The 56,587-nt window shown below is 62.8% G+C and carries 50 protein-coding genes (2 of these 50 only partly in view); 30 read left to right on the forward strand and 20 right to left on the reverse strand.

The window, feature by feature from the left end; all coding sequences use genetic code 11:
• The 4 genes from sucC to ACF8RA_RS12240 form a co-directional block, all read left to right on the forward strand.
• Window positions 1-231: the end of an ADP-forming succinate--CoA ligase subunit beta gene (sucC, locus tag ACF8RA_RS12225; RefSeq protein WP_003254205.1), read on the forward strand. It extends 936 nt beyond the left edge of the window; the window shows 231 of its 1,167 coding nt (coding positions 937-1,167); its start codon lies beyond the left edge, outside the window; the stop codon is at window positions 229-231.
• Window positions 231-1,115: a succinate--CoA ligase subunit alpha gene (gene sucD / locus ACF8RA_RS12230; protein ID WP_003254203.1), complete on the forward strand. Its 885-nt coding sequence runs from the start codon at window positions 231-233 to the stop codon at window positions 1,113-1,115. The genes sucC and sucD overlap by 1 nt, the downstream gene beginning before the upstream one ends.
• 403 nt (window positions 1,116-1,518) lie before the next feature.
• Window positions 1,519-2,832 carry a branched-chain amino acid transport system II carrier protein gene (gene brnQ / locus ACF8RA_RS12235; protein WP_176682172.1) on the forward strand — a complete coding sequence of 438 codons (1,314 nt, stop codon included), beginning with the start codon at window positions 1,519-1,521 and terminating at the stop codon, window positions 2,830-2,832.
• A 235-nt stretch (window positions 2,833-3,067) separates the two neighbouring features.
• A complete protein-coding gene (locus tag ACF8RA_RS12240) occupies window positions 3,068-3,817 on the forward strand; it encodes a DUF599 domain-containing protein (RefSeq protein ID WP_176682173.1) in 750 nt (249 codons plus the stop codon).
• Window positions 3,818-3,884: 67 nt separating this feature from the next.
• Here ACF8RA_RS12240 and ACF8RA_RS12245 read toward each other — a convergent pair whose 3' ends face one another.
• Entirely contained in the window at window positions 3,885-4,169 is a 285-nt protein-coding gene (locus ACF8RA_RS12245; protein WP_176682489.1) for a hypothetical protein, read from the reverse strand.
• Window positions 4,170-4,323: 154 nt separating this feature from the next.
• Here ACF8RA_RS12245 and ACF8RA_RS12250 point away from each other — a divergent pair, with 154 nt between their 5' ends.
• The 4 genes from ACF8RA_RS12250 (at window position 4,324) to ACF8RA_RS12265 (ending at window position 8,057) form a co-directional block, all read left to right on the forward strand.
• Complete coding sequence (locus ACF8RA_RS12250; RefSeq protein WP_010954945.1) at window positions 4,324-4,800, forward strand: PaaI family thioesterase; 477 nt, start codon at window positions 4,324-4,326, stop codon at window positions 4,798-4,800.
• Entirely contained in the window at window positions 4,797-5,279 is a 483-nt protein-coding gene (locus ACF8RA_RS12255; protein WP_176682174.1) for a PaaI family thioesterase, read from the forward strand. Before ACF8RA_RS12250 ends, ACF8RA_RS12255 begins: the two co-directional genes overlap by 4 nt.
• Window positions 5,280-5,348: 69 nt before the next feature.
• A complete protein-coding gene (gene htpG, locus ACF8RA_RS12260) occupies window positions 5,349-7,253 on the forward strand; it encodes a molecular chaperone HtpG (RefSeq protein WP_176682175.1) in 1,905 nt (634 codons plus the stop codon).
• A gap of 78 nt (window positions 7,254-7,331) precedes the next feature.
• Entirely contained in the window at window positions 7,332-8,057 is a 726-nt protein-coding gene (locus ACF8RA_RS12265) for a dienelactone hydrolase family protein (RefSeq protein WP_392519199.1), read from the forward strand.
• A gap of 395 nt (window positions 8,058-8,452) precedes the next feature.
• Here ACF8RA_RS12265 and ACF8RA_RS12270 read toward each other — a convergent pair whose 3' ends face one another.
• Window positions 8,453-9,316, reverse strand: a complete 864-nt coding sequence (locus ACF8RA_RS12270; RefSeq protein WP_176682177.1) for a pirin family protein — start codon at window positions 9,314-9,316, stop codon at window positions 8,453-8,455.
• Between the two features lie 116 nt (window positions 9,317-9,432).
• Between ACF8RA_RS12270 and ACF8RA_RS12275 the strand changes: the two genes are divergently transcribed.
• Window positions 9,433-10,440, forward strand: coding sequence for an amidohydrolase family protein (locus ACF8RA_RS12275; protein WP_176682178.1), 1,008 nt, complete (start codon window positions 9,433-9,435; stop codon window positions 10,438-10,440).
• 130 nt (window positions 10,441-10,570) lie between these two features.
• Here ACF8RA_RS12275 and fabB read toward each other — a convergent pair whose 3' ends face one another.
• From fabB to ACF8RA_RS12300, 5 genes are all read right to left on the reverse strand, one after another.
• Window positions 10,571-11,791 (reverse strand): beta-ketoacyl-ACP synthase I, encoded by a 1,221-nt coding sequence (gene fabB / locus ACF8RA_RS12280; protein WP_176682179.1) that lies wholly within the window; start codon window positions 11,789-11,791, stop codon window positions 10,571-10,573.
• 11 nt (window positions 11,792-11,802) lie between these two features.
• A complete protein-coding gene (fabA, locus tag ACF8RA_RS12285; RefSeq protein WP_003251509.1) occupies window positions 11,803-12,318 on the reverse strand; it encodes a 3-hydroxyacyl-[acyl-carrier-protein] dehydratase FabA in 516 nt (171 codons plus the stop codon).
• Window positions 12,319-12,525: 207 nt separating this feature from the next.
• Window positions 12,526-14,457, reverse strand: coding sequence for an ATP-binding protein (locus ACF8RA_RS12290; protein WP_176682180.1), 1,932 nt, complete (start codon window positions 14,455-14,457; stop codon window positions 12,526-12,528).
• Entirely contained in the window at window positions 14,454-15,344 is an 891-nt protein-coding gene (locus ACF8RA_RS12295; protein WP_176682181.1) for an ABC transporter substrate-binding protein, read from the reverse strand. Before ACF8RA_RS12295 ends, ACF8RA_RS12290 begins: the two co-directional genes overlap by 4 nt.
• Window positions 15,344-17,458, reverse strand: coding sequence for a TonB-dependent receptor domain-containing protein (locus tag ACF8RA_RS12300; RefSeq protein ID WP_176682182.1), 2,115 nt, complete (start codon window positions 17,456-17,458; stop codon window positions 15,344-15,346). The genes ACF8RA_RS12295 and ACF8RA_RS12300 overlap by 1 nt, the downstream gene beginning before the upstream one ends.
• Window positions 17,459-17,734: 276 nt before the next feature.
• On the opposite strand from ACF8RA_RS12300, the gene ACF8RA_RS12305 reads away from it, so the two are divergent.
• From ACF8RA_RS12305 to ACF8RA_RS12370, 14 genes are all read left to right on the forward strand, one after another.
• Entirely contained in the window at window positions 17,735-18,760 is a 1,026-nt protein-coding gene (locus ACF8RA_RS12305) for an NAD(P)H-dependent glycerol-3-phosphate dehydrogenase (protein ID WP_176682183.1), read from the forward strand.
• A gap of 36 nt (window positions 18,761-18,796) precedes the next feature.
• Window positions 18,797-19,144, forward strand: coding sequence for a DUF4389 domain-containing protein (locus ACF8RA_RS12310; RefSeq protein ID WP_176682184.1), 348 nt, complete (start codon window positions 18,797-18,799; stop codon window positions 19,142-19,144).
• Window positions 19,141-19,599 (forward strand): phosphohistidine phosphatase SixA, encoded by a 459-nt coding sequence (sixA, locus tag ACF8RA_RS12315; protein ID WP_176682185.1) that lies wholly within the window; start codon window positions 19,141-19,143, stop codon window positions 19,597-19,599. The genes ACF8RA_RS12310 and sixA overlap by 4 nt, the downstream gene beginning before the upstream one ends.
• Window positions 19,600-19,761: 162 nt before the next feature.
• The gene (locus ACF8RA_RS12320; protein WP_176682186.1) at window positions 19,762-20,136 is read left to right on the forward strand and encodes a hypothetical protein; all 375 of its coding nucleotides are present in this window, start codon (window positions 19,762-19,764) and stop codon (window positions 20,134-20,136) included.
• A gap of 92 nt (window positions 20,137-20,228) precedes the next feature.
• Window positions 20,229-21,017 carry an alpha/beta fold hydrolase gene (locus tag ACF8RA_RS12325; protein WP_209969870.1) on the forward strand — a complete coding sequence of 263 codons (789 nt, stop codon included), beginning with the start codon at window positions 20,229-20,231 and terminating at the stop codon, window positions 21,015-21,017.
• On the forward strand, window positions 21,014-21,868 hold the full coding sequence (locus ACF8RA_RS12330; protein WP_392519201.1) for an alpha/beta hydrolase: 855 nt from the start codon (window positions 21,014-21,016) through the stop codon (window positions 21,866-21,868). Before ACF8RA_RS12325 ends, ACF8RA_RS12330 begins: the two co-directional genes overlap by 4 nt.
• 109 nt (window positions 21,869-21,977) lie before the next feature.
• On the forward strand, window positions 21,978-22,772 hold the full coding sequence (locus ACF8RA_RS12335; protein ID WP_176682188.1) for a DUF4892 domain-containing protein: 795 nt from the start codon (window positions 21,978-21,980) through the stop codon (window positions 22,770-22,772).
• Window positions 22,773-22,784: 12 nt separating this feature from the next.
• Entirely contained in the window at window positions 22,785-23,837 is a 1,053-nt protein-coding gene (locus tag ACF8RA_RS12340) for an AI-2E family transporter (protein ID WP_176682189.1), read from the forward strand.
• 238 nt (window positions 23,838-24,075) lie between these two features.
• Entirely contained in the window at window positions 24,076-24,165 is a 90-nt protein-coding gene (kdpF, locus tag ACF8RA_RS12345) for a K(+)-transporting ATPase subunit F (RefSeq protein ID WP_003251485.1), read from the forward strand.
• Window positions 24,166-24,174: 9 nt separating this feature from the next.
• Window positions 24,175-25,869: a potassium-transporting ATPase subunit KdpA gene (gene kdpA / locus ACF8RA_RS12350; RefSeq protein ID WP_392519202.1), complete on the forward strand. Its 1,695-nt coding sequence runs from the start codon at window positions 24,175-24,177 to the stop codon at window positions 25,867-25,869.
• Window positions 25,870-25,878: 9 nt separating this feature from the next.
• Window positions 25,879-27,933, forward strand: coding sequence for a potassium-transporting ATPase subunit KdpB (gene kdpB, locus ACF8RA_RS12355; RefSeq protein ID WP_392519203.1), 2,055 nt, complete (start codon window positions 25,879-25,881; stop codon window positions 27,931-27,933).
• A gap of 10 nt (window positions 27,934-27,943) precedes the next feature.
• A complete protein-coding gene (kdpC, locus tag ACF8RA_RS12360; RefSeq protein ID WP_176682192.1) occupies window positions 27,944-28,501 on the forward strand; it encodes a potassium-transporting ATPase subunit KdpC in 558 nt (185 codons plus the stop codon).
• A 147-nt stretch (window positions 28,502-28,648) separates the two neighbouring features.
• The gene (locus ACF8RA_RS12365) at window positions 28,649-31,303 is read left to right on the forward strand and encodes an ATP-binding protein (RefSeq protein ID WP_392519204.1); all 2,655 of its coding nucleotides are present in this window, start codon (window positions 28,649-28,651) and stop codon (window positions 31,301-31,303) included.
• Window positions 31,300-31,995 carry a response regulator gene (locus ACF8RA_RS12370; protein ID WP_176682194.1) on the forward strand — a complete coding sequence of 232 codons (696 nt, stop codon included), beginning with the start codon at window positions 31,300-31,302 and terminating at the stop codon, window positions 31,993-31,995. The genes ACF8RA_RS12365 and ACF8RA_RS12370 overlap by 4 nt, the downstream gene beginning before the upstream one ends.
• 63 nt (window positions 31,996-32,058) lie before the next feature.
• Here ACF8RA_RS12370 and ACF8RA_RS12375 read toward each other — a convergent pair whose 3' ends face one another.
• Window positions 32,059-32,964, reverse strand: coding sequence for a LysR family transcriptional regulator (locus ACF8RA_RS12375; protein WP_176682195.1), 906 nt, complete (start codon window positions 32,962-32,964; stop codon window positions 32,059-32,061).
• 78 nt (window positions 32,965-33,042) lie between these two features.
• Between ACF8RA_RS12375 and ACF8RA_RS12380 the strand changes: the two genes are divergently transcribed.
• A complete protein-coding gene (locus ACF8RA_RS12380; RefSeq protein ID WP_392519206.1) occupies window positions 33,043-34,278 on the forward strand; it encodes an FAD-dependent oxidoreductase in 1,236 nt (411 codons plus the stop codon).
• A 3-nt stretch (window positions 34,279-34,281) separates the two neighbouring features.
• Here ACF8RA_RS12380 and ACF8RA_RS12385 read toward each other — a convergent pair whose 3' ends face one another.
• From ACF8RA_RS12385 to gloB, 10 genes are all read right to left on the reverse strand, one after another.
• On the reverse strand, window positions 34,282-37,212 hold the full coding sequence (locus tag ACF8RA_RS12385; protein WP_392519207.1) for an aminotransferase: 2,931 nt from the start codon (window positions 37,210-37,212) through the stop codon (window positions 34,282-34,284).
• Window positions 37,213-37,425: 213 nt separating this feature from the next.
• The gene (locus ACF8RA_RS12390; protein WP_104886398.1) at window positions 37,426-38,001 is read right to left on the reverse strand and encodes a PIN domain-containing protein; all 576 of its coding nucleotides are present in this window, start codon (window positions 37,999-38,001) and stop codon (window positions 37,426-37,428) included.
• Window positions 37,998-38,465: a helix-turn-helix domain-containing protein gene (locus tag ACF8RA_RS12395; RefSeq protein ID WP_176682198.1), complete on the reverse strand. Its 468-nt coding sequence runs from the start codon at window positions 38,463-38,465 to the stop codon at window positions 37,998-38,000. The genes ACF8RA_RS12390 and ACF8RA_RS12395 overlap by 4 nt, the downstream gene beginning before the upstream one ends.
• Before the next feature lie 147 nt (window positions 38,466-38,612).
• Window positions 38,613-40,217 (reverse strand): ABC transporter ATP-binding protein, encoded by a 1,605-nt coding sequence (locus ACF8RA_RS12400; protein WP_392460870.1) that lies wholly within the window; start codon window positions 40,215-40,217, stop codon window positions 38,613-38,615.
• Window position 40,218: 1 nt separating this feature from the next.
• A complete protein-coding gene (locus ACF8RA_RS12405) occupies window positions 40,219-41,238 on the reverse strand; it encodes an ABC transporter permease (protein ID WP_021783281.1) in 1,020 nt (339 codons plus the stop codon).
• Window position 41,239: 1 nt separating this feature from the next.
• The gene (locus ACF8RA_RS12410; RefSeq protein WP_021783280.1) at window positions 41,240-42,313 is read right to left on the reverse strand and encodes a microcin C ABC transporter permease YejB; all 1,074 of its coding nucleotides are present in this window, start codon (window positions 42,311-42,313) and stop codon (window positions 41,240-41,242) included.
• Between the two features lies 1 nt (window position 42,314).
• Window positions 42,315-44,150, reverse strand: a complete 1,836-nt coding sequence (locus ACF8RA_RS12415; RefSeq protein WP_392519209.1) for an extracellular solute-binding protein — start codon at window positions 44,148-44,150, stop codon at window positions 42,315-42,317.
• The gene (locus ACF8RA_RS12420; RefSeq protein WP_209967171.1) at window positions 44,147-45,976 is read right to left on the reverse strand and encodes an extracellular solute-binding protein; all 1,830 of its coding nucleotides are present in this window, start codon (window positions 45,974-45,976) and stop codon (window positions 44,147-44,149) included. The genes ACF8RA_RS12415 and ACF8RA_RS12420 overlap by 4 nt, the downstream gene beginning before the upstream one ends.
• A 220-nt stretch (window positions 45,977-46,196) precedes the next feature.
• The gene (locus ACF8RA_RS12425) at window positions 46,197-47,627 is read right to left on the reverse strand and encodes a lytic transglycosylase domain-containing protein (protein ID WP_176682201.1); all 1,431 of its coding nucleotides are present in this window, start codon (window positions 47,625-47,627) and stop codon (window positions 46,197-46,199) included.
• A gap of 100 nt (window positions 47,628-47,727) precedes the next feature.
• Window positions 47,728-48,507 carry a hydroxyacylglutathione hydrolase gene (gene gloB / locus ACF8RA_RS12430; protein WP_392460873.1) on the reverse strand — a complete coding sequence of 260 codons (780 nt, stop codon included), beginning with the start codon at window positions 48,505-48,507 and terminating at the stop codon, window positions 47,728-47,730.
• Between the two features lie 85 nt (window positions 48,508-48,592).
• Between gloB and ACF8RA_RS12435 the strand changes: the two genes are divergently transcribed.
• From ACF8RA_RS12435 to ACF8RA_RS12450, 4 genes are all read left to right on the forward strand, one after another.
• Window positions 48,593-49,366 (forward strand): class I SAM-dependent methyltransferase, encoded by a 774-nt coding sequence (locus tag ACF8RA_RS12435; protein ID WP_176682203.1) that lies wholly within the window; start codon window positions 48,593-48,595, stop codon window positions 49,364-49,366.
• 13 nt (window positions 49,367-49,379) lie between these two features.
• Window positions 49,380-49,826: a ribonuclease HI gene (gene rnhA, locus ACF8RA_RS12440; protein WP_176682204.1), complete on the forward strand. Its 447-nt coding sequence runs from the start codon at window positions 49,380-49,382 to the stop codon at window positions 49,824-49,826.
• A gap of 50 nt (window positions 49,827-49,876) precedes the next feature.
• Window positions 49,877-50,635 (forward strand): DNA polymerase III subunit epsilon, encoded by a 759-nt coding sequence (gene dnaQ / locus ACF8RA_RS12445; protein WP_176682205.1) that lies wholly within the window; start codon window positions 49,877-49,879, stop codon window positions 50,633-50,635.
• A 265-nt stretch (window positions 50,636-50,900) separates the two neighbouring features.
• On the forward strand, window positions 50,901-53,150 hold the full coding sequence (locus ACF8RA_RS12450; RefSeq protein ID WP_392460874.1) for an Orn/Lys/Arg decarboxylase N-terminal domain-containing protein: 2,250 nt from the start codon (window positions 50,901-50,903) through the stop codon (window positions 53,148-53,150).
• Here the strand turns inward: ACF8RA_RS12450 and ACF8RA_RS12455 are convergent.
• Window positions 53,134-53,352: a hypothetical protein gene (locus tag ACF8RA_RS12455; RefSeq protein ID WP_010954911.1), complete on the reverse strand. Its 219-nt coding sequence runs from the start codon at window positions 53,350-53,352 to the stop codon at window positions 53,134-53,136. The genes ACF8RA_RS12450 and ACF8RA_RS12455 overlap by 17 nt on opposite strands.
• A gap of 156 nt (window positions 53,353-53,508) precedes the next feature.
• Between ACF8RA_RS12455 and chrR the strand changes: the two genes are divergently transcribed.
• The gene (gene chrR / locus ACF8RA_RS12460; RefSeq protein WP_176682207.1) at window positions 53,509-54,069 is read left to right on the forward strand and encodes a class I chromate reductase ChrR; all 561 of its coding nucleotides are present in this window, start codon (window positions 53,509-53,511) and stop codon (window positions 54,067-54,069) included.
• 102 nt (window positions 54,070-54,171) lie between these two features.
• On the opposite strand, the gene ACF8RA_RS12465 is transcribed toward chrR, so the two are convergent.
• Window positions 54,172-56,244 carry a TonB-dependent receptor domain-containing protein gene (locus tag ACF8RA_RS12465; RefSeq protein ID WP_176682208.1) on the reverse strand — a complete coding sequence of 691 codons (2,073 nt, stop codon included), beginning with the start codon at window positions 56,242-56,244 and terminating at the stop codon, window positions 54,172-54,174.
• Between the two features lie 220 nt (window positions 56,245-56,464).
• On the opposite strand from ACF8RA_RS12465, the gene ACF8RA_RS12470 reads away from it, so the two are divergent.
• Window positions 56,465-56,587, forward strand: the 5' portion of a protein-coding gene (locus tag ACF8RA_RS12470) for a helix-turn-helix domain-containing protein (protein WP_003251454.1). The gene runs 126 nt beyond the window's last position; only the first 123 of its 249 coding nucleotides appear in the window; it begins with the start codon at window positions 56,465-56,467; its stop codon lies beyond the right edge, outside the window.

Consider the following 56,587-nt stretch of genomic DNA (forward strand, 5'->3'; position numbering starts at 1 on the left):
GCCGTTCTGGTCAACATCTTCGGCGGCATCGTTCGCTGCGACATGATTGCCGAAGGCATCATTGGTGCAGTGAAAGAAGTCGGCGTCAAAGTTCCGGTCGTCGTTCGCCTCGAAGGCAACAACGCCGAACTGGGCGCTAAAGTACTGGCAGAAAGCGGTTTGAACATCATTGCGGCAACCAGCCTGACCGACGCTGCTCAACAAGTTGTCAAAGCTGCGGAGGGCAAGTAATGAGCGTCCTGATCAATAAAGACACCAAAGTCATCTGCCAGGGCTTCACCGGCTCGCAGGGTACTTTCCACTCCGAACAGGCCATCGCCTACGGCACCAAGATGGTCGGCGGCGTAACCCCAGGCAAGGGTGGCACCACCCACCTGGGCCTGCCGGTGTTCAACACCGTCAAGGAAGCCGTGGAAGCGACCGGCGCTGACGCTTCGGTCATCTACGTACCGGCTCCGTTCTGCAAAGACTCGATCCTGGAAGCGGCCTTCGGCGGCATCAAGCTGATCGTCTGCATCACCGAAGGCATTCCTACCCTGGACATGCTGGATGCCAAGGTCAAGTGCGACGAGCTGGGCGTTACCCTGATCGGCCCTAACTGCCCAGGTGTCATCACTCCGGGCGAGTGCAAGATCGGCATCATGCCAGGCCACATCCACCTGCCAGGCAAGGTCGGTATCGTTTCGCGTTCCGGCACCCTGACCTACGAAGCTGTGAAGCAGACCACCGACGCCGGCTTCGGCCAGTCGACCTGCGTCGGCATTGGCGGTGACCCGATCCCGGGCTCCAACTTCATCGACATCCTGAAGCTGTTCCAGGAAGACCCGAAGACCGAAGCGATCGTCATGATCGGTGAGATCGGCGGTTCGGCTGAAGAAGAAGCCGCGGCCTACATCAAGGCCCACGTCACCAAGCCTGTCGTTTCCTACATCGCCGGTGTTACTGCACCTGCGGGCAAGCGCATGGGCCACGCTGGCGCCATCATCTCCGGCGGCAAGGGTACTGCGGACGAGAAGTTCGCCGCCCTGCAGGACGCGGGTGTGAAGACCGTGCGTTCCCTGGCTGACATTGGCAAGGCCCTGGCCGAGCTGACTGGCTGGGAAGCCAAGAAGTAATACTGCTACACCCCCCACGCGCACAGAGGCCACCTTCGGGTGGCCTTTGTCGTATGTGGGGTTCGTAGGAGCGGGTTTACCCGCGAAGAGGCCGGTGCTGGCGATAGAGATTCTTCGATAGGTTTGATAGGAATTTTCACGCAGACGAATGTTTCAATCCGAGGATAATACCTGCCGTCCTCGGTCACACAGACGACAAACATGTACGCACATCGGACAAGCAGCACTGTGCCAGTGCGTTTGACTGACAAACCAGTTACATTACGCGTTCACTCTGTGCCCGTACCCCAAAAGGGAACGACACGCTAAACGGGTCTGGCCTATCAAGCCGGGCAGCATTTCCCCTTACCCAAAGGGAAATCCCCTCTCGAATCCCGATTTCAGCAGTGTGGTACTACCTTAAATGAAAGTTCTCAAAGGCCAGGATATCCTGGCGCTTGGCTTTATGACGTTTGCGCTTTTCGTGGGTGCAGGCAATATCATCTTCCCGCCTATCGTCGGTCTGCAGTCTGGCCCGCACGTCTGGATGGCGGCCTTGGGCTTCCTGGTCACTGCCGTGGGCCTGCCGGTCATCACCGTTGTCGCCTTGGCCAAGGTCGGTGGTGGCATGGATGCACTGAGCAGCCCGATCGGCAAGTTCTTCGGCGGCCTGCTGGCGGCTGTGTGCTACCTGTCGGTCGGCCCGCTGTTCGCCACCCCGCGTACGGCGACCGTGTCGTTCGAAGTAGGCGTTGCACCGCTGACCGGTGAAAGCCCGCTGGCGCTGTTCATCTACAGCCTGGTGTACTTCATCGTCGTGCTGGCCGTGTCCATGTACCCTGGCAAGTTGCTCGACACCGTGGGCCGCTTCCTGGCGCCGTTGAAGATCATTGCCCTGGCGGTGCTGGGTATCGCTGCCTTCGCGTTGCCCGCCGGTACCATTGGTGAAGCACAGCCTGCCTATGCCGCCGCTGCGTTCTCCAAGGGCTTCTCCGATGGCTACCTGACCATGGATACCCTGGGTGCCCTGGTGTTCGGTATCGTCATTGTCAATGCCATTCGTTCGCGCGGTGTCGAGTCGCCGAGGCTGATCACCCGCTACGCCATCATCGCCGGCCTGATCGCCGGTGTCGGGCTGGCCCTGGTCTACATCAGCCTGTTCCGCCTGGGTGCCACCAGCCACGACATTGCCGCTGACGCCACCAACGGTGCGGCGGTGCTGCATGCCTACGTACAGCACACCTTCGGTTCGCTGGGCAGCGGCTTCCTGGCCGTGCTGATCGCGCTGGCCTGCCTGGTGACTGCGGTTGGTCTGACCTGTGCCTGTGCCGAGTACTTCAGCCAGATCCTGCCGCTGTCGTACCGCGCGCTGGTGGTGATCCTCGCCGGCTTCTCGCTGCTGATCTCCAACCTTGGCCTGACCAAGTTGATCATGTTCTCGATCCCGGTGCTCACCGCCATCTATCCGCCGTGCATCGTGGTGGTCGGTCTGAGCTTCGTCAAAGACCTGTGGAACTCGCCAACGCGCATCCTGGCACCCGTGATGCTGGTCTCGCTGCTGTTCGGCATGGTCGATGCGATCAAGGGCAGTAGCCTTGCCCACATGTTGCCAGACTTCATGGCGCACCTGCCATTGAGTGATGCCGGTATGGCTTGGCTGGTACCGTCGGTGGTGACCCTGGTGGGTGCCGTGGCCTGCGACCGCATGCTCGGCAAGCCGCGCGAGGCGTTGGCCTGACCGTACAAGTCGAAGCCTGAGGGCGGCATCGGCCACAAGCCGTAGGGTGCGCGCCAAGGGTGAAAACAAGAGAGCCCCGTATCCGAAAGGATGCGGGGCTTTTCGTTGGTTGCCTGTTGCGGTCTCTTCGCAGCAGGTCAGGCATTTTTCACTGTGCAGGTGTGCCTTTTGCCGCTTGCCAGCGTCGAAATCCGGTCCCTATCCTTTAGGCACATGGCCCTTTCGGGAACCCTGCATGAACTTCATCCAAAGCAACCTCAACAACCTGCTGGCCATCGCCTGGTTCGCCCTTTGCTGGGGTGGCTATACCCGCTATGCGATCTGGAAGGGGCGCGACACCGCGTGCCTGGCCAGTGTGCTGCACCTGTACCGCGAAGACTGGATGCGCCGTATGTTGCTGCGCGACAACCGCATCGCCGATGCCAGCGTGATCGGTAACCTGGAGCGCAACGCCTCGTTCTTTGCCTCCAGCACCCTGATCATTCTGGCTGGCATCCTCACCGTGCTCGGTGCCTCCGACCGGGCACTGTCGTTGCTGGCCGACCTGCCGCTGGTTCAGCAAACATCCCAGGGCATGTCGGAGATCAAGCTGCTGTGCCTGGCCATGGTATTTGTCTATGCCTTCTTCACGTTCAGCTGGTGCATGCGCCAATACAACTTTGCCGCCGTGCTGGTGGGCTCGGCGCCGATGATCGGCGAACGGCTGGTCAACGAGCTGGAGCGCAAGGCGTTCGCTTCACGGGCGGCGCGGGTATTGTCGTTGGCGGCTAACCAGTTCAACCTGGGGCTGCGTTCTTATTACTTCGGAATGGCCATGTTGAGCTGGTTCATCAGCCCATGGTTGTTCATGGCGATGAGTGTGGGAGTAGTGCTGATTCTGTACCGTCGAGAGTTCCATTCGGATGTACTCGATGTGATGGTGTTCACACCGACCGAAAGTGTATTGTCGGAGCCTGCCAAGGAAAGCTCCGTAGCCTCTAACTGAAACGATTAATCGAAACTTTGCAGGCACAAAAAAACCCGACGTCGTCGGGTTTTTTTGTTTCAGCCAATTATTGCTTGGCGGGTTCTGCCGGAGTAGCTGGAGCCGCTTCTGGCGCCGGAGTAGCCGGAGCGGCTTCTTCGGCAGCCTTCTGCTCGGCTTCGGCCTGATCTTTGGCAGCTTCAGCGTTTTCCTCGGCTGCTTCGTTCATCTTATCCTGAGCTTCACCCATTTTTTCCTGGGCTTGCTCGGCGTGTTGCTGTGCGTCTTGGGCTTTGTCTTCGCTCGCTTTATCGCAAGCAGCCAGGCCCATGGCAGCGGCCAGCATCAGAGCAAAAGCAAAAGGTTTACGCATGGGGGTGTATCTCCTTGGTGGAATAAGTGACTTGTTCCTTCGAGTGCCACTACGCGGAATAAGTTCAACGAAGATTACAGATATATAACGCCTCATTCTATATAGACTTTTCAACGAATTCATGAAGCCGCCCTGCGGCCAATGGGAACAGCCAATGAGCGATTCAACCTTGATGGCAATGGCCGAGCGCTTTCTCTCGGCTTTAAAACATTGTCAGTTGTTGCAGATGCGGGTGGCGCAGGCTGATGGCGATGGCATGACCCTGGTCCTGCCGTGGTCGCCGGCCATTGTCGGCAACCCGCAAACTGGTGCTGTGCACGGCGGGGCGCTGACCACGCTGATGGACACCACCTGTGGCATGGCCACGTTGTGTGTGTTGCCGCGCTTCGAAGTGTGCCCGACGTTGGACCTGCGCATCGACTACATGCACCCTGCTGAGGCCGGCAAGGACATCTACGGTCACGCCCAGTGCTACCGTGTTACCCGCGACGTGATCTTCACCCGTGGCACCGCCTACCAGGACGACCCCGACCAGCCCATCTGCCAGGTGGTGGGCACGTTCATGCGCCTGGGCCAGGACATCAAGGGCGGCATCCGTTTCGGCGACAGTCTGAAGGAGGGCAAGGCATGATTCCGCGCGCGGTGCGCCAGCAGCTCAACGCCGCCCATGCGGTGGGCGACTATCGACCATTGCTGGCGCTGATTCCCTATGCCGGGCTGATCGGCATCGAATGCGAGCGTCAGGGCGATGACTTGTTGTTCCGCCTGCCGGCCAGCCCTGACAATATCGGCAACCCGCTGTTACCGGCCATTCATGGCGGCGTGATCGCCGGCTTCATGGAGCTGTCGGCAGCGCTGTACCTGCTGATCTACAGCGAGAGCGCAAGCATTCCGAAGATCATCGACTTTTCTGTCGACTACCTGCGCGCCGGGCATTTTCGCGATACCTACGCCCAGTGCCAGCTGTGGCGCCAGGGCCGGCGGGTGACCAACGTGGCCATCACCGCGTGGCAGGGCGACAGGCAGTCGCCGATTGCCACGGCCCGTGCGCATTTCAAGATCGAACCGGAAAAGCCCTTGAAATCATCCGGGCAGCCCCCATCTGCATGACATCCGCCGTTAACGCTGGCCGAATCGGCCGCCAGGCGCCATCGCCATCAGATCGGAGTTTCGAAGACCATGACTGTGGAAACACAAAAGGAAACGCTGGGCTTCCAGACCGAGGTGAAGCAACTGCTGCACCTCATGATTCACTCGCTGTACTCGAACAAGGAAATCTTCCTGCGGGAGCTGATTTCCAATGCTTCCGACGCCGCCGACAAGCTGCGTTTCGAAGCGTTGGCCAAGCCAGAGCTGTTCGAGGGCGATACTGACCTGAAGATTCGCCTGAGCTTCGACAAGGACGCTGGTACCGTGACCCTCGAGGACAACGGCATCGGCATGAGCCGCGAAGACGTCATTACCCACCTGGGCACCATCGCCAAGTCCGGCACTGCCGACTTCATGAAGAACCTCACCGGTGACCAGAAGAAGGACTCGCACCTGATCGGTCAGTTCGGCGTGGGCTTCTACTCCGCGTTCATCGTTGCCGACAAGGTCGATGTGTACAGCCGCCGTGCTGGTCAGCCAGCGGCGGAAGGTGTGCACTGGTCGTCGAAAGGCGAGGGCGAATTCGAAGTCGCCACCATCGACAAACCACAGCGTGGTACCCGTATCGTCCTGCACCTGAAGAAGGACGAACAGGAGTTCGCCGATGGCTGGCGCCTGCGCAACGTGGTCAAGAAGTACTCCGATCACATTGCCCTGCCGATTCAACTGCCAAAAGAGCAGGCCGCCGCCGAAGGTGAAGAACAGCCGGCCGAAGAGTGGGAAACCGTCAACCGCGCCAGCGCCCTGTGGACCCGTTCGCGCACCGAGGTGAAGGACGAGGAATACCAGGAGTTCTACAAGCACATTGGCCATGACTTCGAAAACCCGCTGGCCTGGAGCCACAACAAGGTCGAAGGCAAGCTCGAATACAACTCGCTGCTGTACGTGCCGGCCCGTGCGCCGTTCGACCTGTACCAGCGCGAAGCGCCGCGCGGCCTGAAGCTGTACGTGCAGCGTGTGTTCATCATGGACCAGGCCGAGTCGTTCCTGCCGTTGTACCTGCGCTTCATCAAGGGTGTGGTCGATTCCAACGACCTGTCGCTGAACGTGTCGCGTGAAATCCTGCAGAAAGACCCGATCATCGATTCGATGAAAACCGCGCTGACCAAGCGCGTGCTGGACATGCTGGAGAAGCTGGCGAAGAACGAACCCGAGCAGTACAAGGGCTTCTGGAAAAACTTCGGTCAGGTGCTGAAAGAGGGCCCGGCCGAAGACTTCGCCAACAAGGAGAAAATCGCCGGCCTGCTGCGCTTTGCGTCCACCCAGGACGACAGCGGCGAGCAGAGCGTCGCCCTGGCCGACTACCTGGCCCGTGCCAAGGAAGGTCAGGACAAGATCTATTACCTCACCGGCGAGTCGTACGCGCAGGTCAAGAACAGCCCGCACCTGGAAGTCTTCCGCAAGAAAGGCATCGAAGTGCTGCTGCTGACTGACCGCATCGACGAGTGGCTGATGAGCTACCTCAACGAATTCGACGGCAAGGCCTTTGTCGATATCGCCCGTGGCGACCTGGACCTGGGCAAGCTGGATTCGGAAGAAGACAAGAAAGCCCAGGAAGAAGTCGCCAAGGACAAGGAAGGTTTGGTCGAGCGACTGAAAGGTGCGCTGGGTGACACCGTGGCCGAAGTGCGCGTATCGCACCGCCTGACCGACTCGCCGGCGATCCTGGCCATCGGCGAGCAGGACCTGGGCCTGCAGATGCGCCAGATTCTGGAAGCCAGCGGGCAGAAAGTGCCGGAGTCCAAGCCGATCTTCGAGTTCAACCCGAGTCACCCGCTGATCGAGAAGTTGGACCACGAGCAGAGCGAAGACCGTTTCGCCGAGCTGTCGCACATCCTGTTCGATCAGGCGGCCCTGGCGGCCGGTGACAGCTTGAAGGACCCGGCGGCGTACGTTCGTCGCCTGAACAAGCTACTGGTCGAGCTGTCTGCTTGAGTTGATGCATAGGAAAGCCCGCTTCGGCGGGCTTTTTTCATGGGTGTCTTTTTGTGAAAAGTGCCAAAGGAGTGCTAGATGAGCAAAGTTATCGTCGAGTCGCTGGTTTATCACCTGTCCGGCAAGGCCTATGAAAGCCGTTTGGTCTATGAGCCGGGGGCGCTGGGCCGTCCGGGCCTGGTGATGGCGCCGAACTGGATGGGCATTGGCGAAGGTGCCGAGCGTATCGCCAAGGAAGTCGCCGAGAAGGGCTATGTGGTGTTGATTGCCGACCTCTACGGGCAATCGGTGCGCCCGTCCAATGCCGATGAGGCAGGCGTGGCGATGATGCCGCTGAAGAATGACCGTGACGAACTGCGCAAACGCATGCAGGAAGCCTTGGCGCAATTGTTGGGCCAGTCGAAGGCGCTGCTGGAGCCTGGCAAGGTGGCTACCTTCGGCTTCTGCTTCGGTGGTTGCTGCGCCCTGGAGCTGGCCCGTAGCGGCGCCGACCTGCGCGCGGCAGTGTCGTTCCACGGTACTCTGGACACGCCGAACCCTGAAGATGCCAAGCGCATCAAGGGTTCGGTGCTGGTGTTGCATGGTGCCTCCGACCCATTGGTGCCTAAAGAGCAGCTGCCGGCATTCGAGGACGAGATGAACGCGGCCAAGGTGGACTGGCAGTTGCTCAGTTATGGCGGTGCGGTGCACTCGTTTACCGACCCGAATGCCAACGTGCCGGGCAAGATGCAGTATGACCGGCGCACTTCCGAGCGAGCGTTCCGTTCGATGCATAATCTGCTGAGTGAAGTGTTCCAGCGCTGAGATTGCAGGGGGCTGCTTTGCAGCCCTTCGCGGGTGAACCCGCTCCTACGCGACGGCCTGCGCCCAATCACCAATGTGCGTTCACCCCTGATCAGGTGTAGGAGCGGGTTTACCCGCGAATACGGTGGCGGCGGCAACGGTGAACAGCGGGTGGAGATTGGCCAGCAGGGCCGGCCCTTTCGCGGGTGAACCCGCTCCTACAGGACGGCCTGCGCCCAATCACCAATGTGCGTTCACCCCTGATCAGGTGTAGGAGCGGGTTTACCCGCGAATACGGTGGCGGCGGCAACGGTGAACAGCGGGTGGAAATTGGCCGGCAGGTCCGGCCTCTTCGCGGGTAAACCCGCTCCTACACGACGGGCTGCGCCCAGCCGTCGACCTGTGTCCACCCCCGATCACCGAGGTAACTCGATCCTGGAATGTTCCCCCGGCACCACCGGCCAATCCCCCGCAGCCCACCTGGCCCGGGCCCGCTCGATCAGCTCCGGGTCGCTGGCCACGAAATTCCAGTTCATCCGACGCGGCCCATCCAGCGGTGCACCGCCAATCAGTACCAATTGGCATTCACCCTCCGCATACAACGTCACCTCTTCCCCCTCCGGCAGTACTACCAGGCTGCACGGTTCCACGTCTTCATCGTTCATCGTCAACTCACCATCGAGCAGGTACAGCGCCCGCTGCACATGCTCATTCGGTACCAGCAAGGTGGTCGCCGGCTGCATCTGAACGTGCGCATAAAGGGTAGGGGACAGCACCGGCACTGGGGACTTCAAGCAGAACCCGCTGCCAGCAATCATGCAGATACGTACACCCAAGCTGTCACTGACGGGCAAGCTCGCGGCGGGGTGATGGCTGTAGCTTGCCGGGCCTTGCTCAAACTCGCGCGGCGATGCCAGCCATACCTGCAGCCCATGCAGGCGCGAGCCATGGGCCAGGGCATCCTCGGGGGTGCGCTCGACATGCGCGACGCCGCTGCCCGCAGTCATCCAGCTGACATCACCTGGCAGCACTCGCTGCGCCGAGCCAAGGCTGTCCTTGTGCAGGATTGCGCCTTCGAACAGGTAGGTCAGGGTCGACAAGCCGATATGCGGATGTTGGCGGATGTCCATGCCATGCCCCGGGGCATAGTCCGTTTCGAGCATGTGGTCGAAAAACACGAACGGGCCGACGCTGCGGCACTGGGCTGACGGCAGCGGGCGGAGGATCGGCTGGCCCTCGACCGATTCGGCACGGGGGTGAATGACCAGGGGGCTGCTCATGGGACGGCTCCAGGCGAGGTGACAGTGCTTCAAGCATAACGGTTTGCCTGCTGTGGCTGAACCGTCGCGTTGGCCGGCCGGTCTACTGTTTTCATACTCGGATAAGGAACCTGCCCATGATTGCCAGAGCGCTGGCCTGCGTGATGTTGTCTGCCTGTCTAAGCCAGGCGGCCCAGGCACGCGACTACCGCTACAGCGATGCCCATTTGCATTACGTGGACTTTTTCCAGGAAAGCGAAGGCATGCCGGCCCTGCTTGAGGCCATGGATGCTGCGGGTATCGAGCAGTCGATGATTTCCGGAATACCAGTGGCCAAGAAATGGCACGAAGACGAACCCAAGCGCCCGCGCTACTACGCCGGTGATGACGCTGATGCCTACTGGTACAGCGCTACCGATACTTACGTGGCGGCGGCGCTGCAGCAATTGCCAAGTGAGCAGCGCAAGCGCTTCCACCCATTCCTCAGCGGTTTCAACCCGGTGGACAAGAATGCGGTCAGCCATATCGAGCGCATGCTCGATTTGTACCCGGGCCTTTGGCAGGGCATCGGCGAGGTGTTTACTCGTCACGATGATCTGACAGCGCTGACCAGTGGGGACACGCCGCGCGCCAACAACGAGGCCATGACGCGCATCTATCATCTGGCGGCCGAGCGCGATCTACCGGTGCTCCTGCATTCCAACATCACTTCCAAGCGCGAGCGCAACCCGCTGTACCTGGCGGAGATCGAAGAGCCGCTGCGCAATCACCCGCATACGCGATTCATCTGGGCGCATGCCGGCAGCAGCATGGAGATACACCGCCACCAGACGCAGATGGACTTTCTACTGCCAGTACTGACGCGATTGCTGGAGGACTACCCGAACCTGTATGTCGATCTGTCGTGGAGTGTGCTGCAGCCGTATTTGCTGGATAAGCACGGCGTGCCGCGCAAGGAATGGCTGGCGCTGGTCGAGAAGTACCCGGAGCGCTTCATGCTGGGGTCGGATGTGGTGGGGCGGTTTGGCAGCCTGGGGGAACAGATGCACGGGTTCAAGCCGTTTCTGGATGCCTTGCCGGAGGCGGTGGCGCACAAGGTGGCCCGGGAGAACTTTCTGGCGGTGTTGCCCAAGGCGCGCGATTAGCCTGCAATGACCAAAAACACTGCAAATGACCTGTGTAGGAGCGGGTTTACCCGCGAAGAGGCCAGCACAGGCAACCCAAACAAAAACGCCCCGAACCAGTCGGGGCGTTTTCATTTACAGCAGCAGCGTCTTACTTGCCTTCCCAGCGCTTGAGTACCAGGGTGGCGTTGGTGCCGCCGAAGCCGAAGCTGTTGCTCATGACCGTATCGATCTTGGCGTTTTCTTCGGTTTTACGCAGGACTGGCAAGTCGGCGACTTCCGGGTCCAGCTCGTCGATGTTGGCAGAGCCGGCGATGAAGTTGTTTTCCATCATCAGCAGGCAGTAGATCGCCTCGTGCACGCCGGCGGCGCCCAGCGAGTGACCCGACAGGCTCTTGGTAGAGCTGATCTTCGGTGCCTTGTCGCCGAACACGGCACGCACGCCCTTGATCTCGGCCACGTCACCGACCGGGGTCGAGGTGCCGTGGGTGTTCAGGTAGTCGATCGGGGTGTCGACGGTGGACAGCGCCTGCTGCATGCAGCGGATGGCGCCTTCGCCGCTCGGTGCAACCATGTCGTAGCCGTCGGAAGTGGCACCGTAGCCAACGATCTCGGCGTAGATCTTGGCGCCACGTGCCAGGGCGTGTTCCAGTTCCTCGACCACGACCATGCCGCCACCGCCAGCGATGACGAAGCCATCACGGTCAGCGTCGTAGGCGCGCGAGGCCAGTTCCGGGGTTTCGTTGCGCTTGGTCGACAGGGCGCCCATGGCATCGAACAGGAACGACTGGCTCCAGTGCTCTTCTTCACCACCGCCGGCGAAGACGATGTCCTGCTTGCCCCACTGGATCTGCTCCAGTGCGGTGCCGATGCAGTGAGCCGAGGTGGCGCAGGCCGACGAGATCGAGTAGTTGATGCCCTTGATCTTGAACGGGGTGGCCAGGCATGCCGACACGGTGCTGCCCATGGTGCGGGTTACACGGTATGGGCCGACGCGCTTGACGCCCTTCTCACGCAGGGTGTCCAGCGCTTCCATCTGGTTCAGGGTCGAGGCGCCGCCGGAGCCAGCCACCAGGCCGGTACGCGGGTTGGAAACCTGCTCTTCGGTCAGGCCGGAGTCCTTGATCGCGTCCTGCATGGCCAGGTAGGCGTAGGCAGCCGCGTGGCCGACGAAGCGGTAAACCTTGCGGTCGATCAGTTCTTCGAGGTTGAGGTCGATGGACCCGGAAACCTGGCTACGCAGCCCCATTTCCTTGTATTCCGGGTTGAAACGGATACCCGGACGGCTGTTGCGCAGGTTTTCGGTGACGGTAGCTTTGTCATTGCCCAGGCACGATACGATGCCCAGACCAGTGATAACGACGCGGCGCATGCGAATAACCCTTAGAAATTGTCAGTGGAGGTGAACACGCCGACCCGCAGGCCTTCGGCAGTGTAGATCTCGCGGCCGTCGACGCTGACCGAGCCATCGGCGATGGCCATGTTCAGCTTGCCCTTCAGGACGCGCTTGATGTGAATGTTGTACGTGACTTTCTTGGCTTCAGGCAGTACCTGGCCAAAGAATTTCACCTCGCCCGAACCCAGGGCGCGGCCACGGCCCGGCAGGCCCTGCCAGCCGAGGAAGAAGCCAACCAGCTGCCACATGGCATCGAGGCCCAGGCAGCCCGGCATTACCGGATCGCCTTCGAAATGGCAGGCGAAGAACCACAGGTCCGGGTTGATATCCAGCTCGGCGACCAACTCACCTTTGCCGTACTTGCCGCCTTCTTCGCTGATATGGGTGATGCGATCGACCATCAGCATGTTCGGCGCGGGCAGTTGCGCATTACCTGGGCCGAACAGCTCACCGCGACTGCAGCGCAGCAGGTCTTCCCGAGTAAAGGCGTGTTGTTTGGTCATGCGAGCTCCTCAATAACCCCCTGCGGCAGGGGATGAATCTTCCCGGCCGGCCCGAAAACCAAGCGCTTCGAGACGGCAGCCTACAGGTAGACTATTGCGTTGTGGTGAAAGTCACAGCGCACCTGGTGAAAGAAGTACAGGTGTGCACTGAAACGTCTATTTTCAGGTCCGATGAAGGTCCTGTCCAGTGTTTAAGACTGCCGCACTTTAGCATTTATCGCCAGTCGCGGTTGTCTGACCGGGTAACCAGCGCTGCAGCACCTGCTGCAATTCGGTGCGGCGCAAGGGTTTGCTCAGGTAGTCGTCCATGCCGGCGGCCATGCAACGCTCACGGTCGCCCTGCAAGGCATTGGCGGTCAGGGCGATGATCGGTAGCCCTGCGCCGTTGGGCAACTGGCGGATGCGTCGGGTGGCTTCATAGCCGTCCAGGTGCGGCAGGCGGCAATCCATCAGCACGGCAGCAAAGCGCTGCCGGCCGACCAGCTCGACGGCTTCGAGGCCATCTTCTGCCGTGCATACTGCCAGCCCCAGGCTGCGCAGCATCGCTTCTACGACATTCCGGTTGACCGGATTGTCCTCCACCAGCAGTACCTGATCATTGTCCGTCACCGTCGTTCGTGCAGTCGTAGGCGGCGTCAGCGGGACGGGGACAGGGTTGGCGAGGGCCAGCGGCATCTCCAGGGTGAAGGTCGAGCCCAGGCCCTCGCGGCTTTCACCGCGTAGCTTGCCGCCCATGCGTTCGGCCAGGGTTCGAGCGATCGACAGCCCCAGCCCGGTGCCACCATAACGACGGGAAATCGAGCTGTCGGCCTGCTGGAAGGCGACAAACATCATTTCCAGGCGGTCGCTGTCGATGCCGATGCCAGTGTCGCGCACGCTGCAGGTCAGCCAGATCAGCTGCCGGTCGAGCACCTGCCAGCGTGCGTCGACTTGCACTTGGCCACGCTCGGTGAATTTCAGGGCATTGCCTACCAGGTTCAGCAGGATCTGACGGATGCGTGTGGGGTCGCCGTTCACCTGCAGTTGCTCGATGCCGGCCGGCAGCTGCAACTGCAGGTCCAGGCCGCGTTGCTGGGCGCTGTGCTGGAACGACTGGACACTGCTGGTGATCAGCTCGCCGAGGTTGAAGTCGATGTGTTCCAGTTGCAACGCGGCGCGTTCGATGCGCGAAAAATCGAGGATGTCGTTGATGACCTTGAGCAAATGCCCGGTGGACTCGCTGGCCACTGCCGTGTAATCGGCCTGTTCACTGCTCAGCGGTGTGGTTTCCAGAAGTTGCAGCATGCCCAGCACGCCATTCATCGGGGTGCGCAACTCATGGCTCATCATCGCCAGGAAATCCGATTTGGCGCGGTTGGCCTGTTCGGCCTCCTCGCGGGCCTGGATGAGTTCGGCAATGGCCTGCTTCTGTTCATCACTGGCCTGTTCCAGGGCGCTGGCCAGGTTGTTGATGTGGCGGGCCAGGTGGCCCAGCTCGCTGTCGTCGACTACCGGCAGGGGGGTGTTGTACTCGCCTTGCTGAATAGCCTTGACCGCATGCCCCATGTCACTGATCGGCTTGGCCAGGCTCAGGGCCAGGCGGCGAGCCAGCAAAAAGGTGAACAGCAGGGCGAACAGCGCCAGGATCCCGGCCTTGATCACGATTTCCTGCTGGCGCTGGCTGAAGGCGTCATCGGACATGCCGACGATCACCCGGCCCAGGTAGTCGTCACCGATGGCCGGGGTGGTGGTTTTGCCCTGTTGCAGGAAGTCGTTGTCCAGGCGGATTTGTTGCAGGCGAATCGGCGCCTGGAACACTTCGACCTGTTGCGCGCGGTTGGCGCTTTCGTCGGACTGCTCGACGTACACCAGGATGTGGTTGCGGCTGTCCTGCACTTCCAGAAAGCGCACGTGCGGGATGCTGAGGGTGGCGCGCATCAGCCCTTCGAGCACTTCGTTGTTGCCCGAAATCACCCCGTACTCCGACGCCGGTGCCAACTGGTTGGCGATCAGTTGCCCGGTGTGGTTGAGTTCCTGGCGCAGGTCCTGGATGCGCACGAAGGTAAAGAAGCTGATCAAGATCAAGGTCAGTAGCAGGGCGGGGCCGAGGCTGATGATCTGCGTGCGGGTATGAATGTCCCAGCTCAAGCGTTTGCTCATGGGGTGGGTTCTCCCTCGGCCAGGGCCTTGACGGCGGCGTTCTGATCGATCGGTTCAAGACCCAGGGCACGGGCCACCTGCTGGTTGCCACTGACCCCGTAGCGCACTGGGTACAGGCTGCGCGGCCAGCGCGTCGGCGGCTGGTCGAGCAACTGGTCGAGCACCCACAGCCAGTCGTCCTGGTCGCTGTAGGTGCTGGCCAGGGCGCCAGCGCGAACGAAGCCGGCGTTCGGGCCGATCAGCGCCATCTGCCGGCCATAACTGCTCAACAGCAGGTTCTTTGCAGTCTTGGAGTTGTACAAGTCAGGGTCGTCCAGGCCCAGTAGCACATCGCTGTTGCCCAGCAGGTGCTGCAGGGGCCGGTTGTCACGCGGGTCGGACCAGTCCTGAGCAACGATTTCCAGGCCTAGCGGCCGTGCGGCATTGCGCAGTTCGTCCAGCAAGAAGCGGCTGTGCTCGCCGTACAGCACGCCAATGCGCCTGGCCTGCGGCAACAAGTAGCGTGCCAGGCGCAGTTGCCGTCCCAACGGTGCGTCGCTCCACAAGAGTGTGAGGAACGCGGGGCGCGACTTTCCCAGGCGCTGTTCAGCCTGTACCCGGCTGACCCGCATGACCAGTGCCGGCGGGCCGGCGGTTTCCCCCAGTCGCCATTCCAGTGCTGCGCTGTCGAGCAGGATCAGGCGTTGGTCGGCTTTGAGCTTGCCTGGGCGTGGCAGGTTGGCGGTGGTGCGAAACTGCACATGATCGTGCGGTCGGCGGCTTTCCAGTGCGGCGATGAAGCTGCGTATACCGGGCTGGTCCTCGGCCCCCACCAGCATGATTTCGCTGGCGGACAAAGGCCCCAACGGCCACAGGCACAGCAGCAACAGGCGCAGCAGCAGGGCCATCAGAACTCCAGCTCCGCGCTCACGCTCAGGCGGTGACGGCTGTCGTAGCGGTTCTGCAGGGCCGAGGTGGGTTCATCGTCCAGGCGCTGCTGCCACAGCGCTGCCAGCTCCAGGTTGCTGCCATACACCCGAAAACGCTTGGCCAGGCGCAGGTCCAGACGCTCGTAGCGATACTGGTTGAGGGCATCGTCGCCGTAATAGAACAGTGCGCTCGACCAGCCGGCCCCCCATTCGCGCATCCACCCTGCCGAGCCGCTGTTGCGGGCGCTGAGGCGGCGGTCGTCGGGGTTGCTGGCCCAGGCATCGACGTAGGCATAGGTCAGGCGCAGGCGGTCGCGCAGGGTAGGGCGCCAGTCCATTTGCGCCTCGCTGCCGCTGAAACGGGCCTTGTTGGCGTTGCTGGCGATGTACTGATTGTTCCTCAGAGGCTCGCTGATCATGCCGGTGATCTCGTCGTAGAACAGCTTCACATCCAGGCTCAGGTCGATGTCGCTGAAGTAGCCGTTGTAGCCTAGCTCGCGCGAGCGCATGCGCTCCTGTTCAAGGTCACCAGGGCCACGGGTCTTGACGAAGTACTCACCGTTTTGCAGCCCGAATGCATTGGGGGTCAGGTTCTTGACTGTGTAACTCCAGTTGACGTTGTTCTCGAACATGTCGGGCGAGCGCACCGCTTCGGAGTACACCGCACGCAGGCCGTGGCGTGGCGTGATCAGGTAGTTGACCGCGACGCGCGGTGTCAGCGAACTGCCAGACAGGCGCGAGTCTTCGAACATGGCCCCACCTTGCAATATCCAGTGCTCGTCGGCCCGCCATTCCAGCTGGCCGAACAGGCGCCAGGTCTGGTCGTCGAGGCTGCCGTTGAAGTAGGTCTGCGAGTCGGCGCGGTCATAGCGGTAGTTCATGCCACTGAGCAGGCGCAGGCTGTCGGTCAGGCTCAGGGTGTCCTGGATTTCCAGGTCATAGCGGGTTTCACGGGTGCTCTGGTCGACATCGCCGCAGACCTGCTCCCTTCCACCCATCTCCCATTGTTGCTGCACTTTCTGCAGAAGCCCTTTCAGGGCCGGGTCGTCAGTGGAAAGGGGGGCGCCAGTCGCAATACCGCGCGCCACTTTCTCGGCGAAATCGGGGTTCATCTGCCAGAGCTGGGTCAGTTCGGGGCTGAACGACTGCAAGGCATCACAGGCACGCCACACTTGCTGGCGATCAAAATGCTGGGCTGAGCCCTGGATATAAAGGCTGTGCTCAGCGCTGAAGTCTTTGGTCCAGCGCAACGAGCCCGCATAGTCCTTGGCGTTGACGTCGGCATTGTTCCCGGACTCGTACTTCTGGAACACCGGCTGGTAGGTGTAGGGCCGTTGATTGCTGCCTTCCTTGGCCGCCAGTTGCCACTCCAGGGTCTGGTCGACCGCCAGGTTGTGGTTGGCGCTGAGGTTGAAGCGGGTCAGGCGGCGGCTGTCGCGGTAGTCCTGGCCGAACTGGTTCTCATCGAAGCCATCGTCCTGTTGGCCCGACAGCGACAGGCGCATGTCGCCACCGTCCCAACCGAAGCCGTGGCTGGCATAGAAGTCGTTGATGCCGTCCTGGCCGCGCGTCACTTTCAGCCGTGTGCCATGGCTGTCGGCGGGCTTGCGGGTGAGGATGTTGACCACCGCCATCAGCGCGTTGGCGCCATAGCTGACGGTGTTCGGGCCGCGGAACACCTCGATGCGCTCGATATCCTCCATGGCCAAGGGGATGTCGCTCCAGTCCACCGTGGCCAGGCCTGCGCGGTACACCGAGCGACCATCGATCAGTACCTGCATGCGCCGTGCATCGTTGACGTTGCTGCCGTGGTAGTTGACCGTGGGTTGATTACCGGCACCGTAGCCGATCATCATGCCGGGTACCAGGCGCAGCAGTTCGGGGATATCACGGGCACCGCTGGCGCGAATCAGTTCGCTGTCGAGTACGGTCATGCTGCCCGGTACAGCGGCGGGGGATTGTTTCAGGCGTGTGGCGGTCAGAATCTGCGGCAGATCGGTGTTGTCGATGAACAAGTCGTCGGCCACGGCCTGACCGCCGAGCAGGGCGGTCAATAACAGCAGGCGCGGGTACGGGGGCGTGCCAGGAAACACGGGGCGGCCTTTGTTTCAGGATTGAAACAGGCATGGTAACTGACCTTGGCGTATTTTCCAGTGATCTGCAGCGGTTTTGCAGCGTGTCTGTCTTGACGCTTTCATGGGGCGGACATCGAGCGCCGCGCGGGCGGTGCATCGCGAGCAAGCTTGCTTCTTCATTTGTTGCAACGTGTGGCCATGACCGTGTCATCTGCGTTGCTAGCCTTGGCGCATGGCAGGCGAGCCGTATAATAGCGGGGTCGCCACTTAACTTTTGGCTTTAATGGATTGGATATGACTGAACAGCAACCTGTTGCGGTGCTGGGCGGCGGCAGCTTCGGCACCGCCGTGGCGAACCTGCTGGCGGAAAACGGTGTGCCGGTACGCCAATGGATGCGCGACCCGGCGCAGGCCGAGGCCATGCGCGTGAATCGCGAGAATCCGCGCTACCTCAAGGGTATCCGCTTGCACGATGGGGTTGAGCCGGTCAACGACCTGCTGGCCACCCTGCAGGCCAGCGAGCTGATCTTCGTTGCCTTGCCATCGAGTGCCTTGCGCAGTGTGCTGGCACCCCATGCCGAGCTGCTGCGCGGCAAAGGCCTGGTCAGCCTGACCAAGGGCATCGAAGCGCAAAGCTTCAAGCTGATGAGCCAGATCCTCGAGGAAATCGCCCCCGAGGCGCGCATCGGCGTTTTGTCGGGGCCGAACCTGGCGCGCGAAATCGCCGAACATGCACTGACTGCCACAGTGGTGGCCAGTGAGCACGAAGAACTGTGCCAGCAGGTACAGGCCGTGCTGCACGGGCGCACCTTCCGCGTCTACGCCAGTGCCGACCGTTTCGGCGTCGAACTGGGTGGGGCACTGAAGAACGTCTACGCGATCATCGCCGGCATGGCTGTGGCCTTGGGAATGGGCGAGAACACCAAGAGCATGCTGATTACTCGGGCCTTGGCCGAGATGACCCGCTTCGCCGTCAGCCAGGGCGCCAACCCCATGACCTTCCTCGGCCTGGCCGGTGTCGGTGACCTGATCGTCACCTGCTCCTCGCCCAAGAGCCGCAACTATCAGGTTGGCTACGCACTGGGTCAGGGCCAAAGCCTGGAAGAGGCGGTCAACCGCCTGGGCGAAGTGGCCGAGGGTGTCAACACGCTCAAGGTGCTCAAGACCAAGGCCCAGCAAGTGCAGGTGTACATGCCGCTGGTCGCTGGCCTGCATGCCATCCTGTTCGAAGGCCGCACGCTGAACCAGGTGATCGAGCACCTGATGCGCGCCGAGCCCAAGACCGATGTCGATTTCATTTCCATCAGCGGTTTCAACTGAGCCCTTGGCGGCTCTGACACGAGCAAGGAGCAACACATGAACGATACGCCCGAACGCGCCCAGCGCGAGTCGATCATCCTGCGGGTGCTGTGGATGCTGGTGTTCCTGGTGGTCTGGCAACTGGCCGAGGTGCTGCTGGGTGGCCTGGTGCTTGTACAGTTGATCTACCGACTGGTGTATGGGGCGCCGAGCGCCAGTCTCATGAACTTCGGTGACAGCCTGAGCCAGTACCTGGCACAGATCGGCCGTTTCGGCAGTTTCCACAGCGACCAGAAGCCATGGCCGTTCGCTGACTGGCCGGCCCCGCGTGCGCCGGAAGGTGAAGCCGCGCACGCCGTCGCGCCGGCCGCGCATCCAGTGCGTGACGAGGAACCCAAGCTGTGAAGCTGTGGGTGCTGCGCCACGGTGAAGCCGAGCCGCGGGCCAATAAAGACGCCGAGCGCCGGCTGACTGCCCATGGTCGCGAGCAGGTGTTGCACAGTGCTGCTCGCCTGATCGGGCAGCCATTGCAGGCGATTTTCGCCAGCCCTTACGTGCGCGCCCAGCAGACCGCCGCGTTGGTGCATGACACCCTGGGCTTCGCCGAACCGGTGCGCACAGTGCCCTGGCTGACGCCCGAGGGTGATGTGCAGCAGGTCATCGGCGAAATCGAGCGCCTGGGGTTTGAGCAGGTGTTGCTGGTCAGCCACCAGCCGTTGGTCGGTAACCTGGTCGGGGCGCTGGAGCACGGCCACAGGCAACAGCCGGCAGCCATGAGTACTGCCAGCCTGGCGGAACTGGAAGGTGAGTGGCCGCTGGCCGGGTTGATGACCCTTCGGGCCATCCACTCACCCGCTTGAACGTGCGATGGCTTGTGCAGGCCACTGTTTCGCTCGGACTTGAATGCTGGCGTGGGTAATGATCGATAAGGCAACTGGCATTTTTGTCAGTTGTCGCGCTTCACCAGCGCTTGCTAGCGTTGCCCCACGGCAAATATCAGGGAATGGCGAATGAGGGGTGAAATGCTGGAACTGTTGCGTTGCTTGGACCTGCAACCCACCCTGGAACAGGTTGACCAAGGTACTTCGCTGGATTTCGCCCAATACAGCCTGCTGCGCGAATCGGCCGATGCCAAGCTGTACCACCTGATGCGCAAGGTGAACGACAACCCCAGGCTGGAGCCCGCAGCGAGGCAACAATGCGAGCAGGACCTGCGTACATTGCAGGACGCCTGCCTGCGGGTCTCGCACCTGCTGCAAACCAGTTGTCTGGCCTTGCGCCGCCTGCAACTGGACTGCCAGGACCAGCGTCTGGCCCGCGAGGCGCTGGAGAGCCAAGTGGCCTACATGCAGGCTTGCCTGCGGCGGTCGTTGAGCAGTTTCGACCGTTCGGCATGACCTGATCCCCCTCGCCGATGACCTTTATGGACATTGCCGAACCGCTGCGCGATGCCGACAATGGGCCATCATTCCGCTCCGGACCAGGCGCCATGTCGCAGCAGATCTTCTTCGCTCATGCCAACGGTTTCCCATCGGCCACCTACGGCAAGCTGTTTGCAGCGCTGGCGCCGGACTATCAGGTGCAGCACCTGGCCCAGCATGCGCATGACCCGCGCTTTCCCGTGGACGAAAACTGGCAAAGCCTGGTCGATGAATTGTTGCATCACCTGGCGCAGCAGGACCAGCCAGTCTGGGGCGTTGGTCATTCGCTGGGTGGCGTGTTGCACCTGCACGCAGCATTGCGCTGCCCCGAGTACTACCGGGGGCTGGTAATGCTCGACTCTCCGGTGCTCACCCGCGCTGATCAATGGCTGCTGCGCACTGCCAAGCGCTTTGGTTTCATCGACCGCATCACACCGGCCGGGCGCACCCTGGGGCGTCGCGAAACCTTCAACGACCGCGACAGCGCCCGGGACTATTTCGCGGGCAAATCACTGTTCCGTCATTTCGATCCCGATTGCCTCGACGCTTATGTAGAACACGGCCTGCAGGCGGTGGAGCAGGGGCTACAGTTGCGCTTCGACCCTGCTACTGAAATCAGCATCTACCGCAGCATCCCGCATACCAGCCCCGCCCCTGCGCGCCAGTTGCAGGTACCGCTGGCCATGGTGCGCGGCAACCGCAGCAACGTCATTCGTCGCCACCACACCTTGGCTGTGCGCGGCATGCCCAAAGGTGAATACCACAGCGTACCGGGTGGGCACATGTTCCCGCTTGAGCGTCCGGCCGACACTGCCAGCCTGATCAAGGGCCTGTTCGACCGCTGGAGCCAGGCATGAGCGCGCACGTAGAGGAAATTCGCCTGAGCCTGGGCCATATCGAGCTGGCTGCACACCTGTTCGGCCCCGAAGACGGGCTGCCGGTGATTGCCCTGCATGGCTGGCTGGACAACGCCAACAGCTTTGCCCGCCTGGCACCGCAACTGAAAGGGCTACGCATCGTCGCCCTGGACCTGGCCGGCCATGGTTACTCGGAGCACCGCCCGCTCGGTGCCGGTTATGCCCTGGCCGACTATGCCCATGACGTGCTGCGCGTGGCCGAGCAACTGGGTTGGCAGCGTTTCGCCCTGCTGGGGCATTCGCTGGGCGCGATCATTTCGGTGCAACTGGCCGGGGCATTGCCCGATCGGGTCAGTCACCTGGCGTTGATCGACGGCGTCATCCCGCCGACCGGCGCCGAACAGGATGCCGGCGAGCGCTTAGGGATGGCACTGCAAGCCCAGTTGCGGCTGGATGGCAAACGCAAGTCGGTGTATGCGACATTGGGAGCCGGTGTGCAAGCCCGGATGAAAGGCATGGTCGCGGTCAGCCGCGAGGCGGCCGAGCTGCTGGCCCAGCGTGGCCTTATGCCGGTGCCCGGTGGCTACAGCTGGCGCAGCGACAGCCGCTTGACCCTGCCCTCACCGGTGCGCCTGAGCGAGGCCCAGGCCATGGCCTATGTGCGGCGGGTGAGTTGCCCGGCGCTGTTGGTGGTGGCTGCCGACGGCATGCTGGCGCGCCACACCGGGTTGCTGGAGCAGCTACCCTTTGAACAGGTGACGCTGCCCGGCGGCCATCACCTGCACCTGAATGATGCGCAGGGCGCGGTCCTTGTTGCAGACTGTATCAATCGCTTCTTTGGCTTTGCTTGACTTGCACCGGACAAGTGTCGAGGCTTGGCGGGTTGAACAGGGAGACAACCATGCAACTGCCAGACATCCTGGAGCTTCAATTCGGCGCTGAGCGCCGCCTGGTTCGCCAATGAGCGCGCCTGTTTCCATTCGCACTGCCCTGGCGGCCTGCCTGGTGCTCGCCAGCCCCGTGTTGTGGGCCGGTAGCCTGCCGGTACCGCAGGACGCCAAGGTGGTTGATCAACGCCCGGCCGTCGAGCAGGAGCGGGTCTACCCGATGGGCCCGTTGCGCAAGATCAGTGGCCGCCTGCGGGTCGATGACAAGGTCGAGAGCCGTGGTCAGGTCAGCTCGGTGACCTACGAATTGCCCGTTGAACGTACTGCCCGTGAGGCCTTCACCAATGCTCGCGAAGCACTTGTACGTGACGGTGGCTACCCGTTGTTCTGGTGCCAGGGGCGTGATTGCGGTGAGGCCAGCCTGTGGGCCAATGATGTATTCGGCAATGCCCGCCTCAACGGTGGCGATGAGCAGCAGGCGTTCATTTTGCTACGCCGCTCGGCAGAAGAGGCCGACACCCTGGTCGCGCTGTACAGCGTTACCCGTGGCAACCGCCGCGCCTACCTGCATGTGGAAGAGTTCATCGCAGGCAGCCCGCTGGGCGAGCTGCTGCCAACCGCGGCCACGGTGCTGCGCGAAATGCTCGACACCGGCAAGCTCGACTACCCTGACCTTGCCGCGCCGCAAGACACCTGGGTAAACCTGCTGGCCCGCAGCCTGAACCTCGACAGCAGCTTGCGCGTCAGCCTCAGTGGCGCCCAGGCTGAGGCCTGGCGCGAGGCGCTGGTCAAGGCCGGGGTGCGCAGCCGCCGCCTTGAAGTCGGCAGTGCGCCTGCAGACGGCCTGCACCTTGAACTGATCCGTTGAACGAGCACCATCATGGTTAACAATGATCGCCTGCTGGTCCAGATTCTGCTGGTGGCGTTGCTGGGTGCCGGCCTGTGGGTGATGGCACCGTTCATATCGGCATTGCTGTGGGGGGCCATCCTGGCCTTTGCCAGCTGGCCGTTGATGCGCTTCCTGACGCGCCTGCTGGGCGGGCGTGAGACGCTGGCAGCCGGCCTGCTGACCATGGCCTGGATCCTGATCGTGGCACTGCCGCTGGTGTGGCTGGGGTTCAACCTGGCCGATCACATTCGCGACGCTACGGCGTTTGTGCGTGACGTGCAGGTCGACGGCCTGCCCGATGCGCCGGCCTGGCTGGGTGGCATTCCCTTCGTTGGCGAGCGTCTGGTCAATAGTTGGCAATCGCTGGACCAGCAAGGCGCAGCCTTGCTTGCCTCGATCAAGCCTTACTTAGGGCAAGTGGGCAACTGGTTGCTGGCGCGCAGCGCGCAGATTGGCAGCGGCGTGCTGGAACTGACCCTGAGCCTGGTGTTCGTGTTCTTCTTCTACCGCGACGGGCCGCGTTTGGCGGCATTCGTGCTGCGCTTGCTGCACCGGCTGGTGGGCGAACGTGCCGAATATTACCTGGAACTGGTAGCCGCTACCGTTCAGCGGGTGGTCAACGGGGTGATCGGCACGGCGGCCGCGCAGGCCCTGCTGGCGCTGATCGGCTTCTTGATCGCGGGGGTGCCTGGGGCGATCGTGCTGGGGGTGGTGACCTTCATGCTCAGCCTGATCCCCATGGGGCCGCCACTGGCATGGATCCCGGCCACCGCTTGGTTGGTGTGGAAGGGCGAATACGGCATGGCGGTGTTCCTGGGAGTCTGGGGCACGTTCGTCATCAGCGGCGTGGACAACGTGCTCAAACCGTACCTGATCAGCCGTGGCGGCAACCTGCCGCTGGTGATCGTGCTGCTGGGCGTGTTCGGTGGCTTGCTTGCCTTTGGCTTCATTGGCCTGTTCATCGGGCCGACCTTGCTGGCGGTAGGCTACAGCCTGTTGCTGGACTGGAGCCGTAACGCGGCGCAGCAGCCGCCACAACAGTAAGCCTGTAACGGCCCTTTCGCGGGCACGCCCGCTCCCACAGGTACCACACAGGCCTTGAAGGCTGTGCAGTATCTGTGGGAGCGGGCGTGCCCGCGAAAGGGCCGTTACAGGCAGACCACAACGCTGATTTTTACGCATTCTTTATACCCACCCCCACACCCCGCTCTCGCCCCTTTACGCCCCTCCCTCGGACAATTTCCCTAAAGCGGCCCAAGCCGTAACACGGGGAGAACCACACATGAACATGCTCGACGGGCTGTCACTGCTGCTGGCAGTGGCATTGGCGTTTTATCTGCTGGTGGCGCTGCTGCGCGCCGATCGCAGCTAGGGAGCGGCCATGCACAGTTACGATTTCGCCTTGCTCCTGGCATTCTTTGCCATCGTGCTGCTACCGGCACCCTGGCTCGGGCGGTTCTACTTCAAGGTCATGGAGGGCCAGCGTACCTGGCTGACGCCTGTGCTGGGGCCGGTCGAGCAGGGCTGTTACCGGCTGGCGGGTGTGAACGCCAGCCAGGAGCAGAACTGGCGGCAATACGCTCTGGCCCTGCTGGCGTTCAACCTGGTCGGCTTCCTGCTGCTGTTCGCAGTGCTGCAGTTGCAGGGTTACCTGCCATTCAACCCTCAGCACCTGCCTGGCCAGGAATGGTCACTGGCGTTCAACACCGCCGTCAGTTTCGTTACCAACACCAACTGGCAGGCCTACAGCGGTGAGGCGTCGGTCAGCTACCTGAGCCAGATGCTTGGCCTGACCGTGCAGAACTTTGTCAGCCCTGCCACCGGCCTGGCTGTGCTGGTTGCCCTGTGCCGCGGTATCGCCCGGCGCAGTGCGACGACGCTGGGCAACTTCTGGGTCGACATGACCCGTGCCACCCTCTACGGCCTGTTGCCGCTGTGCGTCCTGCTGGCGCTGTTGCTGGTCTGGCAGGGCGTGCCGCAGACCTTTGCCGACTACGCCCACGCGCTGACCTTGCAAGGTGCCGACCAGACCATTCCGTTGGGGCCGGCCGCCAGCCAGATCGCCATCAAGCAACTGGGTACCAATGGCGGCGGCTTCTTCGGCGTCAACTCGTCGCACCCGTTCGAGAACCCTACGGCCTGGAGCAACCTGTTCGAGGTGGCGTCGATCATTCTCATTCCGGTGGCTTTGGTGTTCACCTTCGGTCACTACGTGAAGGATCTGCGCCAGAGCCGCGCCATCCTCGCCTGCATGCTTGCCCTGTTCCTGATCGGTGGCAGCACGGCGTTGTGGTCCGAGCACCAGCCGAACCCAGCGCTGGAAAGCGCCCAGGTGCAGCAGACCGCCCCCCTGGAGGGCAAGGAAAGCCGCTTCGGCACCACCGGTTCGGTGCTGTGGGCGGTCACCACTACCGCCGCCTCCAACGGTTCGGTCAACGCCATGCACGACAGCCTGAACCCGCTGACCGGTATGGTGGCGATGGTCAACATGATGGTCGGCGAGGTGATATTCGGCGGCGTCGGCGCGGGCCTCTACGGCATGCTGCTGTTCGTCCTTATCGCGGTGTTCCTGGCCGGGCTGATGATTGGCCGTACCCCGGAATACCTGGGCAAGAAGCTGCAGGCCCGTGAAGTGCAGCTTCTGGTGGCAACCCTGCTGGTGATGCCGGTTGGCGTGCTGGTACTTGGCGCCATCGCCGCCAGCCTGCCCGGCCCGGCCGGGGCGGTCACCAACCCGGGGGCGCATGGTTTCAGCCAGTTGCTGTACGCCTATACCTCGGGCTCGGCCAACAACGGCTCTGCCTTTGCCGGCTTTGGCGCCAACACCGTGTATCACAACCTGATGATCGGCCTGGCCATGCTCATCGGCCGCTTCGGCTACATCCTGCCGATACTGGCGTTGGCCGGCAGCCTGGCGGCGAAGAAAAGCGCGCCGCTGGGGCAGAACAGCTTCCCCACCCACGGCCCGCTGTTCACCGGCTTGCTGCTGGTGACCATCCTGCTGGTCGGAGGCCTGACCTTCCTGCCGTCCCTGGCCCTTGGGCCAATCGCCGAACACCTTAGCCTGGGTTTTTGAGGACCGATCATGAACATGCCCATTCCTGAAGTGAATAGCCGGCACAGTGCCAAGGACCAGACCCGCTTCGCCGCGCTGTGGCGCCCGGCGCTGGTGCAGGCGTTCGTCAAGCTCGACCCGCGTCAGCTCAAACGTTCACCGGTAATGCTGGTGGTGGCCCTGACCGCAGTACTGACCACCGTGCTGTGCTTTGCGCCCGGCGGCGGCGTGAGCACCGGTGTTGCGGTGCAGATTGCCCTGTGGCTGTGGTTCACCGTGTTGTTCGCCAACTTCGCCGAGGCGTTGGCCGAAGGCCGTGGCAAGGCCCGCGCCGACAGCCTCAAGGCCGGCAGCCAGGGCCTGACCGCCCAGCGTCGTCTGCGTGATGGCAGCTACGAGACGGTGGCTGCCAGCGCGCTGCGCAAGGACGACGTGGTACGCGTGGTGGCCGGCGAGATTTTCCCCGGCGACGGCGAGGTGCTTGAAGGCATTGCGGCCGTCAACGAGGCCGCCGTTACCGGTGAGTCCGCGCCGGTAATACGCGAATCAGGCGGCGACCGCTCGGCGGTGACCGGTAATACGCGGCTGGTCTCCGACTGGCTGCTTATCCGCATCACCAGCAATCCGGGCGAGTCGACCCTGGACCGCATGATCGCCCTGGTCGAAGGTGCCAAACGGCAGAAGACCCCGAACGAAATCGCCCTCGACATCCTGCTGATCGGCCTGACCCTGATTTTCCTGATCGTGGTGGTGACCTTGCAGCCGTTCGCCCACTTCGTGGGTGGCAGCCTGCCGCTGATCTTCCTGGCCGCGCTGCTGGTGACGCTGATCCCTACCACCATCGGCGGTCTGCTGTCGGCCATCGGCATCGCCGGCATGGACAGGCTGGTACGGCTGAATGTCATTGCCCGCTCCGGCCGCGCGGTCGAGGCGGCCGGGGACGTGCATACGTTGATGCTCGACAAGACCGGCACCATCACCTTCGGCAACCGCCGCTGCAGCGCACTGCATGCGGCACCGGGCATTACCGCCAAGGAACTGGGGGAGGGTGCCTTGCTGGCCTCGCTGGCCGACGACACCGCCGAAGGCAAGTCGATTGTCGAATACCTGCGCCAGTTGCACGACTTCGTCGACCCGCCTGCCGGGCAGTTCGAAGCGGTGGCTTTCAGTGCCGAGACACGCCTGTCGGGCATCGACTTCGAGCAGCACCGCTACCGCAAGGGCGCCGTCGATGCGGTGCTGGCATTCGTCGGTATGCCACGCATGGATATGCCGGCGGCGCTGGCCCGCGAAGTCGAACGCATCGCGCAGAGTGGCGGTACACCGTTGCTGGTGTGCGTCGACAAGCGCTTGCTTGGCGTGATCCACCTCAAGGACGTGGTCAAGCCTGGTATCCGCGAGCGCTTCGCCGAGCTGCGCAAGCTGGGCATCCGCACGGTGATGGTGACCGGCGACAATCCGCTGACTGCGGCCGCCATCGCCGCCGAAGCGGGGGTGGATGACGTACTGGCCGAGGCCACACCCGAGAAGAAGCTGGCGCGCATTCGCCAGGAGCAGAATGACGGCCGCCTGGTTGCCATGTGCGGCGACGGTGCCAACGACGCCCCGGCACTGGCCCAGGCTGACGTAGGCATGGCCATGAACGATGGCACTCAGGCTGCACGGGAGGCAGCCAACATGGTCGACCTGGACAGCGACCCTACCAAGCTGCTGGACGTAGTCCAGGTCGGCAAGGAGCTGCTGGTCACCCGTGGTGCGCTGACAACATTCTCCATTGCCAACGACGTGGCCAAATACTTTGCCATCCTGCCGGCGCTGTTCGCTGCCATCTACCCGCAACTGGGTGTACTCAACCTGATGCAACTGGCCAGCCCGCAGAGCGCGATCCTGTCGGCGATCGTGTTCAACGCGCTGATCATCATCGTGCTGATTCCGCTGGCGCTGCGTGGGGTGCGCGTGCAGGCGGTCAGTGCGGCGCACCTGTTGCGGCGCAACCTGCTGATCTACGGGCTGGGTGGCATTGTGGTGCCGTTTGCCGGGATCAAGCTGATCGACCTGCTGCTCAATGCCCTGAACCTGGTCTGAGGAGGCCACCATGACTGCTTATCTACGCCCGGCATTGAGCCTGGCTTTGTTCATGACCCTGGTGACCGGCGCCCTGTATCCGCTGGCGGTGACCGGTATTGCTCAGGTCGCTTTCCCGAACCAGGCCAACGGTAGCCTGGTACGCGATGCGCAAGGGCAGGTGCGGGGTTCGGCATTGATCGCCCAGGACTTCCAGGGCGATGGCTGGTTCCACTCGCGGCCCTCGGCAGGTGCCTACGCGACCGTGGCCAGCGGCGCCAGCAACCTGTCGCCGAGCAACCCGGCGCTGGCTGAGCGGGTAAGGAGCGATGCGGCCGCGTTGTATCAGGCACAGCAGGGGCCAGTGCCGCAGGCGCTGCTGACTACCTCGGGCAGCGGCCTGGACCCGCACTTGCCACCGGAGGCATTGGCCTATCAGATCCCGCGGGTGGCGGCGGCACGGCAACTGCCGGTCGAGCGCTTGCAAGCCTTGCTGGAACAGGCCACCCTCCACCCATTGATCGGCCCGCCGGTGGTCAACGTGCTGGCGTTGAACCAGGCCTTGGAAAAGCTCGCCATTGTCAGGTAATCGAAGCGCTGGCAGGAAGCCTGTAGGAGCGGGTTCACCCGCGAATGCGGTGGTGGTGCCACTGACGTATTCGCGGGTAAACCCGCTCCTACAGTCAAGGGGCTTTCCCTGAACTGGCCGACTGCTGGAAAAAGCAAAGGATGAAGCATGAGTGATTCCGCCCGCGCCGATGCGCTGCTGGCCAACCTTCCGCGAAATGGCCGGGGCCGGTTGAAGGTGTTCCTTGGCGCCGCCCCTGGCGTCGGCAAGACCTTCGCCATGCTCCAGGCCGCACACGCCCAGCAACGCCAGGGCGTGCAGGTGTTGGCCGGGGTGGTCGAAACCCATGGCCGCGCCGAAACCGAAGCGTTGCTCGGAGGGCTGCATCAGCAGCCCTTGTTGCGTAGCCAGTACCGTGGCGTCACCCTCGAGGAAATGGACCTTGACGGCCTGCTGCGTGCCGCGCCGGCCTTGGCCCTGGTGGACGAACTGGCCCATACGAACGCCCCCGGCAGCCGCCACGCCAAGCGTTGGCAGGACGTACAGGAACTGTTGGCCGCTGGTATTGATGTATTCACAACGGTCAACGTCCAGCACCTGGAAAGCCTCAACGACAAGGTCCGCGACATTACCGGCGTGCAAGTGCGCGAGACCCTGCCGGACTGGGTGCTGCAGGAAGCGTTCGAGCTGGTGCTGATCGACTTGCCTCCGCGCGAGCTGCTCGAACGCCTGCGCGAAGGCAAGGTGTACGTGCCCGAGCAGGCTCGGGCGGCCATCGATGCGTATTTTTCGCAAACCAACCTCACCGCCCTGCGCGAGCTGGCCATGCAGACCGCCGCTGCTCAGGTCGATGCCGACCTGGCCCACGGCTATCGTCAGCGTGGCCAGGAGGCGCCGGCCTTGCGTGGCCGGTTGCTGGTGGGCATCGAGGGTGACGACCAGGCCGAACGCCTGGTGCGCCATGCCTGTCGCGTGGCCCAGCGCCGCCACCTGCCCTGGAGCTTGGTGCACGTGGACAACGGCCGCCTGCGTGACGAAACCGCACGGCAGCGTTTGCAAGCCGCGCAGCAGTTGGCCGAGCGACTGGGCGGGGAGGTGGTGCAGCTGCGTGCTGGCGAAGTGGCCCGCACGCTGATCCAGCATGCTGCCGAGCGGCGGGCCAGCCTGGTGCTGGTCGGGCAGTCTCGCAATCGCCTGCGTCGGCGTTTGTTCGGCGCTGGTGTGGCGGCGCGGCTACTGCGCGAAAGCCATGGCCTGGAGATCAATGTGCTGGACCGCGAGGTGCAGCCGCCAGCGCCGCGTTCAGCGGTGCGGCGGGTGTGGGTGTGGCGTCATTACCTGCTGGCGCTGCTGGCCACCGTGATGGCTGCGGGGCTGGCCTGGGCGGTGTCCAGTGTGCTCGCGTTGCCCAATATCTCGGTGGTGTTCCTGGCGGCGGTGTTGCTGGTGGCGGTGCGCAGTAGCCTGGGACCTGCGCTGGCTTGCGCCGCACTGTCATTCCTGGTCTATGACTTTCTGTTCATACCGCCCAACTTCTCGTTCACCATCCAGCGCGAAGAAGACGTGCTGACCCTGGTGTTCTTTCTGTTGATGGCTGCGCTCACCGGCAACCTGGCCGCGCGCCAGCGTCGCCAGTTGCAGGCGCTGCGCGAGACCCAGGCGCAGACCAGCCAGTTGCTCGACCTGTCTCGCCGGTTGACGGTCGCCACCGACCGCCAAGCCATATTCAAGGCTGCCGGCCAGCACCTGGACGGCTGGCAGGACACCCAGGTGTGCTTGCTGGAGCGCAACGCCGAAGGCCAGTTGCAAGTGGCCAGTGGGGAAGTCCACACCTTCAGCGACACCGAACGGGCTGCTGCCGATTGGGCCTGGCAGCACGGGCAGGCTGCCGGCCACGGCAGCGATACCCTGCCAAATGGCCGCTGGTGGTGGTGGCCGTTGGCGGTGGACGATCAGCCTCTGGCGCTGCTGGGTGTGCGCCCGCGCACCGGACAGCCGCTCAGCGACCCGCGCCGGCGCCTGCTCACCGCCCTAGGCCAGCCACTGGCCCAGGCCTTGGCCCGCGCACGCCTGGCCGAGCAGCTGGAAGCCGCACGCCTGCACGGCGAAACCGAGCAACTGCGCAGCGCCCTGCTGGCTTCCGTATCCCATGACTTGCGCACGCCGTTGACCGCCATGCGTGGCAGCATCGACAGCCTGCTGGCGTTGGGCGACGCGATCCCGGTTGAAGACCGCCGCGAGCTGCTGGAGGGCACCCGCAACGAGGCCGAACGCCTCGATCGCTACATCCAGAACCTGCTGGACATGACCCGCCTGGGCCATGGCGGCCTCAAGCTGGCCCGCGACTGGGTGGCCCCGGCGGACATCGTCGGCAGTGCGCTCAACCGCCTGCGGGTGGTGCTGGCGCCGCTGCGCGTGCACACTGACGTGCCGGCCGAGTTGCCATTGCTGTTCGTGCATGCGGCGTTGATCGAGCAAGCGTTGGTCAACGTGCTGGAAAACGCCGCACGCTTTTCGCCGGCCAATGGTCGGCTTGAGCTGCAGGTGGCCGTGCATGACGACCAGCTGCGCTTGACCGTCAGCGACCAGGGCCCCGGCATTCCTGAAGCCGACCGTGAGAAAATCTTCGACATGTTCTATACCGCCGCCCGTGGCGACCGCGGCGGGCAGGGTACCGGCCTGGGCCTGGCAATTTGCCAGGGCATGATCGGTGCCCATGGCGGGCAGATTCTGGTGGGCGAAGGCATCGATGGCCAAGGCACCAGCATCACTCTATGCTTGCCGCTGCCTCCTCAACCTGAAGCCGAAAGCGAAGCCCCATGAGCCAGTCCGCCACCCTGTTGGTCATCGATGATGAACCGCAGATCCGCAAGTTCCTGCGTATCAGTCTGGCCTCGCAAGGCTACAAGGTGCTGGAGGCTGCCACCGGTGCCGAGGGGTTGGCCCAGGCGGCACTGGGCAAGCCGGACCTGGTGGTGCTCGACCTGGGGCTGCCGGACATGGACGGCCAGCAGGTGCTGCGTGAATTGCGCGAATGGAGTGCAGTGCCGGTGATGGTGTTGTCGGTGCGTGCCAGTGAAGTGCAGAAGGTCGATGCGCTGGATGGTGGCGCCAATGACTATGTGACCAAGCCGTTCGGTATCCAGGAGTTTCTCGCGCGCGTGCGGGCTTTGCTGCGCCAGGTGCCACAAGCCGGCGGCTCGGAAGTGGCGGCCAGCTTTGGGCCGCTGACGGTGGATTTTGCCTACCGCCGGGTGACGCTCGACGGTGTGGAGGTGGCATTGACACGCAAGGAGTATGCGTTGCTGGCGCTGTTGGCCGGGCACCCTGGGCGGGTGATTACCCAGCAGCAGCTGCTCAAGGATATCTGGGGGCCTACCCATGCGGAGGATACCCACTACCTGCGGATCGTGGTCGGGCATCTGCGACAGAAACTGGGCGATGACCCCACGGCGCCGCGGTTCATCATTACCGAGGCGGGGGTTGGGTACAGGTTGGTAGCGCCGACAGCATAACCCGCTCCCTCAGCCCAAAGGGCTGGGCGGGCGCCTGCAGGGCAGGGACTCGCGCAAGGGGTATCAGGCCCTGGGTGGTTCCTTCTCGAACACCTGGCGCATGACTTCCAGGTAGCGGCGCGCGCCCAGGCCCAACGGGCGCGACTTGATCCAGATGATGTCTACCCACAAGCGCAGGCGGCTGGCCATGTTGTCGAAGCGCACCTCGGCCAGTGCACCCGAGGTTATCAGCGGTTCGACCAATGGCTGCGGCAGGTAGGCCCAGCCCAGCCCGGACTGCACCAGGTCCAGCGTGGCCAGGTAGCTGTCGGTCAGCCAGATGCGCCGGGACAGCACCATGCGCGGGTCCGATCCGGTGGCCTTGCCCGAGGCCACGATGATCTGCCGTTGTTCGGCAAAGGCCTCCTCCGGCAGTGGCGTACCGCTGTTCTGCCCGGCCGGATGGCGCGGTGACGCTACCGCCACCAGCAGTTGGCTACCGGCTTCGAGGAATGACTCGCGCTCGTCGATGCCGGGCCGTTCGAACACCAGTGCCAACTGCACACTGCCGTCATGCAGCAGGCGAATGGCCTCGGTCTGGGTGGCCGAACGTACCTCGACTTCCAGGCTGGGAAATGCCTGGGCGAGGATTTCCAGTGGTTGGCTCCAGCGGCCGGTTTGCAACTCGGGCGCCATGGCGATGGTCAGGCGTTTTTCCAGGCCTTGGTGCAGTTGCAGGGCCTGGGCGTCGAGCAGGTTGAGCTGGCAGATCACCTGCCTGGCCTGGGGTTCAAGGGCCAGGGCCGCGCTGGTGGGCAGGGCCTTGCGCGTGGCCCGGTCGAACAGCGGCAGGTCCAGTTCGGCCTCGAGCTGGGCGATCGCCATGCTCACGGCTGAAGGCACACGGCCCAGCTTGCGGGCGGCGGCGGAGAACGAGCCGGCATCGAGCACCGCGAGGAAAATTGCCAAGGAGTCGCTGCTAAAGGCCATTGTCAGTAAACCTGATGATGATCATCTTTTATTGCTAAAAATTATGAACATTAATGCACCTGCAGGACAGTCCTCTCAATGGAGAAAAGCGTGCACAGACCAACCGCTTGGCATATCACCCACTGGAGTTCCGACCCGTTCAGCCTCGGGGCCTACAGTTCCTTGCTGCCAGGAGGGTTGCCGCAGCATCGAAGCGCCCTTGGCCATGTGCTGCATGGGCGCTTGGTCATTGCTGGAGAAGCCTGCAATGCCAGCGCTCCGGCAATGACTCATGGTGCGTGGAATGATGGGCTGCGCGCCGCCGAGGCAGCCGTGAGTGCCGGGGCGAGCAAGGTGATCGTGATCGGTGCGGGGTGTGCAGGCCTGGCTGCCGCTCAACGCTTGCGGGAAAGGGGTGTCGATTGCACGGTGCTGGAGGCGCGTGGGCGAACGGGTGGGCGCGCCCACACTGTCGAGTTGGGCGGCGTGAAAGCAGATGCAGGTGCGGCCTGGCTTCAGCATTTTGCCGAGAACCCATTTGCCGCTGTTGCACTTCAACATGGCTTGGCTTGCGTCGAGACCGATTTCAGTTGTCCGCTTGCAGCAGCACGCGGCGGGGTGTTGCCGGATGTCGACGCCGCCTGGGATGCCTTGATCAGGCGTCTCGATCGGCAACAGCCTTTGTCTGACGCGATCAATGGCTATATGGCCACACTCGATCCCGCGCTCGCGCGTGCCACGCAGTTTGCCATCGACGCCAACCTTGTACTGGAAGCGTGTTTGCCCGTCGAGCAACTGTCGGTCTGTGCCTTGGATGAAGAGGGGGTCGGGCATGGTGATCGTATGCTGCCAGGCGGCTACAGCGAGCTTGTCGACTTGCTGTCGAAGAACCTGGATATCCGCCTGGACAGTCCTGTCACCCACATCGACTGGTCGAGCGCGCGCGTCAAGGTGAATGACGAGGTATGCGACTTCTGCATTTGCACAGTCCCGGTGGGAGTGCTGAAAGTGTTGCACTTTGCCCCTGCGTTACCTGAAACACAGCAGGAAGCGCTGGCGCATCTAGGGATGGGCAAGCTGGAAAAAGTGATTCTGCAGTTCGATGAGCGATGGTGGCCGTGCTCACCCTCAGGCTACCTGCGCTGGTACGACGTACCCGCCAGTTGGGGGGAATGGCTGGACCTGACCGATGCTGTCGGCAAGCCCACCATTGCCGGGCTGATTGCCGCCGATGCGATCGAGCGGCAGTTCACCGGGCGTACCGATGAGCAGGTGGCCATGGCCGCGTGTGAGGCATTGCAGGCGTGGGCCGCAGCCGTCGGGCCCACGCGTTGACACTTACAGGCCTTCGCCCAGCACTCGGTCAATGCTGTCGACAAAGTAGTCCACGCTCGCACGGCTGGTGCACATCGGTGGCTTGATCTTGAGGATGTTCAGGTAGTCGCCGGTCGGCTGCATGAAGATGCCCAGGTCACGCAGGCGATCGCACAGTACCATGGTTTCTTCGGTGGCCGGCTCCAGGGTGGTGCGGTCGCGCACCAGTTCCAGCCCCAGGTAGAAGCCCGAGCCATGTGCCGCGCCGGCCAGCGGGTGCTTGTCGACCAGCGCCTGCAGGCGTTCCTTGAAGTAGCGCCCGGTGTCGCGGGCGTTGTCCCACAGGCCTTCCTCCTGCATGACATCCAGCACCGCCATGCCGATGCGGCAGCTGACCGGGCTGCCACCGGCCGAGGAGAAGAAGTAGCCCTCGGCCTCCAGCGCCTCGGCGATTTCGCGACGGGTGATGACCACGCCCAGTGGTTGGCCGTTACCCATGCCCTTGGCCATGGTAATGATGTCCGGCACCACACCCTGTTCCTCGAAGCCCCAGAAGTACTCGCCCAGGCGACCATAACCCACCTGCACTTCGTCGGCGATGCACACCCCGCCGCGGGCGCGGACCTTGGCATAGGCGTCGCGCAGATAGCCTGCAGGCAGTGAGATGCCGCCGGCATTGCCGTATACCGGTTCGCAGATGATGCCCGCCAGCTGACGGCCTCGGGCGTCGAGGTCGGCCAGCTTGGCGTCGACGTCCTGCAGGTAGTCGGCGGCGCTGTCGGCCCCGCGGAAACGACCGCGGAAGGTGTTCGGTGCTTCGACCGGGTGTACCCAGTCCGGGCGGGTTTCCAGAGCTTGCGGGTTGTCGGCGATCGACGTGGAGATGGCATCGGTGGCCACTGACCAGCCGTGGTAGGCCTCCAGTACGCTGAGCAGGTCGCGCCCGCCGCTGTAGGCCCAGGCCAGGCGAATCGCCAGATCGTTGGCCTCGGTGCCGCTGTTGACCATGAACACCCGGTCGAAACCTTCGGGGGCCAAGTCCAGCAGTCGTTCGGAGAATTCGGTGATCGCTGCGTAATGGAAACGCGAGTTGGTGTTCAGCAGCGACCATTGCCGCGCCGACTCGGCGGCCATGCGTGGGTGGCCATGGCCCAGCACCGCGACGTTGTTGAGCATGTCCAGGTAGGAACGGCCCTGCATGTCGATCAGGTAGTTGCGCCAGCCGCGTTCAATGTGCGGCGGTTGCGCGTAGTAGTGCTTCTGCGAGCGGGCGAAGCTGGCATCGCGGCGGGCCAGTAGGGCTTGCGGATCGGGTAGCGGCTCGGCATCGCAATCGAAGCCCAATAATGCGGCCGGCGACGGGCACAGGGCCAGCCACGCAGCAGCCTGTGACGGCGTGGCGAAGAAGGGGGGCTGGATGCTGTTGTCCAGGCACAGTTGTACGCTGAGGCTACTGCCGCTGCTGCCCAGGGACTGGCCTTTTTTCACGGCCTGGCCATCTGTCGGCGCATCTTCCAGGCCCTGTAGCCACAAAGCCCAGTGTGCGGTGCGCAGGCAGCCCCGGCCATCGCCGTGACGCTGCCAGGTGCCGGCTGCCGGCGCTTGCACCTGGCTGCCGTTGGGCACATGCAGCTCGATGCCAAGGGCACAGGTGGCGGGCTCTTCGGGGCGGTCGATATGGGTTTGCGACAGGCGATATTGCCCGTGCAGGGTGCAGGCCGGGGCGGCCTGCGAGGTCAGCAGTTGCTGGTCGTAACCGGGTTGTTCCCAGTTGCCGGCCTCGAAGTGTTCGCTGAGTACCCCCAGGTCCACCCGCGTGACAGCCTGCCCGGCCAGCTCGGGGAGCAGGGGGGCGCAGCCGTTCAAGTCCGGCGCCCCGGGTTGCAGGCTCGCAGCCTGCAGAATGGCCGCCTCCATCAGGGCGAAAGGCACGGCGGTGGCCGTGTCGAAAATTTCCCATTCGTGGGCAATGTTGTCGCGGGTGTACTGGTTGCCCGGGTCGACGGTTAGCTGTTGTTCGCTGCTCAGTACCAGCACGGCAGCACGGTTCAGCACCAGCGGCCACAGGGCGCGCAGCTCGGCCTCGGTCAGCGGGTTGAGCGCCTGGTAGGCCTGCACGGCAGGCAGGATGCGCAGCGGGTCGCCCTCGGCGTGGTGCAACAGCGCAGCGCAGGTCACCGACAGGTCGGCGATACGCCAGGTGCGCAGCAGGTCGCCGAAATCGATTACGCCTTGCAGTTGCCATTGACGCTGGGCATCACGGGCCCACACGGTGTTGTCGTCGGTGATGTCCAGATGCACGGCCTGACTGGGCAGTTGATCGACCAGCGGCACCAAGCGCTCGTTGGCCTGTCGCGTGGCGTGTTCGATGCGGGCGCGCTGCCCGTTATCCTTCAGCACTGGCAGCAGGTGATCGATCAGTGCCCCGGCATGCTGTGGGTCCCATTGCAAGGTACGCGCAAGGCCTGGGTGATCGAAATGGGCAAGCGCCTTGTCCAGCTTTGCACAGAGCCCGCCCAGTTCAGCCATCAGGCGCGGCTCCATGTGCTTGAGGCGGGTCAGCGGTTGGCCTTCGATGTAATCGAGCAGGCGCAGGCGCAGTGGTTGCGCGTCGATGTCCAGTTCCAGCAACCCCATGCCGTTGTGGGCTGAGCGCACGGCGGGTACCGGCAAACCTTGATCGCGCAGGAAGGCCAGGGCGGCGTGCTGGGCTTCAAGCTCCAGCTGGGCGTAGCTGCCGTGGCAGGCCTTCAGCACATAGCCACCCTGCGGTGTGACCACGCGAAAGTTCAGGTCTTGCTGGCTGCCCAGTACCGAAAGGTTACCGGCAAGGCCGTAGTGGGCCTGCAGCACAGCGTGTGCCTGGGCTTCGCTCAGCGTTGGGCTGGGCAGGCCGGAGCGCTGGATCAGGGTGGCCAGGGCAGGGGAAGCGGGCTGGTGTTGTGGACTGGACATGGGCTCTACCGTGGGTACTGGGAGTTGACGGCGGAGAATTTATGCCCGATTCGGCTGATGATGGAAGACGATTATTGTCAGAAAAATTGATCACTGCCGCTTGATTCTGTTGGCGTGGTAACGAGCGGGGCTTTTCATAGGCTTGGCTTTAGGTGCAGGGCTGATCAATCCCGGATGATCGCCTTGCTGCCCTAGAAAGTCTGCTGGGCATACTCAGAGGAGGAACTTGAATGCTGAAAGCAGTTTCACTGTCTCGGGAAGCTTCTGCTGAAGCAGCCTGTCGAGATACTGCTGTACGCTGTGCGGTGGGTTCTTCAGCGATATTCGCTGCCGCTGGGCAGCTTCGAGGACTGCTGCCTTGTCCAGGTCCCAAAGGTCAGCGATGAAGTCGTCCGGATGCAAGGGTTCAATATCGAAGGCACCAAGAACCGCCTTGGGAAAATCCTTCAAATTGAAGGTGACGATGACCGAAGCGTTGCACTTGATTGCAGCTGCGAGAACATGTCGATCATCCCTATCTGGCAAGTCCAGCCCTTCGACCAGTGAATCGTAGTCAGTGACGAGTGCATCAGGCACCGCAGCATCCATCAGCGATGACGTGCGATCCAAATGTTCAGGCGTGAGGTCAGGTCGGTTGAGTAGCAGATTGCGCTTCCACTCGTCATGAATGCTCGCTGACCAACGTGCCCGGTAGATGCCCGTCAGCGCTAGGTTCATCAGGAAATCACGCAGTGGAGCAGGGTAAAGTACATTCGCGTCGTATATGGCCGTGAAGGGCGAGTGCTTCATTCGTACCCCATCTTCAATTCCTGAGCTTGGGCTGCCAGCGCATCCATCGCAGCGCGGCTCACCCCATCACGTTTGTCCTTGTAGGCAACCAGGTCGGAGAATTTGACACGACGATGGCGGCCTGTCTTGGTGTGCGGAAGCACCGCTTCGTCGAGCAGCTTTACCAAGTGCGGCCGGGAGACGTTAAGCAGGTCTGCTGCTTCCTGGGTAGTTAGTTCGGCGTGGATTGGAACGACTTTGACTGAGTTACCCAAGGCCAGTTCGCTGAGAATTTCGCCGAATAGGCGTAGGGCGAAAGTAGGTACTTCAACAACCTGGCGCTGATTTTCCTCGTTGAGCAGTTCGATCCGTTGGGTATCTGATTTTGTCGAGAGGAACGCTGCCAGCGTGCGGCTTGACTCGACTGCCACGGCAATTTCTTTCTCGTCAGGAAGCACATGGCTAGAGAGGTTGGCGGTGGTCATGGGCATCTCCAGAGCGGTATCGATTGCGGGGCTGTGGCGACGATGCAACAGCCTGAGTTCGAGTTATATTCGAAATATTCGAAAATCGCAATAAACGAAACGACCGATCAAAGGATGATTGCTTGGCGAACACGCACCCTTTCCCTACTAACCCCCAACCTCCAAAAACGCCGCCTCCAGCAACTGTCGGGTATACGGATGCTGCGGCGCATGGAAGATCGCCTGCGCGTCCCCTTGCTCCACCACATGCCCATGCTTGATCACCATCAACTGGTGACTCAACGCCTTCACCACCGCCAGGTCATGGCTGATGAACAGGTAGGTCAGGTTGTACTTTTGCTGCAGGTTACGCAGCAATTCCACCACCTGGCGCTGTACGGTGCGGTCCAGTGCGGACGTGGGTTCATCCAGCAGAATCAGTGCTGGCTTCAACACCAGCGCCCGGGCAATGGCAATGCGCTGGCGCTGCCCGCCGGAAAACTCATGGGGGTAGCGATGGCGCGTGCGCGGGTCCAGGCCTACTTCCTCCAGGGCCGCGATAATCGCCGCTTCCTGTTCCTGCGCGGTGCCAATGCCGTGAATGCGCAGCCCTTCACCCACAATGTCCGCCACGCACATGCGCGGGCTCAGGCTGCCAAACGGGTCCTGGAACACCACCTGCATTTCCCGCCGCAGGGGGCGCACGGCGTTCTGGTTAAGCCCTTCGAGGTTCTGCCCATGAAAGCGAATGCCGCCCTGGCTGGAAATCAGCCGCAAGATCGCCAGGCCCAATGTGGACTTGCCCGACCCGGATTCGCCAACAATGCCCAGCGTCTGCCCCTGAGGCAAGCTGAAGTTGATCCCGTCCACCGCCTTCACATGGTCGACAGTGCGCTGCAGAAAGCCCTTCTTGATGGGGAACCAGACCTTCAGGTTATCCACCTCCAGCAACGGCGCGCCCACCGGGTTGTGCGCCGGCAACCCGCTGGGCTCGGCATTGATGAGCATCTGCGTGTAGTGGTGCTGCGGGGCGCTGAACAGTGTGGCGCATTCGGCCTGCTCCACGATCTGCCCGTGCTGCATCACACACACACGATGGGCGATGCGGCGCACCAGGTTCAGGTCATGGCTGATCAGCAACAGGGCCATGCCCAGACGCGCCTGCAGTTCCTTGAGCAGCTCGAGAATCTTAAGCTGCACAGTCACATCCAGCGCTGTGGTCGGCTCGTCGGCAATCAGCAGTTCGGGCTCATTGGCCAGCGCCATGGCGATCATTACCCGCTGGCGCTGCCCGCCCGACAATTCGTGGGGCAGGGCCTTGAGGCGCTTGTGCGGCTCGGGAATGCCGACCATATCCAGCAGCTCCAGCGTGCGCGCAGTCGCTTCCTTGCCGGTCAGGCCCTTGTGCAGCAGGAGGATTTCGTTGATCTGCTTCTCGATGCAATGCAGCGGGTTGAGCGAGGTCATCGGCTCCTGGAAGATCATCGCAATGCGGTTGCCGCGAATGCGTTGCAGGGTCTTCTCGTTCTGCTGCAGCAAGTCCTTGCCTTCGTAGTGGATGCTGCCGTTGGGGTGGCGGGCCAGGGGGTAGGGCAGCAGGCGCAAGATCGAGTGTGCGGTGACCGATTTACCCGAGCCACTTTCGCCCACCAAAGCCAGTGTCTCGCCTTTGCGAATGTCGAAGCTGACGCCGCCAACCACCCGGTTGACCTGGTCCCCGGTCACGAACTCCACGGCCAGGTCCCGCACTTCGATCAGGTTCTGTTCACTCATGTCACTTCCTCGGGTCGAAGGCATCGCGGGCGGACTCACCGATGAACACCAACAGGCTCAGCATCAGCGCCAGCACGGCGAAGGCGCTGATGCCCAGCCACGGGGCCTGCAGGTTGGACTTGCCCTGCGCCACCAGCTCGCCCAATGAAGGCGAACCGGCAGGCAGGCCGAAGCCGAGGAAGTCCAGGGCGGTGAGGGTGCCGATGGCGCCGGTGAGAATGAACGGCATGAAGGTCATGGTCGAGATCATCGCGTTAGGCAGGATGTGCCGGTACATGATCGCGCCGTTGCGCATGCCCAGCGCGCGGGCGGCGCGCACGTATTCCAGGTTGCGTCCGCGCAGGAACTCGGCGCGTACCACGTCCACCAGGCTCATCCACGAGAACAGCAACATGATGCCCAGCAACCACCAGAAGTTGGGCTGCACGAAGCTGGCCAGGATGATCAGCAGGTACAGCACAGGCAGGCCGGACCAGATTTCCAGAAAGCGTTGCCCGGTCAGGTCGACCCAGCCACCGTAGAACCCCTGCAGGGCGCCGGCGATGACGCCGATAATGGAGCTGGCTACGGTCAAGGTGAGGGCAAACAGTACCGAAATGCGGAAGCCGTAGATTACCCGTGCCAGCACGTCGCGGCCCTGGTCGTCGGTGCCCAGCCAGTTGTCCGCCGAAGGTGGGGCAGGCGCCGGGACACGCAGGTCATAGTTGATGCTCTGGTAGCTGAACGGGATGGGCGCCCACAGCACGAAGCTGTCTTTCTTCGCCAGCAGTTCGCGGATGTAGGGGCTTTTGTAGTTGGCTTCCAGCGGGAATTCGCCGCCAAAGGTGGTTTCCGGGTAGCGTTTGAACGCCGGGAAGTACCATTCCCCGTCGTAACGTACGGCGATCGGTTTGTCGTTGGCGATCAGCTCGGCGCCCAGGCTCAACCCGAACAGAATCAGGAACAGCCACAGCGACCACCAGCCACGGCGGTTGGCCTTGAAACGCTCGAAGCGCCGGCGGTTGAGGGGGGACAAGGCCATGTCAGTGCTCCCGGCTGGCAAAGTCGATGCGTGGATCGACCAGGGTGTAGGTCAGGTCGCCGATCAGTTTCACCACCAGCCCTAGCAGGGTGAAGATGAACAGGGTACCGAAGACCACCGGGTAGTCGCGGTTGATGGCCGCCTCGAAACTCATCAGGCCCAGGCCGTCGAGGCTGAAGATCACCTCGATCAGCAAGGAACCTGTGAAGAAGATGCCGATGAAGGCCGAAGGGAAGCCGGCGATCACCAGCAGCATGGCGTTGCGGAACACGTGGCCGTACAGCACCCGGGATCGGCTCAGGCCCTTGGCCTTGGCGGTGACCACGTACTGTTTGTTGATCTCGTCGAGGAAGCTGTTCTTGGTCAGCAGGGTCATGGTGGCGAAGTTGCCGATGACCAGCGCGGTGATCGGCAGTACCAGGTGCCAGAAGTAGTCCAGCACCTTGCCGGTGGTGCTCAGTTCGTCGAAGTTGTTGGAGGTGAGGCCACGCAGCGGGAACCAGTCGAAGTAGCTGCCACCGGCGAACAGCACGATCAGCAGGATGGCGAACAGGAACGCCGGGATGGCGTAGCCGACGATGATTGCCGAGCTTGTCCACACGTCGAAGTGGCTGCCGTGGCGCACGGCCTTGGCGATCCCCAGCGGGATCGACACCAGGTACATGATCAGCGTGCTCCACAGCCCCAGCGAGATCGAAACCGGCATCTTCTCGGCGATCAGGTCGATCACCTTGGCATCGCGGAAGAAGCTGTCGCCGAAGTCCAGTCGGGCGTAGTTCTTGATCATGATCCACAGGCGCTCGGGCGGCGACTTGTCGAAGCCGTACATGCGTTCGATTTCAGCGATCAGCGCCGGGTCCAGGCCCTGGGCGCCGCGGTAGTTGGAGCCGGCAACGGAAACCTCGGCGCCGCCACCTGCAATGCGGCTGGTGGCGCCTTCGAAGCCTTCGAGCTTGGCGATCATCTGCTCGACCGGGCCACCGGGAGCGGCCTGGACGATGATGAAGTTGATGATGAGGATGCCGAACAGGGTCGGAATGATCAGCAGCAGGCGGCGCAGGATGTAGGCCAGCATCTTAGTTGGCCTCGTCCGCAGGCGCTTCGCTGACCGCCGGGGTTACCTCGGGCTTGATCCACCAGGTGTCGATGCCGATGTCGTACTTGGGCGACACGTTCGGGTGGCCGATGTGGTTCCAGTAGGCCACACGCCAGGTCTTGATGTGCCAGTTGGGGATCACGTAGTAGCCCCACAGCAACACGCGGTCGAGCGCGCGGCAGTGGTCGATCAGGTTCTGGCGCGAGTCGGCGTTGATCAGCTGTTCCACCAACTGGTCGATGGCCGGGTCGCGCAGGCCAATGAAGTTGCGGCTGCCGGGGTTGTCGGCGGCGGCACTGGACCAGAACTCGCGCTGTTCGTTGCCCGGCGAGTTGGACTGCGGATAACCGCCGACGATCATGTCGTAGTCCCGAGAACGCAGGCGGGTGATGTATTGCGAAACGTCGACCCGGCGGATGTTCAGCTCGATACCGAGGTCGGCGAGGTTGCGTTTGAACGGCAGCAGGATGCGCTCGAACTCGGTCTGCGCCAGCAGGAATTCGATGCTTACCGGCTTGCCTTGGGCGTCGACCATCTTGTCGTCGACGATTTTCCAGCCCGCGTCCTGCAACAACTTGTAGGCCTGGCGCTGTTGCTCGCGGATCATGCCGCTGCCGTCGCTGACCGGGTTGTGGAAGACCTCGCTGAATACTTGCTCGGGCACTTTGCCGCGCAGTGGTTCGAGGATTTTGAGCTCGTTGGGGCTGGGCAGTCCGTGGGCGGCCATTTCCGAGTTGTCGAAGTAGCTGCTGGTGCGGGTGTAAGCGCCGTTGAACAGCTGTTTGTTGGTCCACTCGTAGTCCAGCAGCAGGCTCAGTGCCTGGCGCACGCGAACATCCTGGAACACCGGGCGGCGAATGTTGAAGATGAAACCCTGCATGCCGGTGGGGTTGCCGTTGGGAAGCTCCTCCTTGATCAGGCGACCCTCGCGCACGGCGGGCACGTCGTAGGCGGTGGCCCAGTTCTTTGCGCTGACTTCCAGGGCATAGTCGAACGCCCCGGCCTTGAGTGCTTGGAGGGCGACGGTGGTGTCGCGGTAGGAGTCGAAGGTCATGACATCGAAGTTGTAGAAGCCGCGGTTGATCGGCAGGTCCTTGGCCCAGTAGTCCTTGACCCGCTCGTAGCGCACCGAGCGCCCGGCCTTGACCTTGGCGACCTTGTACGGGCCACTGCCCAACGGGATCTCCAGGTTGCCGCGGTTGAATTCGCGGTTTTCGTACCAGTGCTTGGGCAGTACCGGCAACTGGCCGAGAATCAGCGGCAGCTCGCGGTTGTTGGTGTGCTTGAACTTGAACAGCACCTTCAGCGGGTCTTCGGCGACCACTTCGGCGACGTCGGAGTAGTACTGGCGGTACAGCGGGGCGCCTTCCTTGATCAGGGCGTTGAAGGTGAACACCACGTCGTCGGCGCGCATCGGATGGCCATCATGGAAGCGCGCTTCGGGGCGCAGGTAGAAACGCACCCAGCTGTTGTCCGGGGCCTTTTCGATCTTGCCGGCAACCAGGCCGTATTCGGTGAACGGTTCATCCTGGCTCTGGCGCATCAGGGTGTCGTAGATAATGCCGATATTCTCGGCCGCCACGCCTTTGTTGATGAACGGATTGAGGCTGTCGAAGCCGCCGAAGCTGGACTGGCGGAAGGTGCCGCCTTTGGGCGCGTCCGGGTTGACGTAGTCGAAGTGCTTGAAGTCGGCGGGGTACTTGGGTGGCTCATCGTAAAGGGTGAGCGCGTGCTGCGGCGCGGCCAGCGCGGGAAGGCTCAGGCAGGCGAGCAACAGGCTGCCTGCCAGCTGGCGCAGACGATGCGTTGGCGTCATTGGGCTTTCTCCGAAGTCTTGATCCACCAACTGTTCAGCCCAAGGGTGTAGGGCGGCGTGGTGACGAAGGCGAACCGGTTGCGGTAGGCCAGGCGATGGTTGTCGAGGTACCAGTTGGGGATCATGTAGTAGTGCCATGAGAGCACGCGGTCCAGGGCGCGGGCGGCGGCGACCTGGTCATCGCGGGTGCGGGCGGCGAGCAGGGTGTCGAGCAGGTGGTCGATCACCGGGTCCTTGACACCAGCATAGTTCTTGCTGCCCTTTGTCGCGGCCTGGCTGGAATGGAAGTACAGCCACTGTTCGAGGCCGGGGCTCAGGGTCTGGTTCAGGGTCATCAGAATCATGTCGAAATCGAACTGGTCCAGGCGTTGTTTGTACTGGGCGCGGTCCACGGTACGCAAGCGCGCATCGATGCCGATGCTGGACAGGTTTTCGACATAAGGTTGCAGGATGCGTTCAAGGTTGGGGTTTACCAGCAGCAGTTCCATGCGTAATTGCTGGCCCTTGCTGTTGACCAGACGCTGGCCGTGCAGCTTCCAGCCGGCCTCGGCGAGCAGGCCCAGGGCCTGGCGAAGGGTCTGGCGGCTGATGCCCCGGCCATCGGTGTGGCTGACCTTGTACGGCTCGCTGAACAGCTTGGCGGGCAACTGGTCACGGAACGGCGCCAGCAGCAGCCACTCCTTGCCGGTGGGCAGGCCGCTGGCGGCGAACTCGCTGTTGGGGTAGTAGCTGGTCGAGCGGCGGTAGGCGCTGCTGAACAGCGCGCGGTTGGTCCACTCGAAGTCCAGCATCAGCCCCAGTGCCTGGCGTACCCGCGGGTCGCTGAACGCGGCCCGGCGGCTGTTCATGAACAGGCCTTGTGTTTGCGTGGGGATGCTGTGCGGGATTTGTGTCTTGATCACTTCACCCCGGCGCACGGCAGGGAAGTTGTAACCGTTGGCCCAGTTTTTTGCCTGGTGCTCGATATAGATGTCGAACTCGCCGGCCTTGAAGGCTTCGAAGGCCACCGTCGCGTCGCGATAGAACTCGTATTCCACCCGATTGAAATTGTACTTGCCACGGTTGACCGCCAGGTCTTTGCCCCAGTAGTTCTTCACCCGTTCGAACACCAGGCGTCGCCCGGGTTGTACCTGGGTGATGCGGTAGGGGCCGCTGCCCAAAGGGGGCTCGAAGGTGGTGGCCTTGAAGTCGCGCTTCTGCCAGTAGTGTTTGGGCAGCACAGGCATTTCGCCCAGACGCAGGATCAGGAGCGGGTTGCCGGCGCGTTTGAACACGAAGCGGATGCGTAGCGGACCGAGGATGTCTACCCGCTGCACTTCCTGCAGGTTGGTGCGGTAGATCGGGTGGCCATCCTTGAGCAGCGTGCGGTAGGAGAAGGCCACGTCAGCCGAGGTGATCCGCTGGCCGTCATGCCAGCGGGCTTCCGGGCGCAGGTTGAACACCACCCAGCTGCGGTCCTCGCTGTATTCCACCGAGCGGGCGATCAGGCCATAGCTGGAGGTCGGCTCGTCACCAGACGGGTCGTACTGGCCAGTGCCGACCATCAGTGGCTCGTTCAGCTCGCTGATGCCGTACTGCTGGAAATTGGGCGTGGTAATCGGGCTCGACCCCTTGAAAGTGTAGGGGTTGAGCGTGTCGAAGGTGCCAAAAGCCATGGCCCGCAATGTGCCGCCCTTGGGCGCTTGCGGGTTGACCCAGTCGAAGTGGGTGAAAGTGGCTGGGTACTTGAGCGTGCCGAACTGCGCGTATCCGTGGCTTTCGCTCACCATCGCGGCTACGGGAAAGCTCAAGGCCAGGCTGAGTGACAGCAGGAGGGGACGTATCAAGTCGGCATCCGATCCAGAGGCGTTGGGCTTTGATCGAGTACAGTAACAGCTTGGTGGGGTTGGAAAAAGAGAGGGGCTGGGGTTTTCCAGTGGCTGGTTTTTCAGGCCCATTCGCGGGCACGCCCGCTCCCACAGGTACGGCACCGGCTTTGAGGGCTGTGAAAAACCTGTGGGAGCGGGCGTGCCCGCGAATGGGCTGCAAAGCAGCCCCTGTAACGACTCAATGCCCGACGTAGACGGTCAGGGTCTGGCCTGGCTTGAGGGCGTGACCGCTGCGTGGGTTCCAGCGCTTGAGGTGCTTCATTTTCACATTGAAGCGCTTGGCCACCAGGTACAGGGAGTCGCCCTTGCGCACCTTGTATTTGGTGGAGCGCTTTCCGGATGCTGCGACCCGGTTGCCGGCGGCGCTCGGTGCACTGCCACCGCGCAGGGCCAGAACCTGGCCAGCGCGCAGTCTGTTGCTGGACAAGCGGTTCCAGCGCTTGATGTCCTTGATCGACACACGGTTGGCCTTGGCGATGACGCTCAGGCTATCGCCACGCTTGACCCGGTAACTGCGTGCCCCCACCGGTGCCTTGGCTTCGGCCACGGCCCGGGCAAACGCTGCTTTCGGCGGTTGCAGGCTGACCAGTTGCTCCGGCTTGAGGTTGGACAGGCTGGCACTGAGCAGCTGCGCCTTGGCGGTGGGCACCAGCAGCTGTTTCGGGCCATCGACGGTCATGCGCTTCTTGAATGCCGGGTTGAGCTGGATCAGCTCATCCTCGTCGATGTTGGCAAAGGCCGCGACCCGGGTAAGGTCCAGGCGGTCTTTGATCGCCACCGCTTCGAAGTACGGTTCGTTGGCGATCGGGGTGAGATTGATACCATAGGCTTCTGGCGTGGACACCACCTGCGACAGCGCCAGCAACTTGGGCACGTAGTCGCGGGTTTCCTTTGGCAGCGGCAGGTTCCAGTAGTCGGTCGGCAGGCCGAGCTTTTCGTTGCGTTCGATGGCTCGGCTGACAGTGCCTTCACCGGCATTGTAGGCCGCCAGGGCCAACAGCCAGTCGCCGTTGAACATGTCGTGCAGGCGGGTCAGGTAATCCAGTGCGGCGTTGGTCGATGCGGTGACATCGCGGCGGCCGTCATAGAAGTTGGTCTGGCGCAGGTTGAAATGACGACCGGTAGCCGGCATGAACTGCCACATGCCGGCAGCGCTGGCGCGTGAGTAGGCCATGGGGTTGTAGGCGCTTTCGATGGCGGGCAGCAGGGCCAGCTCCAGCGGCATGTCGCGTTCTTCAAGACGCTCGACGATGTAGTGCAGGTAGAGGCTGCCACGTTCCCCGGCGCTTTCTATGAAGGACGGGTTGCTGGCGAACCACAAACGCTGCTGCTCGATGCGCGGGTTGACGTCGATGGTGTCCTGCAGGGCGAAGCCCTGGCGCATGCGCTCCCAGACATCCTGCGGCGCCTGCTCGGCCGGCTTGACCAGCAGCGGTGAAGGTTTGTGCTTGATCCGCGCCTGGTAGTTGTGCGCGCGAACGCTATCGGATTCGTCGAGCTGACGGGTGCTCTGACAGCCCACCAGCGTGGCTGCCAGGGCCAGCGCGCTGATTTGAGCCAGACGCGTCAGGGCGGCGGAATGAGAGGTTCTGCGGCTACGGGAAGACATCGGCTGACACAGGTATCCGGGCGAAAAATTTCGGCGATTCTAGAAACCGCTCCGGCCCCGGTCAACCTTAGACCCTCACTTGCGATATATCTTGCGGTTATCAGAAGGTGTCCTTCCAAGACCTCAAGGCAGCAAAAACAGCGACATGCGAGGTGTTTGAATGTCCCTTCCACTCGTCTGCTTTTTGTTTAACTAATGTTTCAGAGGTACGCAGAAAGGGGTTGGTCAGGCGCTCCAGGCCGATCGTCGATGGCAAGCTGATGCGATTTTCGGCGCGCAATCGGGTAACGTCCTCGAACCGTTGCTGAATGTGCGGGTTGGTCGGTTCGACAGCCTTGGCGAAGCGCAGGTTGCTGAGGGTGTATTCATGGGCGCAGTACACTTCTGTCTGCGCTGGCAGGGCCGCCAGGCGGGCGAGGGCGGGCTGCATCTGTTCGGGTGTACCCTCGAACATGCGCCCGCAACCGGCGGCGAACAGGGTGTCGCCACTGAACAGGATGGGCGTCGCTGGCTGGTCGCTGAAGAAGGCGATATGCCCCAGGGTATGGCCGGGTACCGCGAGTACCTGAAACGTCACACCCAGCACGTCCACCCTGTCGCCTTCGTCCAGGGCCAGTTCGCGGCCGGGAATGCGTTCGTTGGCGGGGCCACAGACCCGTGCGCCGGTCAATTGCCTGAGCCGTTCCACACCGCCGACATGGTCATTGTGGTGGTGGGTGACGAGGATGTCGCTCAGCACCCACTCGGGGTTGGCAGCCAGCCAGCGCTCCACCGGGCCGGCATCGCCCGGGTCGACCACCGCGCAACGGCGTTTGGCAGTATCCTGTAACAACCAGATGTAGTTGTCGGAGAAAGCGGGGAGAGCATCGATCTGTATCATGGTGCGGATCCGATTCACCTAGCGTGGCACATGAGGGCATCTTAGCCGCGATGGCGCGGTGGGAGAACCTTCGAGGGAGAGCGCAATGACCGACCAAGCCTTTGCCCAGGCCGACCCGGACTGGGTCGAGCTGATCAGCCTGGCCCGTGAGTGGTTCAACGGCCCACTTGGGCAACTGATGCTCAAGGAGGAGGACAAACTGCTGGAAGAAGAGCTCGGGCGCTTCTTTGGCGGTTATCTCGTCCATTACGGGCCCTGCGCCGAGCCACCGCCCAGAGCCCCCCAGGTACAGCGTAACGTGCGCCTTGGTGCGCCGTTGCCGGGTGTGGAGATTGTCTGCGAGGAGCAGGCCTGGCCGTTGAGCGAGCACGCTGCCGACGTGGTGGTGCTGCAGCATGGCCTGGACTTCTGCCTGTCGCCCCATGGCCTGCTGCGCGAGGCCGCCAGTGCCGTGCGCCCGGGCGGGCACCTGCTGATCGTGGGGATCAACCCGTGGAGCAGCTGGGGTATGCGCCATTTCTTCAGTCACGGTGCTCTGCGCAAGGCGCGCTGCATCTCGCCGTCACGGGTGGGCGACTGGCTCAACCTGCTGGGCTTCGCGCTGGAGAAACGCCGCTTCGGGTGCTATCGTCCGCCGCTTGCCTCACCGGCCTGGCAGCAACGCCTTGAAGGCTGGGAACGACTGGCCTGCGGCTGGCAGGGCTTCGGTGGCGGGGTGTACCTGCTGGTGGCGCGCAAGATGGTGGTGGGCCTGCGGCCATTGCGCCCGGAGCGGCGTGAACCGATGGGCAAGCTGCTGCCGCTGCCGCTGGCCAAGGTCAACCGCACGGCGGCCAACCCTGATACCGAAAAGCACTGAACATGAGTGGTACATGAGCGAAAGCATCGAAATGTTTACCGATGGCGCCTGCAAGGGCAACCCCGGCCCGGGTGGCTGGGGCGTCCTGATGATCTACAAGGGCGTCGAGAAGGAACTGTGGGGTGGTGAACGCGAAACCACCAACAACCGGATGGAGCTGATGGCTGCTATCCAGGGGCTGATGGCGCTGAAACGCGAATGCGAAGTGGTGCTGACCACCGACTCGCAATACGTGATGAAGGGCATCAACGAATGGATGGTCAACTGGAAGAAGCGCGGCTGGAAGACCGCGGCCAAGGAACCGGTGAAGAATGCCGACCTGTGGCAGCAGCTCGATGAGCAGGTCAACCGCCACAAGGTGACCTGGAAGTGGGTGCGCGGCCATATCGGCCACCCCGGCAACGAACGCGCCGACCAACTGGCCAACCGCGGGGTCGATGAGGTGCGCGCCCAGCGTTGAGCTGGGGTACAATCGCGGCCTTTGTAACTGATGCAAGTTGGAGCGCCCGCGTGGAGCAGCAGCAAGATAAACGCTTCGTCATTCTCGATACCGAAACCACGGGTATGCCGGTTGGCGAAGGCCACCGGATCATCGAGATCGGCTGTGTCGAGGTCATCGGCCGGCGTCTTACCGGGCGGCACTTCCACGTCTACCTGCAGCCCGACCGCGAGAGTGACGAGGGCGCGATCAACGTTCACGGCATCACTGATGCTTTCCTGGTCGGCAAGCCACGCTTTGGCGATGTCGCCGAGGAGTTCTTCGAGTTCATTCAGGGCGCCACGCTGGTCATCCACAACGCGGCGTTCGACGTTGGCTTCATCAACAACGAATTCGCCTTGCTGGGCCAGCAGGACCGCGCTGACATTTCGCAGCACTGCACCATTCTGGACACCCTGCTGCTGGCACGTTCGCGCCACCCGGGGCAGCGCAACAGCCTGGATGCGCTGTGCAAACGCTACGACATCGACAACTCAGGCCGAGAGTTGCACGGCGCACTGCTCGACTCGGAACTGCTGGCCGACGTTTACCTGGCCATGACCGGTGGCCAGACCAGCCTGTCGCTGGCTGGCCATGGTGCAGATGCAGAGGATGACGGGCAGGGGGCTGGCGGCAGCGAGATTCGCCGGATTGTCGGGCGTACGCCGGGTCGAGTGATCATGGCCAGCGCCGAGGAACTGGAGGCGCATGCCGAGCGTCTGGCGGCCGTTGCCAAGTCGGCGGGTGGGCCTTCGCTGTGGCAGACCCTGACTGAGACACCAGCCGGCTGATCTTTCGCCCTGCAACAGGAGTGGAGATCGTTGTAGGAGCGGGTTTACCCGCGAATACGGTGGTGGCTGCGGCGTTGAGTGGCGGGGGGCAGATTGGCCAGCAGGCCCGGCCCTTTCGCGGGTAAACCCGCTCCTACGACGCCTGTGTCCAATCACCGACCGGTGTCCACGTAGGGGCGGGTTCACCCGCGAAAGGACCAGTACAGGCAATACAAGGCTCAACTACCCTGAAATGGACGCCATGTCCTTTTGAGGTAGCCGCCTGATGTACAAGGACCTCAAGTTCCCGATCCTCATCGTCCACCGCGCCATCAAGGCCGACAGTGTTGCTGGCGAGCGCGTGCGGGGTATCGCCGAGGAACTGCGCCAGGATGGCTTTGCCATTCTTGCCGCAGCCGACCACGCCGAAGCGCGCCTGGTCGCCGCCACCCACCATGGCCTGGCCTGCATGCTGATTGCCGCCGAAGGCGCTGGCGAGAACACCCACTTGCTGCAGAACATGGCCGAGCTGATCCGCCTGGCCCGTCTGCGCGCACCCAACCTGCCGATCTTTGCCCTGGGCGAGCAGGTGACCTTGGAAAATGCCCCCGCCGAAGCCATGAGCGAGCTCAACCAGCTGCGTGGCATCCTTTACCTGTTCGAAGACACCGTGCCGTTTCTCGCCCGCCAGGTGGCGCGTGCCGCACACACCTACCTCGATGGCTTGCTGCCGCCGTTCTTCAAGGCGCTGGTGCAGCACACCGCGCAGTCCAACTATTCCTGGCACACCCCGGGCCATGGTGGCGGTGTGGCCTATCATAAAAGCCCGGTAGGCCAAGCCTTTCACCAGTTCTTCGGGGAAAACACCCTGCGCTCGGACTTGTCCGTTTCCGTGCCGGAGCTGGGTTCGCTGCTTGACCACACAGGCCCACTGGCCGAAGCCGAGGCCAGGGCGGCGCGCAACTTCGGCGCCGACCACACCTTCTTCGTCATCAATGGCACCTCCACGGCCAACAAGATCGTCTGGCACGCCATGGTCGGCCGTGACGACCTGGTACTGGTGGACCGCAACTGCCACAAGTCGGTGGTGCACGCAATCATCATGACGGGGGCCATCCCGCTGTACCTGTGCCCGGAGCGCAACGAACTGGGCATCATCGGCCCGATCCCGCTCAGCGAGTTCAGCCCCGAGGCGATCGCTGCGAAGATCCAGGCCAACCCCCTTGCCCGTGATCGTCGGCGGCGCATCAAGCTGGCGGTCGTGACCAACTCCACCTACGATGGGCTGTGTTACCACGCCGGGCTGATCAAGCAGACCCTGGGTACCAGTGTCGAGGTGCTGCACTTCGACGAGGCCTGGTTCGCCTATGCGGCGTTCCACGACTTCTTCACCGGGCGCTACGCCATGGGCACCGCCTGCGCGGCAGACAGCCCGCTGGTGTTCAGCACCCATTCCACCCACAAACTGCTGGCGGCGTTCAGCCAGGCCTCGATGATTCATGTGCAGGACGGTGCCAGGCGGCAACTGGACCGGGACCGCTTCAACGAAGCGTTCATGATGCACATCTCTACCTCGCCGCAATACAGCATTCTCGCCTCGCTGGATGTGGCGTCGACCATGATGGAAGGGCCGGCCGGGCGCTCGCTGCTGCAGGAGATGTTCGACGAAGCGTTGAGCTTTCGTCGTGCCCTTGCCAACCTGCGGGAGCACATTGCCGCAGAGGACTGGTGGTTCAGCATCTGGCAGCCGCCAAGTGCCGAGGGCATCCCCCGTCTGGTCGCGCAGGACTGGTTGCTGCAGCCAGGGGCGCAATGGCATGGGTTTGGTGAAGTGGTGGCCGATTATGTGCTGCTCGACCCGCTGAAAGTGACCTTGGTAATGCCGGGCCTGAGCGCAGAGGGTGTGCTGGGCGCGCGCGGCATCCCGGCGGCGGTAGTCAGCAAGTTTCTCTGGGAGCGCGGGCTGGTGGTGGAAAAAACGGGCCTGTACAGCTTCCTGGTACTGTTTTCCATGGGCATCACCAAGGGCAAGTGGAGCACCCTGCTCACCGAGCTGCTGGAATTCAAGCGCCACTATGACGGCAACACCCCGCTCAGCAGTTGTCTGCCGAGCGTGGGGGCTGCCGACGCCTTGCGCTACCAGGGCATGGGCCTGCGCGACCTGTGCGACCAGTTACATGATTGCTACCGCGCCAATGCCACGGCCAAGCAGCTGAAGCGGCTGTTCACCCGTTTGCCGGAGGTGGCCGTAAGCCCGGCCCAGGCCTATGACAAGATGGTGCGTGGGGAGGTAGAGGCGGTGCCGATCGAGGCACTGCTGGGGCGTGTGGCAGCGGTGATGCTGGTGCCGTACCCGCCTGGGATCCCGTTGATCATGCCGGGTGAGCGGTTCACCGAGGCGACCCGCTCGATCCTGGACTACCTGGCATTTGCCCGGGCATTCAACCAGGGCTTTCCCGGGTTCGTCGCCGATGTGCACGGCCTGCAGAACGAAGGGGGCCGCTACACCGTGGATTGCATCACGGAATGCGTGTGATCTCGACACCGGAGCGTGCCAGCTCGAAACGGTTTTCACCCAGGTGGTTGACCTTGTCGCCGATGGCCAGGCGGTAGGTGGTGATGGGGGCGCCCAGCGTGCTGCCATCGAGTTGCAGGGTGGACTCCTGGAACTCGTGCACGGGGTAGATGCGGCCTTCGGCGTCACGGGCGTGGAATTGGCCGACCATTACTGCTGCCATTTGGGTGGAAACCTCTGAATTACGTAGGAAATGTATGAAGGCATAGACCGTGAAACAGACTCGGAAGTTTTCGCCTTGCGGAAAAAAAACCAAAGCAACGAGGAGCGGTCATCTATAACTACAACGTCTCTTTACCCCGCAAAGGTTGGAATTGCCATGAGCCAGGTGTATTCGGTAGCAGTCGTCGTCGGTAGCTTGCGCAAGGAGTCCTACAACCGCAAGGTCGCCCGCGCACTTTCGGAGCTGGCGCCGTCCAGTCTTGCCCTGAGGATCGTCGAGATTGGCGACCTGCCGCTGTACAACGAAGATATCGAAGCTGAGGCACCGCCGGAAACCTGGAAGCGTTTTCGCGATGAGATCCGCCGCAGTGATGCGGTGCTGTTCGTCACCCCGGAATACAACCGCTCGGTGCCGGGCTGCCTGAAAAATGCCATCGATGTGGGCTCGCGGCCTTACGGGCAAAGTGCCTGGAGCGGCAAGCCGACGGCGGTGGTGAGTGTGTCGCCGGGGGCAATTGGCGGCTTTGGCGCCAACCATGCGGTGCGCCAGTCGCTGGTGTTTCTCGACATGCCCTGCATGCAGATGCCTGAGGCTTACCTTGGCGGTGCGGCGAGCCTGTTCGAGGATTCGGGCAAGCTCAACGACAAGACGCGACCGTTCTTGCAGGCGTTCGTCGACAGGTTTGCTTCCTGGGTGAAATTGAACAGGGCGGTCTGAACCCCGAATCATGCTGTGCAGCGCCCCCCGTAGGAGCGGGTTTACCCGCGAATGCGTCATTGAATTTGCTGACGCATTTGCGGGTAAACCCGCTCCTACCCGTCAGCGGAAGCTGTACGAAACCCCCGCATATACGCCAAACCCTTCGCCCGGTGTCGAACGGGCATTGTCCTTGCCGGCGTCGTTGTAGGCCGGCGTCACGGTCGCTGCATAGCGCTGGTTGGTCAGGTTGCGCAGGTCCAGCCAGGTCTGCCAGTCCTGCTTCGGTGAGTCCCAGCCAACGCGCGCGCCGAGCAAGGCATATTCATCTGCGTGGTAGCTGTTGGCGTAGTCCACTTGCACCTTCGAGGCCATTTGCGTGTTGACCCCGGCATAGAAGCCGCTCGGCCAGTCATAGCGCAACTCGGCCTGATAGTAGTGCATGGGGATGCCGGGCAGACGGTTGTCGCCAAATGTGTCGTCATCACGGTAGTGGAAGTCGCTGAAGGTGTAGGCCTGGCGCAAGCTCAGCTTGCCAGTGCCCGCGCGTTCCCACAGGGTGCTGTCGAGGCCGGCTTCAACGCCTTGGTGCACGGTAGCGCTGGCGTTGAATTCCGAGGTGAAATTCGGCACTACCTCAACGGCCAGCAGTTCGTGGCGCACTTGCGAGTAGTACCAGGCCAGGTCCCAGCGGCCGAGCGCCGAGTCGCCACGGGCGCCCAGTTCCAGAGTGGTGGCTGTCTGGTTCTGCATCTCGATCGGCTGGATCTGCTTGCCGCCTGTGCTGGGCGCGCTCCAGATCAACGACCACGGGTGTGGCGGCTCTACCGAGCGGCTCAGGTTGCCGTACACCTGCAAGTCCGGGCGGATGTCGTAGCGCAGCCCCAGGCGGGGCGCATAGTCCCAGTCATGCATGCTCACCTTGCCGCCTTCAGCGGGGTAGGTCACGTCACTTTCGCGGCGTGTGTAGATCATGGCCAGGCCGGTGCTCAGCCACAGGTTGGGGACCAGTTCCAGGTCGTTGCCAGCATGCAGCACGGTGTCCGAGCCCTGGTAGGTGAAGTCACGGGTGCGCTCGCCGAACACATCGCCATTGCGGGTAAATTGCGAAGCGCCGCTGTTGGGCAGGTGCTTGGTGGTACGCCAACCGACGGTGGTCTTGCTCTCGTGGCCGAACAGTGTGTCGCGGCGGAAATAGTTCAGCGTACCGCTGACATCGGTGTAGGCGACCTTCAGGCGCATGGGGCCCTCGCGCAGGTCCATCGGGTAGTCGTGATAGACCAGGCCGGCTTCCAGGCGCGCCTCGTCGTCGAGGTAGAAGGTGGTCTTGTTGCCCACCCAGGTGCTGCCTGGCTGCGGGCGACTGTCGTCGCGGGCCAGATAGGTCGGGTTGGCTGCACGCGGGTGGTGCTTGATCTGGTCTTTGGTCAGGCGCCCGGGCAGTTCGTTTTCAGTTTCCCGGTAGCGCAGGTAGAAGCGGGTTTCCAGGTTGGGGTTGAAGCGGTAACCGACATTGGCGGCAATGCCCTTGGCGCTGCCACTGCTGTGCGCCTGGTAGCCGTCATATTCCGAATCGGTCAGGGCCACGTAATAGTCGAGATTGCCCAGCACCTGGCCCGAGCTGATGTGCCGGTGCTGGTAGCCGCGGCTGCCGACCTCGTAGCGCACTTGCAGTGCAGGCGCGTCGTAGCCGGTGTGGGTGACATAGTTGATGGCACCGCCCAAGGCCAGGGCGCCTTGGTCGAAGCCATTGGCGCCACGCAGCACTTCGGCACGGCTCAGCCACAGCGGTTCGAACAATTCGTAAGGTGTGCCGCCCGGGCCGGTCAGCGGCAGGCCGTCGAACATCGTGTAGACACCGGAACCATGCGCCCCCGGCGCACGGTTGAGGCCCGAGCCGCGTATCGACAGCTTGATGCCATCGTTACCTGCCGATTGGGCGAACACCCCTGGCTGGTAGGCCAGCACGTCCTGGTTGCTGGCCACTCGGCCTTGCCCCACGCGCTGCATGTCCACCAGGTTGCTGGCTCCCGGTATTTCACGCAGGCGCTCGCCGGCTGCCGTCAGCTCGTTCTGCTCCTCATCGGTGATCAGCACCCGGCCCAGTTCGACCGCGGATGCCCCCAGGGCGGGCTGGGTGGCAGCCAGTGCCGCCAGCAGGCCGAGGCAGGATGAGAGGGGTAAATCGGAACGCATTGTACGACTCCAGGCGAAAGGCGAATGGACAACGGCGTTGAGACGAGCGAAATGCGGCTTGGAGCACGCAGAAAGTCAGCAAATCGTGCGCATCCTTCGTCATACGGTCTTGTACGAAAGTTCTTTACAAACCACGGCGGTGGAGGCGGGTGGCCTGTGCTTCGTAAGGTGACTGCAGGTAGGCAGCAATGCCCCGCTCAATCACCCGTGGAGTTCAAACATGACTGACAACGCTCGACACTCGCAGCAACCCCTGGCGGACGCCCCGGTTCGCCTGACGCCACGTGAACAGCAAGTGCTGTTGTGGTGTGCTTATGGCAAGAGTTCGTGGGAGATCGGCCAG

The organism is Pseudomonas sp. FYR_5 (assembly GCF_043106315.1).
In the GTDB taxonomy this organism is placed as follows: Bacteria; Pseudomonadota; Gammaproteobacteria; order Pseudomonadales; family Pseudomonadaceae; genus Aquipseudomonas; species Aquipseudomonas putida_Y.

Bases quoted from the DNA above. Each gene is read 5' to 3' on its own strand.
- sucD (WP_003254203.1), top strand. From the start codon at position 231: ATGAGCGTCCTGATCAATAAAGACACCAAAGTCATCTGCCAGGGCTTC.
- brnQ (WP_176682172.1), top strand. From the start codon at position 1,519: ATGAAAGTTCTCAAAGGCCAGGATATCCTGGCGCTTGGCTTTATGACG.
- ACF8RA_RS12240 (WP_176682173.1), top strand. From the start codon at position 3,068: ATGAACTTCATCCAAAGCAACCTCAACAACCTGCTGGCCATCGCCTGG.
- ACF8RA_RS12245 (WP_176682489.1), bottom strand. From the start codon at position 4,169: ATGCGTAAACCTTTTGCTTTTGCTCTGATGCTGGCCGCTGCCATGGGC.
- ACF8RA_RS12250 (WP_010954945.1), top strand. From the start codon at position 4,324: ATGAGCGATTCAACCTTGATGGCAATGGCCGAGCGCTTTCTCTCGGCT.
- ACF8RA_RS12255 (WP_176682174.1), top strand. From the start codon at position 4,797: ATGATTCCGCGCGCGGTGCGCCAGCAGCTCAACGCCGCCCATGCGGTG.
- htpG (WP_176682175.1), top strand. From the start codon at position 5,349: ATGACTGTGGAAACACAAAAGGAAACGCTGGGCTTCCAGACCGAGGTG.
- ACF8RA_RS12265 (WP_392519199.1), top strand. From the start codon at position 7,332: ATGAGCAAAGTTATCGTCGAGTCGCTGGTTTATCACCTGTCCGGCAAG.
- ACF8RA_RS12270 (WP_176682177.1), bottom strand. From the start codon at position 9,316: ATGAGCAGCCCCCTGGTCATTCACCCCCGTGCCGAATCGGTCGAGGGC.
- ACF8RA_RS12275 (WP_176682178.1), top strand. From the start codon at position 9,433: ATGATTGCCAGAGCGCTGGCCTGCGTGATGTTGTCTGCCTGTCTAAGC.
- fabB (WP_176682179.1), bottom strand. From the start codon at position 11,791: ATGCGCCGCGTCGTTATCACTGGTCTGGGCATCGTATCGTGCCTGGGC.
- fabA (WP_003251509.1), bottom strand. From the start codon at position 12,318: ATGACCAAACAACACGCCTTTACTCGGGAAGACCTGCTGCGCTGCAGT.
- ACF8RA_RS12290 (WP_176682180.1), bottom strand. From the start codon at position 14,457: ATGAGCAAACGCTTGAGCTGGGACATTCATACCCGCACGCAGATCATC.
- ACF8RA_RS12295 (WP_176682181.1), bottom strand. From the start codon at position 15,344: ATGGCCCTGCTGCTGCGCCTGTTGCTGCTGTGCCTGTGGCCGTTGGGG.
- ACF8RA_RS12305 (WP_176682183.1), top strand. From the start codon at position 17,735: ATGACTGAACAGCAACCTGTTGCGGTGCTGGGCGGCGGCAGCTTCGGC.
- ACF8RA_RS12310 (WP_176682184.1), top strand. From the start codon at position 18,797: ATGAACGATACGCCCGAACGCGCCCAGCGCGAGTCGATCATCCTGCGG.
- ACF8RA_RS12320 (WP_176682186.1), top strand. From the start codon at position 19,762: ATGCTGGAACTGTTGCGTTGCTTGGACCTGCAACCCACCCTGGAACAG.
- ACF8RA_RS12325 (WP_209969870.1), top strand. From the start codon at position 20,229: ATGTCGCAGCAGATCTTCTTCGCTCATGCCAACGGTTTCCCATCGGCC.
- ACF8RA_RS12330 (WP_392519201.1), top strand. From the start codon at position 21,014: ATGAGCGCGCACGTAGAGGAAATTCGCCTGAGCCTGGGCCATATCGAG.
- ACF8RA_RS12335 (WP_176682188.1), top strand. From the start codon at position 21,978: ATGAGCGCGCCTGTTTCCATTCGCACTGCCCTGGCGGCCTGCCTGGTG.
- ACF8RA_RS12340 (WP_176682189.1), top strand. From the start codon at position 22,785: ATGGTTAACAATGATCGCCTGCTGGTCCAGATTCTGCTGGTGGCGTTG.
- kdpF (WP_003251485.1), top strand. From the start codon at position 24,076: ATGAACATGCTCGACGGGCTGTCACTGCTGCTGGCAGTGGCATTGGCG.
- kdpA (WP_392519202.1), top strand. From the start codon at position 24,175: ATGCACAGTTACGATTTCGCCTTGCTCCTGGCATTCTTTGCCATCGTG.
- kdpB (WP_392519203.1), top strand. From the start codon at position 25,879: ATGAACATGCCCATTCCTGAAGTGAATAGCCGGCACAGTGCCAAGGAC.
- kdpC (WP_176682192.1), top strand. From the start codon at position 27,944: ATGACTGCTTATCTACGCCCGGCATTGAGCCTGGCTTTGTTCATGACC.
- ACF8RA_RS12365 (WP_392519204.1), top strand. From the start codon at position 28,649: ATGAGTGATTCCGCCCGCGCCGATGCGCTGCTGGCCAACCTTCCGCGA.
- ACF8RA_RS12370 (WP_176682194.1), top strand. From the start codon at position 31,300: ATGAGCCAGTCCGCCACCCTGTTGGTCATCGATGATGAACCGCAGATC.
- ACF8RA_RS12375 (WP_176682195.1), bottom strand. From the start codon at position 32,964: ATGGCCTTTAGCAGCGACTCCTTGGCAATTTTCCTCGCGGTGCTCGAT.
- ACF8RA_RS12380 (WP_392519206.1), top strand. From the start codon at position 33,043: ATGGAGAAAAGCGTGCACAGACCAACCGCTTGGCATATCACCCACTGG.
- ACF8RA_RS12385 (WP_392519207.1), bottom strand. From the start codon at position 37,212: ATGTCCAGTCCACAACACCAGCCCGCTTCCCCTGCCCTGGCCACCCTG.
- ACF8RA_RS12390 (WP_104886398.1), bottom strand. From the start codon at position 38,001: ATGAAGCACTCGCCCTTCACGGCCATATACGACGCGAATGTACTTTAC.
- ACF8RA_RS12395 (WP_176682198.1), bottom strand. From the start codon at position 38,465: ATGACCACCGCCAACCTCTCTAGCCATGTGCTTCCTGACGAGAAAGAA.
- ACF8RA_RS12400 (WP_392460870.1), bottom strand. From the start codon at position 40,217: ATGAGTGAACAGAACCTGATCGAAGTGCGGGACCTGGCCGTGGAGTTC.
- ACF8RA_RS12405 (WP_021783281.1), bottom strand. From the start codon at position 41,238: ATGGCCTTGTCCCCCCTCAACCGCCGGCGCTTCGAGCGTTTCAAGGCC.
- ACF8RA_RS12410 (WP_021783280.1), bottom strand. From the start codon at position 42,313: ATGCTGGCCTACATCCTGCGCCGCCTGCTGCTGATCATTCCGACCCTG.
- ACF8RA_RS12415 (WP_392519209.1), bottom strand. From the start codon at position 44,150: ATGACGCCAACGCATCGTCTGCGCCAGCTGGCAGGCAGCCTGTTGCTC.
- ACF8RA_RS12425 (WP_176682201.1), bottom strand. From the start codon at position 47,627: ATGTCTTCCCGTAGCCGCAGAACCTCTCATTCCGCCGCCCTGACGCGT.
- gloB (WP_392460873.1), bottom strand. From the start codon at position 48,507: ATGATACAGATCGATGCTCTCCCCGCTTTCTCCGACAACTACATCTGG.
- ACF8RA_RS12435 (WP_176682203.1), top strand. From the start codon at position 48,593: ATGACCGACCAAGCCTTTGCCCAGGCCGACCCGGACTGGGTCGAGCTG.
- rnhA (WP_176682204.1), top strand. From the start codon at position 49,380: ATGAGCGAAAGCATCGAAATGTTTACCGATGGCGCCTGCAAGGGCAAC.
- ACF8RA_RS12450 (WP_392460874.1), top strand. From the start codon at position 50,901: ATGTACAAGGACCTCAAGTTCCCGATCCTCATCGTCCACCGCGCCATC.
- ACF8RA_RS12455 (WP_010954911.1), bottom strand. From the start codon at position 53,352: ATGGCAGCAGTAATGGTCGGCCAATTCCACGCCCGTGACGCCGAAGGC.
- chrR (WP_176682207.1), top strand. From the start codon at position 53,509: ATGAGCCAGGTGTATTCGGTAGCAGTCGTCGTCGGTAGCTTGCGCAAG.
- ACF8RA_RS12465 (WP_176682208.1), bottom strand. From the start codon at position 56,244: ATGCGTTCCGATTTACCCCTCTCATCCTGCCTCGGCCTGCTGGCGGCA.